This window comes from Ruegeria sp. ABF4_144, from assembly GCF_056160045.1.
Map to the genome: position 1 here is coordinate 172,461 of NZ_JBSWWK010000004.1, position 57,671 is coordinate 230,131.

A 57,671-nucleotide genomic window follows, 5' to 3' on the forward strand; every position below is an offset into this window, starting at 1 on the left:
TCAGCTTCGTCGAGCGCCATCAACGATCAGCCGGGAGGTGCGTCGTAATGGCGGGCGACGCGTCTATCGTGCGGCCAGCGCAGACCTGGCGGCCTGGGATCGGGCTAAGCGGCCAAAGCTCTGCAAGCTGGCGGGGCAACCGCAGCTCTGTCACACAATAGCAAAGAAGCTCGAACGCAAATGGTCACCGCAGCAAATTGCAGGTTGGTTGAAGCGCGAGCATCCCAACGACGAAGGCGCGCGCGTGTCTCACGAAACGATTTACAGAAGCCTGTTCATCCAGGCCCGTGGTGTTTTGAAGAAGGAATTGCTTGCACATCTGCGCGCTACACGTGCCATCCGCCGATCCCGGCATGCGAGCCTGAAGCGCGATGGGCTCGGTCAAATCAAGGATGCGATCTCGATCCGGGAGCGTCCGGCCGCGGTCGAGGACCGCGCGATCCCCGGCCATTGGGAAGGCGATCTCATAGCGGGCTCAAAGAACAGCTTCATCGCGACGCTGGTAGAGCGGCGCACGCGCTATGTCATGCTCGCGAAGGTGGGTGGGAAAGAAACGCAGACTGTCGTGGCTGCGCTGACCGCTCAGGTCCAGCATCTGCCGAGAGAGCTTCGCCAGACTCTGACTTGGGACCGCGGCAAGGAACTGGCCGATCACAAGAGCCTGACCTTGGCCACCGATATCGACATCTACTTCTGCGACCCGCACAGCCCCTGGCAACGTGGCACCAACGAGAACACCAACCGGCTTCTGCGCCAGTACTTCCCGAAAGGTACTGACCTCTCCGTGCACACCCAACAACATCTCGATGCCATAGCTCGCGAACTCAACGAGCGGCCCAGAAAAACCTTGAATTACTTCTCACCGGCAGAGAAGTTCCAAGAGTGTGTTGCGTCCATCGGTTGAATCGGCAACGCAAAGTGGGCATTCGCCGCGGCTACACTTTGAAGGACAACGCAGGGGTTCAAGCCACCAACCGGACTTTCGCTGCATACGCGAAAAACCTGCTGTATACGCGAAGCGATACGTCGGGAGGACGGGGAGTAGACTTTAGCCGCTGTAGCAAGGCACCATAAACTTGTGGAACGATGCAGTTATTGGGACCAGATTTGCAAAGTCTTTACTGAGTGCCACCAAGGATAGAAGAAATGACAAAAAACGTAACGAAAAAGAATATCAAAAAGTACAGCCATGCGAACGGACGGGCAATCCGCTTAGCTTCAGCCTCTTGTAGGTTAAGATATGTCCCTGTGACTCTTTGATATTCCTGGTTAAATTTTTCAGGCCATTTATCTGGAAGAAAAATCTCAATCGTCTTTTTAATAATCAACGGGTTTTCTAACGTTCCACCGTGATCTGTGCCAATCATTGCCACCATCTCGTCCAACTCTGCGGGAAGCTCTTTTAGCTTCGTTGCCTGAGAACCTACAACGCCTTCCAGTAGCCCATGAAGTATATGAAAGTTTTCCGGCAATTTAGTGAATCTAATCGATTCCTCGAACCGCAATACATGCTCAAGCCAATCGTGGATCAAAGCGACAGATCGATCTATCGCGCGAATGTCGGCGGGTTCGCCGGGCGCCCCCCAGCTCTGGGTGAGTTTCTTCAATAACCCGTCGACAGGACCAAATATCTCCTGCATTTCGCTAATCTTCTGGTCAATCCAAACTATGGCTGATGCCTCATCAAGGAAAGAAAGTTGGCGCAGATAGTGACCGCCACTGAGGTCGTCCAGCTTCTCAAAAACTTCAGTGTTGTAGTGCCGAAGCAACTCCGCAGTTAGTCTCCACTCCCATCCAAGCGGCTTATCGATCAAAAGCCGACGTACCAATGGAGGTTTGTCCTGGAAGGGCGCAAGTTCTTCGTCCAAAAGGCGGCGGCGTACGTCATCACCTGGTTTGCCAAGCCGTCCCAACACAAAACTCTCGTGTTGCTCTCGCCAGTGCAGAAGTAGGTCTTCAGGGTGCCCCTTTTCATCGTTATCGACCGTTTTATGACAGTTGCGGCACAGCCAGATTCCGTTCGTGATGTCCGCGCGTAATGCATCGTTTGAACCGCGACGGTACCTGGCGCTAGAGGGTCGCGCGCCAGCAATATGCGCGGCCTCGCCGATGATTGTGGTTCCAGAAGGATCAGAGTTAGGGCCGACAGTGGGCACTCTGCAGTCTGGGTTGCTGCACAGATAGCCAGCGCGTTTTCCGAGTGCTTCTATAGTGGCCTTGTTGAAATCTGGTGCCATAATGCTCGACAGTACAATTTCTTACAAAGGTATTGCCTCTTGAGTGAACTGTCAGCCGAAATCCGACTTCGCCCTACTCGCATAGCTCTACTGGTAAGCCCTAACGACAAAGCATCTATCCGAAAGTTTATGCGAATCTGCTCCTGCTTGTGGGGAGGCATGTTCAATCCGATCATTCCCATCTTTCGAAATGCCCCTGATGAATGGCAGTCAACAGTCAAACGACCGGTGAAGGGGCTTGATGTTACTAAAGGCTATTTGAAGTTCTTTGAGCCAGACATCTTAGTTGAAGCGCGAGAAGGCCACGCTGGTCGAGCAGGTATATCACAGAGCCGCGGACGAGTTTTTCGCGATCATATTATTTCATTGGAGGATTTGCTCCGAGCCGAGCCACACAGAGACTATGCAGTGTTGACCCGTGGACTAAGCATGATCGATGTTTTTCGGGAAAAGTATGCCACAGAACGTAAGTTTGAGTTGAGGGATCGAAGAGACGCGCTCCTCGTAAAACCTGCTCCAAAGACACTGGCGTCAGAGGCCATGTTTGGGTGTTTTCCGAACCGTCAAGATAGCAGGTATTTTGGTCAAGGCTACCAAGATGTGTATCAGCCGGAGCTTTCAGAGTTTTCAATAGATACATGGCGGCGCGCTTTTATGGAGGGAGCATTTACACCGCTAGAGCTGACCAGTTTCAAACTTGAGACTGATCGAAACTGGCAGCACGATGTGAAGATTTTCGTGTATGACCCGTCAAAGACGACCGATGTAATCGACCTTTGGAACGCTCGTTTGGAACCTTGGCCGATTGTTCCAGTACCCGTCTTTTGGTTGGATGATCTGTCAGAAGATCTCGCAAGAATAATTCGGCACGAGTATCGTCCTCTTCAGGGCAATCCAAATGGCATCATGCATAACGCAACGATTGAGGTAGCTCGTTCGATTAGTGAGGCCGAGGCAAAGAAGGTACATTCGATCCTACCTGATGACCTTCCAAAGGGCTCAGTTGTACTGAAGCTTCGGAACAACGAGGTTTGGCGTCGAGAAGCTCACCCCAAAATGTCAGTTGAGCGTCCTCTTCGAGTGACGGCCGCCACAAAACGAGAGCAACTCAAGGTCAATCGAGAAGACAAACCAACAGTTCAATTTAGCGCTTTGTCTCCAAGTTTTGCTTCACAGTATGGAAGTGCACTCAGCGCGAGATGGGTGAATGCAGTAGACTTTAGTTCGTACCGTGACAGCGAGTTCGCAACGGTTTTACCATTCAATTCGACAACGTCGGATTGGCTCCGCATTGACTTCTTGGGCGACCATGTTGTCGTTGGAACGGAGGGATGGGTCTTTAGTCAAAACTACAAAGACATGGATCAAACTGTGCAGTTGTCGACGGCAGAGGAGGCTGTCGTTCAATGGTTAAATAAACTTGGCTTTAAGGCAGAATTATCAGAACCCGGTCGCATAGCGAAGCAAGTGCTGAGGCAATTGGACGGGACGTGGGGCATCTACCTACTCAAGGACGTAGAAACACTTGAGTATTTGAATGGGATGGCGGGCGGAAAACGCTTCAGGAAATCTGCGGATGGCATCCAAGAGGAGCAATTCGACCCTAAAACAAGGTCGTCAAACGACTGGGTAGGCTTGATGAAGCGTCGGGAGAAACGTTGCCCGCTGCCGAAAATCACCACGAAACACTTTACCGACCGAAATATCCTGTCGCTTGGTCTTTCATCGACTTGTCCAACGTGTGCGGCGCAGAATTGGCACAGCCTTGGTGACGTCGACTTCAATGTACGTTGCTCAAGGTGCTTAGAAAGCTATCCTTTTCCCCAGGGAGAACTTGCAACAAAGAACCGGAACTTTGGTTACCGAGTGATGGGCCCGTTCGCAACTACCGACTACGCGCGCGGATCATATGCGACGCTACTAACTTACAATTTGTTGAATGATCTGAGATCGGGCCACCCTTCAATGTCATTCGCTCCAGGAGTTGACTTAGACTTCATGGACGGCGCTCCTCCTTGCGAGGTCGACTTCATTGCATGGAGATCCCGAGAGCACTTCGGTGAGACACTTGAACCTGATCTTTTAATTGGAGAGACCAAATCATTTGGAAAAGGCGATCTAATTCAAGATGATGATGTTGCGCGGCTAAAGAGAGTGGCCGGGCGGTTTCCAGGTTCGATCATCATTTGCTCTGTGCTTCGCAACCATTTCACAGATAACGAAAAAGTAAGACTAAAGAGATTAGCGCAGTGGGCCCGACGTCCAAACAAATCATATGAACCCACCAACCCAATTGTTCTCCTCACTGGGAACGAACTTTTCTTTGACATCACACTCGGGTCCACATGGAAGGACCTTGGTGAGCCCTACTCGAAGTACGATGACTACGATTACACCAACAAGTTGCGAGGTTTGTCAGAAGCCACTCAAGCAATCTACTTGGGCCTTTCCCCATACTTTGAAGACGAACGATACCAAGTACGGCGCGGTGTTCGCAAAGCTCGCAAGGCTTGAATTTTCGGCACAATACTGAATCGCAGCGAATGTCTGAAAAGAGAGTTGTGACCGCAGAAATCAAACGACGAGCTCAAGATCAGATTTGGGCAGGGCTCCAATGCCGCGCCTGCAAATACGAGAATCTGAGGCAATGTCGGCTCAGGGCTCCTCCGGCACCTTGGCCGCGTTTTGCATGATTGGCAATTCTCGCTAACGTACTATCCTACCTTTTCCCGGACCAACCCTCCGCTATTTCTCGTGTACATTCCTGCTGACACTGATTTCTCAAAAGACTGTGTCGGAAACGCCTGAGCTAGAAGCTCTGCGCCTTGATCACCGTCGCGATGCGTTCGCCGATAATCCGGCTGGATTTGCGTGATGGATGAATGCGGTCGAAAGCAAAATACGATGCATCTCCGGATTGAGCCACGTCCTGGTTTGAGACAAAGGTAATGCCTTCGTCCAAATCTGCCAGCTTGGCAATCCGGGCCTCCAATTCGTCGCCTTCAGCTTTGCAATGTTCAATCGGTGTGATCAGGCCGGGGCTGCGCAGATACCCAACATAGATCACGCGAGTACCTGTTTCACGGATTTGACGCAGAAAGTGCGGAATCTGCCCTCTTTGACCATCTTCCGTAATTAAATTATCGATCACCGCGTCACATCTCGTACACCCACAGCCTAGCATCAGATCATTTCCGCCGCCGTTTACGACGGCCCAGGACCAGCCGCCCTGGACAAACTGAGCCTGAACCCCGGACTTCGGCGAGCCGTCTTCATCGAACTGCGTTTGTAGCCACGCGGCTGAGACCGAGCGATCAACCACCGGAGATCCTATGGACTCCTCGATCACATCTGGGATTGAAGAGCCAACAGTCGCATTCCATGCCATCATCGAGTCGCCTACAGCGATTACCTTTGCGCTCGGAGTGTTGGAAGGAGACTCCTGACACCCAAGCAGAACGCCTAACGCACCGACTACTAAAAGCCCTTTCTTTAACACGTCGAACCTTACTCTGGGGGCCACTTGTGTCCGAACGCTGACTGCTAAATACTTATCTCCCATTTTGGCTTCTCCTTTTCGTGAAGTTGGCGGGAGTTGGTCTCCATTTTGTGGCAGCTACCCGAAGCTTTGGTTGCAGCCGCAAATCTCTCGCCCTTGCAGGAAAACATACGCCTCGACGCCCGCTAGAGTTTCAGGAGTGTGCAAGTATTTTCAGTTCAGGATTACAGTTCGACTAGCGTTACCCTTGATTGTCTGTCTCTGGTTAACGCTCCCGGAGTCGGCGGGTTTACCGAACCGGTGCACGCAGTCGTTTCGACGGGTAAGAATTCGTTATCAAACCCGGCGACCTGGGAGTGAGCGTGGGTTTGCGAAAAACCAACCAGCTTAACGAGTTGCACCCTGCGCAAGCAGACCCAAGACTTCTCATTGAAGAGTTCATCCCTGGATTAGGTACAACATTAGCCGTGTTAGCGAGCCACATGTTTGCGGTGGCCTGCCAGTAAATTGGGATCGAGCAGTGCTCAAACTTCTTGTGTGACATTGCTCTTTTGGCGAACGGGTCTCTGCCAAGAACTCCAAGGGTTGATTCAGTTGCAACTATAAGTAACCCTATTCTTATTTGTAGGGGGAGGCAGCCATGCCCTCAATTAAGTTGACGACTTGGAACATCCAATGGATGAACAAGTTTTTTCAAACAACGCCAACTGGCACAGCAAAATTCAAAACTGCGGATGCGATCGAAGAAACCTGTCAGCGGGTCGCCGGAGTTATTAAGGACATTCGTCCCGACATTTTGGGGGTTCAGGAGGGCCCTAGCAACAAAGCCCGCATGAGAGCCTTTGTTCGGAAGTACCTCGACAACGAATTCGACATTTACACGATGCCAAGCGGAGCGCAAACGAACCATGCTCTGGTTCGAAAGGGCATTGATATTGGTGTCAAACAGCTCCCCGAAACGCACAAGATCTATGAGTATCTTTCCCGCAATGTCGAATACTACACTTGGACCGAGGTCGAGCGGGTATCAGCCAAGAAAATTCCGAGAAAACCCGTCGTGCTTTCGCTTACTTCACCGTCGAGGCCAGGCGAAACAGTCGAGTTGATGATTTTCCATACAAAGTCGAAAATTTCCGACCTCCGAAGTGCGAACCAATGGGAGAACAGAGATGAAGATGCCATTGTCAGCGCGCTTGAATCAAGGCAACGACTGTCCGGCGAATTAGCCGCGATACGTCGCTATCTCACACATGCTATTTTGAGTGGACGGACGGCTGGATGCATCCTGATCGGCGACCTGAACGAAGGGCCAAATCGCGATATCTTCGAAGAAAAGTTCCTTCTGACAAACATCGTTGATGAATTGCGAGGCGGCTTTCATCGTGAGGAGGCGCTCATGCATCACGCTCTGGCACGGGAATGGCTCGATCCAGATCGAGCAAAGGCTTATACGGCCGAATTCAGGGACGCCACGCAGGGCGGTCGTGAAGTGAAAGTGCTGCTCGACCACATAATGGTTTCGACGTCACTTAGGCACGGAGATGCGCCATTTACCATCGATCAATCCGATGGTGTGATCGAACACGATGCCTTTGAAGCCCAAGTTAAAAACTCAGGGAACAAGCGGCATGAGCGTCCGAGCGATCATATCCCGGTCACAACGCTGCTCTCTTACTAACCGCCAACTATTGCTTTCCAGAGGTGAGGTGATCCGAGCCTATCGACGTCAAATCTTCTCTGTTGCGAGCGTCAACTAAAGAGATCGGCGCCCGCAAGCTGGATAGATTGTTACCCAAAATATCAATTACCTGGACTTTGCAAACAAACAGAAATCAGCGTGAGCTTCGTTATTTGGTATCAAGGACATTCTAATGGATCACATTGAGGCATCAGAGGAAAGTTTTGGTCGGGCCAACAACTACTACATCCTGATGTGGCTAACGACGGCATTGATATTGGCAACAGCCTTTTTGGATTTTCGTACCCATAGAATTGAAAGGAACATCAATCAGCAAATCATTGAGTTTTATGGACCTATGGAAGGAGATGCAGCACGCCTGGCGCAGGAGTTGCGTTCCTTTGCCTACCTGTCACCTGGCTTCGAAACAGAACGACAGGCCATAGACTCGATGCGACGCCAGCGAAGTGAACTGATTGCCAAAATTAGGGCTATCTCGGACCTGATGCTCGCAAAATCAAACCTCAGCGTCGACGACCGCGTTGCTATTAACATTCCCAAAAATCAGATCGGAGCGCTGCTCATGCTAAATGACGGATCCGATCAAATGGGTGAGTTCCCGCATATTGACGAGACGGAACAATTGCTCTTGGCCGAGCATTCTTCCGGATCCTATTTGTTGGCGGACTCGATCGCTGCTCTGCGGGTAGAAGATGCCGTACGCTATCATTGGATCGCATCATTGGGATTGCCCGACTGGTTGGAGGCTTTTGACAATCTTGAAGCAGCTTTGCGGGCGGAGAGCGATCTGACGGAGCACATTGCTACACTCGACGCTCTTCGGGTCAGAACCATGAGTGATGACATCCGTGATGTCCGAGCTTTTTCGCAAAAGGTGTGGACTGCTTGGATCACCTCACCTCAGAATGCCAATAGCGAAGAAGAGGAGCGACGCCGTAAACGCCTGACACTTCACCAGACCAGCCAATTCCTGGAACAGGCCCAGGCAAGAAAAGTTCAGTTGGATTTGCGGGCTACCGGTCAAACAAGCACTGTGACCATTCCGGTTGTATCAATTCCGCTTCAACTGCGTGACGCCATCCTTATCGCTCCGTTAATCTTAGTGTTTTGTGCGCTGGCTATAGCAACCTACACACTGCGCGCATTGCGCTATGCTCCGGAGAGTAAGGTCAAAGATGAGGTGATCGGCAATCTCCCAGGATATTACGCCTTTTATGGTCTAAACAAACATGTCGGCATTGGTGTTGCCTATTTCTTGTTGCTCGCACCGCTCGCGCTTTTGACATTCGTCTTGCCTGCACTGACACCAGTGATCCTGGATGGATGGGATTGGAAGGCGGTCGTCTATTTCATGAGCTGCTTTGGGGCGTTCATCTTCCTCGTCATTCCGCTTTCGATGATACCCCGGGTCATCAACCTCATGAAACGCGGGATCGTGATCAAGGCTCACCCGGCATCAAGCTTCCCGCATTTTGACATCCAGAAAGGGCGGACAGGTATTCAAGCATTCTCAACCGGCCCATCGACGGCCATCGTTCCCGCTCAATTTGTCGGATGCTGGAAAGTCCAGACTAAGGATGCGAAGCAGATTTATTATCTCCGCATCGAGGCAGACGGGCGGTATCATATCTCGGACGGAAAGCGCCGGTTTTCGGTCACCGCCGATGGCACAACATTGGACTGGGACGGCTCGATCTGGACCCGCAATCAGGGCAATGTACAGACGATTGAGGGAGTTTGGGACCATTTCCCTGATGTACTGACAGTTGCTTCTGATTTGTCCACGAACATGACTATACCCGGGTTTACATTGCCGGGGCTGATGGACACGTACGGCAACAACGCTGGCGGCGATCTTTTATATTTTGAGCAACGCGCAACGATTGCCTCTATCACTGACTTTGGGGATGGAACCTATGAGGCTACCATCCAATCGATATTTGGCGGGGTAAGCACATTTGAGATGGAATTGAAGAACAACGTAATGATCTTCACGATGCCTAGCGGAGAGGCCTTCAAATTCGACGGTGTTGACTGCAGTTCACTTACCTAAGAGGAGCCTCTGCCATTACCAATCAATCCCCAATTTCTCTTTTGCCTTAGGCGTCTGGCTTCAAGGTTCTGCGTGTGTTCTAAATCATGTAGGATAACACGCGTTTCGTGCGGTATCTAAAAATAATGGCCCACAAAGCCCTCAACCGTCCGGTTTTAGGTAGTGGCGTCTGCCTTGTGAGATCTTCCACTTTTGTTTCGGCCAACGCGCGGCGCAGGGAAAGATTTTTGCTGTCAGTTTCCCGTTTTGACGCGGCCGCGTAGTCTTCCTCCATCTCGCCGGACACACGCAGCCACATTCAAGAATATGTGGATAGTCAGGGTGCTGGATCCGGTGCAAATACCGGTGTCTTAACTTTTGCACACTTGCATTGGGTGGAGGGTTCGCCGAGATCCTCAAAGCCGATGCAATCCCAACCTTTCTTAGGAACATTCTGCTTTGACCATTTCCCAAATATCGACACTCTAGATCCCTTAGGATTCAGACACGGGCAGCTTGATTAGACAATTGCACGCCAGCTTTTGCTCGACTAGATCGGCAAGTGCAGATTCAGCCTCGGTCTGTGTCGCGCACCAATCTTGGAGATGCCGGCCCCGGGTTCCAAAACGCCCCCAACCAAGACATCGGACTCTGAGATTTCGTCGAAGCGCCAGATTCTGAAGCGCAATGCGACTTCGGAGCAGCTGATTGCCCGGAACGTGAAGAAATTCCGAAATTCTTTCTCAATGTCCGCTTTTTTTGCGCGACTACACATTTCACCAGGCAGATCATGTTCGTGTAGCCTTCGATCTACTCGCCAAGCACGACTTTATCGATCCGGCGGCCAATTACGCGAAGGGCATCAGAACATTTGCTGCAAAAGCTGGTGGGCCGAAGAAGTTTAATCTCATGATCACCTGTGCCTTCATGAGCCTGATTGCAGAGACTGGGCAACTGCCCCGTACTCGACTTCGATACCTTTGTTTGCACTAACGCCGATTTGATGTCGAAAGATGTGTTGATGAAATGGTATGATAGCGAACGGCTGCACGCAGACGCAGCGCGTGAGATGTTTCTCCTGCCTGATGTCGCTTAGTTGACAAAGACGTAGGGAGGCCAAGTGGTACGCACTAAGATTTTGGGAGCCGTGGGGTTCTAAAGGCAAACTGAAAGGCGTTTCAAGAATGATTGCCTATGTTACATTTGGCGTTGATGACATCGAGCGTGCCCAGCGATTTTATGACGCCTTTCTTCCAGCACTTGGCTACCAGCAAGATACGCACCAAGGCGATTTGAGCTATGCGCTGCCTGTACAACCTGGCCAAACCGCTGTCCTTCCCGAATTCTACGTGAAGTCACCTTTCGACGGCGCCGCCGCCTCCGCCGGAAACGGAACAATGGTCGCGTTCGAAGCGCAAAATCAACAGCAGGTTCGAGACCTCTACGCCGCCGCCATTGCCGCCGGTGGTCTCGATGATGGGCAACCCGGATTTCGAGACACTTACGGACCCAACTTTTATGTTGGATACGTTCGCGATCCCCAAGGTAACAAGATCGCACTGTTCTCCAGCAATCCGAACGAACCGGGCCGAGACGGCTAAGCGGTCGATGAGGGTCAAGACCGCTGCTTGTCTCGCCAATCCAAGGCGATACACAACTTGCAGCGGGCTCAAACCGCGTTGGGCAAGTTAGTGGTGGGCAACAGTCAAGGGAAAGCGCCAGCGTTTAAACCTTCCACATGGCAAGGTTTCGCAATCGCAGCGAAAGTCCGGAATGACGGGTACACCGCAGTTTATCTCGTTAGCGCTGGAAGTCAGCTTGGGGTCGTCAGGCGAAGCGCTTTGCCCCGACCACGCAAATCACCACAAAGATCGTGACGCCGATCATGGATGGCGCAATGGGCTCAGCGAGCAATAAGGCCGTGAGGATCAGACCGAAGAACGGCTGGAGAAGTTGAAGTTGTCCGACACCTGCCGTACCGCCCAGTGCTAAGCCATGATACCAGAAAATAAAACCAACTAGCATTGAAAAGATCGAGACGTAGCCCAGGCTAAACCAGACTGGCAAGGTTAGCTCGTTTAGCGTGGCCGGCCATGTCAAAACCGCGAAAGCTGCCATCAGCGGTAGTGATAAGACCAGCGCCCAGGAAATGACCTGCCATCCCCCCAATCGGCGTGACAGCTGCGCTCCTTCGGCATAGCCCAATCCGCATGTGATTATGGCAGCGATCATGAAGAGATCCCCGACGAGTGATACTTCGGCGTTTTGGCTGAGAGCAAAACCGACGACAGCTGCGCTGCCGAGGATCGAGAACACCCAAAACAAAGCGGTAGGTCTCTCACCACCGCGCAGCACGCCAAAAGCCGCGGTGCTCAAAGGTAAGAGACCGATAAAGACGATCGAATGCGCGGCTGTGATATGTTGCAATGCCAATGCCGTCAAAAGTGGAAACCCGATCACGACACCCAAGGCGACGACCGCAAGTGAAATTAGATCCGCGCGCAGTGGCAGCTTCTCTCTAAAAAGAGCCAGCAAGAATAGCGCAAGTACAGCTGCAAGAACCGCTCGGGCTGATGTCAGGAAGAATGGGTCTAGACCGCTTACGGCTACCCGTGTGGCCGGTAGTGATCCACTGAAGATTAACACTCCGAGCAGTCCACTGCCCCAGCCCGAAAACGAGGAGTTCATCAATGAAAGGTCCTTTTTGGGGACCTTGTAGCTGGAATGGTGCAACAAATGCAGATACAAAACAATACAATTGATACAAACTGTACTGCTCAATGATCCCACACAGGGAAGATCGAATATGGCCATTGCGACCCGTAGAACCCTTGTGATGGAACATATCACGCGTCGCATCCGATCGCGGTCACTTGTTGCCGGTGACAGACTGCCTTCAGTTCGAAGCCTGGCTTCGCGGCTGGGCGTATCACCTTCGACAGTGGTAGATGCCTATGATGTAATGGCCGCTGAACGGATTATTATTGCTCGACGAGGCTCAGGCTTCTTTGTGTCAGACCGGGTGCAGCCCTTCGTGGTGTCACAAACTGGGCCGCAGCTCGAGCGAGAGATTGATCCGCTTTGGGTCGCGCGACAATCGATTGATGCCGGTGAGGGCATGGCAAAGCCCGGATGTGGCTGGATGCCCGCTGATTGGATGCCTGTCGAGGCGCTCCGGCGAGCTATGCGTCGTGTGGCACGTGGCGAAGATAACGTGCTTACGGATTATAGCAGTGCACAGGGGCATTTTGGTCTACGTCAGCATGTGGCACGAGTGTTGTGCGACCAGAACGTAGAGGTAGATCCCGACACTGTTTTGCTCACAAATTCTGGATCGCAGGCGCTGGATTTGATTTGTAGATTGCTTCTCCAACCCGGCGATACAGTGCTGGTGGATGATCCGTGCTACTTCAATTTTCAGGCCCTTCTACGAGCCCATCAAGTTACCATTGCCAGTGCCCCCTTCACGCCAAATGGTCCCGACCTTGCTAAATTTGAAAATGTACTTAAGACCGAGCGCCCTCGGCTCTATCTAACCAACTCTGCATTGCACAACCCGACAGGCGCGACACTCGCTGCAGCGACGGCGCATCGTGTGCTGTCTCTGGCCGAGGCCTATGATCTACAGATTGTGGAGGATGCCATTTTCTCTGAGTTTGAACCTGATCTTTCTCCAAGACTGGCATCACTGGATGGGCTTAACCGGGTTCTCACGATTGGAAGCTTCTCCAAAACCCTGTCCGCATCGTTGCGATGTGGGTACATAGCCGCACGCCCTGATTGGATTGCGGCCCTGACCGAGCTTCAGGTTGCGATCTGCTTCGGCGGCCCCAGTCCGATGGTGACAGATTTGTTGCACACAACGCTCACCGACGGGAGCTATCGCAAACATATGGATGCGCTCAGATTAAGACTGGATCGCGCACGCACCCGCGCAACCGATGAGTTAGAAGCGTTAGGCATTAGGCCCTTTGTTAAACCCAGAGGCGGATTTTATCTATGGTGTGAACTGCCCGAAGGACAGGATGCTGCAGCGATAGCGAGGAAGGCTCTCCAGAAAGGTGTTGTCCTAGCGCCCGGAAATGTCTTCAGCCCAAGCCAATCCAAGAACTCGTTTCTCCGTTTCAACGTAAGCCAGATGGAGGAAAAGGCCCTTACGGAACTGCTTCGCGATCTGATGAATGCCACGTAGTTTTAGTGTCTGCTATCAGTAGTGCTCAGAAATTCTATCACTCAGGGTGAAAATCTGCGATCCGTGAGTTTGCAAACCTCGAAATCTGTGCTTGGAGCGAAAGTCTAGAAAGCGGGCTGCAATCACAGAACCATGAACTGGTGCCAAGGGTCAGCTTTGGGCCGCAGGCAGTGATCGATACAATTCACCACCGTTAGGATGCTGGCTGTCTATAAGGTCAGCTCGGAGCCTAAACCGGAAGTCTCAAGATTTCGCTACGTGGGCAAGCAATGCTAAAACCGCTGCCGAAGCGAAGGACCTTGTGCTGCAACGCGGCTCCAAGAAACTGCCATTGATAGACTGGGCACCCAATTTGTTGCCACTCATCACTTTAGTCACCGGGGTTTTCAGCTAGTTCATTGAGCGAACGCGTCACAACCAAGGTTCATGATAAACCTAAACCGCCGCAAGGCCCTCGGTAGCCGATGAAAAAAGGTCAGGCTCTCCGGCGGATCTGGCGATCAACATGGCTCCTTCGAGCTGCGACAAGATGCGAATGCCTTTGTCTGGTGCAGCTTCATTAAGGGACTCAATGCCGAATTGAAGAAACGCATGTGCTTCTTTCGCGACTTCAGCAGGCAGGCTGTCGCCCTCGACTGCGAGTATGCCACACAGGCACATCAGTCCATCTTGCCTGAGCGCCTTGTGAAACAGTGCGCGCCAAGCCTCAACCCGGCCCTGTCCTGTTTGTTCTGAGGCTTCGAGCGCGTCAGCAAAACGCTCTCTATACCTTTTAGCCACGGCTGCGGCGAGATCAGGCTTGGTCGGGAAGTGATAGTGAACGCTGGCAGATTTTATACCCACTTCGCTGGCTACCTCACGAAAGGAGAACCCGCTGTATCCGTGAGTGCGGATGAGCCGTTCGGCTACGTCGAGAATAGCATCGCGTCGGTCCGACATCGAGAAATCCTAACTGATAAGCAATAATTACCTATCGATAGATAGAAAACACTTGAACGTCAATGCAGCCCTGGCTTATATAGGCTACCTATCGATAGATAGATAGGAGAACCCCATGGTCAAAGGTAAGGTCGCAATCGTCACCGGAGGCAGTTCTGGTATTGGCAAAGAAGTCGCACGCCGCTTTGTGGAAGCCGGTGGTTCGGTCGTCTTAGGCGGTCGCAGCGCGGAAAAGCTGGAAGCCGCCGCGAACAACATCGATGAAACCGGTGCGCGCGTCGCAGTCGTTTCCGGCAATATCGCTGACCCCGAAACCGGTACCCTGCTCGTTGCCAAGGCGGAAGAAGCGTTTGGCGGCGTGGATATACTGTTCAACAATGCGGGCGTTTTCCGTCCAAAACCGTTCCTAGAACTGACCGTCGACGAATATGACTGGTTTCTGGACACGATCCTGAAAGGCAAATTCTTTGCTGCCCAAGCTGCTGCCAAGGCGATGATCAAACGCGGTGGCGGTGCCATCGTTCAGACCGGGTCCCTCTGGGCATTGCAAGCGGTAGGGGCCACTCCATCGGCGGCCTATTCGGCAGCCAATGGCGGGGTTCATGCAATGGTGCGCAACCTCGCGCTGGAACTCGCGTCAGAGAATATCCGCGTCAATGCCGTGGCACCCGCCGTTGTTGAGACGCCGGTCTACAACACCTTCATGAGCGACGAGCAGGTCGCAGAGACTCTGCCCGGTTTCAACGCTTTTCACCCGTTGGGCCGCAATGGCCGTCCCGCGGACATTGCGGATGCGCTGATGTTCCTGGCTTCGGAACAAGCGAGTTGGATCACCGGACAAGTTCTTTCGGTAGACGGTGGTGTTACGGCGGGTCGCCAGTAGGCCGGGTAGACAGTCTACAAAAAGGAAAGGCCGGTCAGAGGGATTTCTGACCGGCCTTTCCTTTTGTTCCCAGCCTACAGGTTAGAGGCTGGTGGGTTTTTCGCGCCGAGCTGTGCTAGGGCGACCTCTGCCGCTTCGAGCGTGCCTTCGATGTAGCCGCCGAAGCTTGGTGCCACCTCGGTTCCTGCAAAAATCAGATGCCCGTCCCACAATCCGTGCATTGCCATGGGCAGCCCGTAGGCTGGGTGGCTGTATTGTGGGGCGACGTCTGCGGCGGTCGCGGTGAGCGGATCGAAAGCCCAGTCTTTGATAAAGAGCTTGCGCGGGGTCGACGCCTCGGCCCCAAAGAGGCGCACGAGCTGTTCCAAAACTGCCTGTTTAAGGCGTACGGCATCGGTGCGGGCTGCTGGCGGCACGCCAACGAACCCAAACAGAGCAAACGGACCTCCCCTCGCTGGTGACGCGTCGTGTATTTCGACCATGGGGCCGCGTCGGCTCGTGGCGTCGCCGGAAAGCCCGGCCTCACGCCAAAAAGGCGTGTCATAGACTACGACGGCCTTGGCCTGACCTGCCATCCACGTGGGCACTTTGGCCATCGCTCGCGTTGCCTGCGTGGGAAGGGCGGGAGTAAACGTCAGCCCAGCGGCGATGCGGGGAGGCATGGCGATCACAACCCGGTCGCCCGCGACCACTGCGCCGTCTTTCAGCATCGCACGGCAAACCCCACTCGCCATCTCGAGGCTTGCGACGTGTGCATTGAGGCTCCGACGGGTTTCGGGGATGCAGGAGACAAGCGCCTCGGTCAGGCGCGACAAGCCACCTTCGAGCCGCCAGGACCCTGCCATGGACGCGAAACCATAGCCGCGCTGGACGTGGCCGCCCTCGTCCTCATAGGTCAGATCGCCCTTGGCAAATTGATCGAATTTGTCGAGGCCAAGACGCGTAGTCAGTGACGCAATGCGCGGCTGACCGGGCCAGAACCAGGCGGGCCCGAGGTCGTATATGCCGTCTCCGACGCTGCGGGTCATGATCCGCCCGCCAAAGCGGTCGCGCGCCTCGAGAAGGAGATAATCGCTTCCCTGAGCCTCCAGGCGCTCGGCGAGATAAAGGCCGGAGAGACCGCCCCCGATAATCAGTGTTTTCATAGATTAGAAACTTTCTGAGGCTGGACGCAGATCCAGATCATGGGTCGAGGTGGATTTGGGCTGATGGTCGAGTTGCCAATAGGCCTCGGCGATCGCTGTGGGCATTTCGGCCTCTTCGGAAAGGTCGAGCGCATAGAAGGCACCAACAGAAGCTTCCGGCCGGCTGCGACCGAGGCCCACAGGGGTGAACCTGCCGGACTGGAACCGGGCGAGAAGCGATTGACCGAGGCCAGCACCGGCACCGATGACAATTACAAGGGGGCCGAATATGCCATCAAACAACTGGCGCGCGTGCATGCACCAGATGGCCGGTCTTGATCCAGACTTTCGCCCCTTCGGCCCCTGCCTGCGCCGAGAGCTTTTGGCCAGACGGCAAACGCAGCCAGCCGCCCTTGTTCAAGACGTCGCCTCCCTCGACCAGGCTACCGGACAGTACCAGCAGTTCCGTACCGCCTGCATCGTTGATCTCAAGCATAGCACCGGGGTCAACGTGGCTGTAGGTGACCGTCTCGCGCGTATCCTTGTGGAGTTGGGCTGTAGCGACACCATCCACCGGAGTGGCGAGATCTTCGGCCATGTTCTTGTGGAACTGGTTCCGGTCGTCCATGTCAAATTGCCAGAGTTTCACAAAGATCGTGCAGCCATCATCCGAGCCCGGCGTATGGGTCGTGGTGGGCGGGTTTCGTACATAGGTTCCTGCCGGAAAATCACCGTGTTCGTCCTGAAAGACTCCTTCGAGAACGATGAACTCTTCCCCGCCCGTATGGGTATGTTCCGAGAAGTGACTGCCGGGTGCGTAACGGACTATGGTCGTGGCGCGTGCCACTTCATCCCCGATGCGATCCAACATGCGACGGTCCACGCCGGCCATAGGGGAGGCGATCCAATCAAGGTCCTCCGAGTGAACGACCACCCGGGCATCAAAATTTGCATTAAGTTCCATTTTGCCTCCTAGATTGTCTGACCCTTGGGGAGCCGCTTGAATGCCTTACGGAGCAAAGGGCATCACCATCGATCCAAAGTCTATCTATCAGTAGATAAGTATTGTCGCAATGCCTAAATCGAATGTGACTTCGCCAAGAACCGGTCTGATGACATCGGCTGAGGTGCAGAATAGATTTTGCCCCACATGTGAAGGGACGCCGCACCAATAAACCTCAAGTATAGAATAATGGCTTTGTCCCGAGAGCTGCACTCTCGTGCTGACTAAACCGAGCAGCCGCGGCGAAAGTCCGGTTTGGTGGGCGCCAATAGCTGCATCAACCGAAAGACATCGTTCCGGTGCTTCTTAATGTCCACGCCTTTGACAGTTTCGTCACCTTTTTCACGTCGGCTGGACAAATCAACGAAAGCGCGCGCTTTAAACGGTATGAGCAGAGTTTCATCGAGCAAGGAGATACCTTGGATCTCGCGTTTGGATCCAACAAGAGCGTCGTAGTAATCTGGCTCAAGCAAGATTGCTGAGAGGCTAAAATCGTCATCGGCGACCTTTACAGTGGCCAATTCATCGCCGCCTTCGAGTGAAAAGATGTCCGTCTTTGTCGAGAACAGCTCAAGCATTTCAGGGTATGAGTCATCAGTTGGCTTTTCAAACCGGTAAAACTCGCGACGTCCACCCGAACGCACGCGAGCTTGATAGCCGCCTTAATCAAGGAACGATTTTAGAGCTGTGGCAAAACTAGCATCAACGACATCGACACAAAGCACCATGTCAATATCTCTGGTAGAGCGAAAGTCGACACCCACCTCTTCAAAGATTAAATGGCAGGCAGACCCTCCAATTAGTGCGTAACTATCTTCGTAGCCTTCGAAGTGTTTTCGAAACTGCTCTATTCCTTGAACCATGCAAATTGCTCCATTAGCCGCGAAGCGGCACCCGCCACACGCTCATCTTCGAAACCGTGGAATTGCAAATACAGCGACAAAGAGTCGGCCCTTGCTTCACCGCTAACAATATCAGGATCATAGCGCCAAACATCGACACAAAAATGGGCGTCCTCTGGATAGTCAGTTTCCGTGTTGTTGGCATCCGCTTGCAACATCTTCCAATCGGTTGGACCGGCTGCGAAGTGCAATTGTTTAGGACGCGAAAGCAAAGAGCGCTCAGCCAAGGCGTCTTCGCCACCGATCGGAATTCGCGGAAGATGCTCTGGTATGTGCGAGCCATAAAACCCTTTCGGACCAGCTGCCGATTTAAAATAGTGAGTCGAGACGACAGGGGAACGTAACAACGCGCGAGCCTTTTGGAACAGAACATCCTTGGGCTCTTCAAATACGATGTATTTGCTGCGCCCACGCACTTCGATACGGGCCAGGCCATGCGAGGATAACTCTTCGAAGGCGCGACCGACTGACATAGGAGAGTACCGTAGGACTTTTGCGAGACCAGTTGGGTTCCACTCTTCTTGTTCTTCTAGCAAGAGATATCTCATCAGTACTACTTGAGATACGGGCGAAAGATGGGCCTCGGCCTGCGGTGCGCGGCTGCGAAAATGCTCTCTAAGATCGAGTGCAAGTTGTGGGATGTAGAGTTGGTTGTCAGGGACAACAAATGAAACTGCACGCTCAATAAGGCGTGCGCGATTGTAAGACGACAGATTATCAAAGACAAAGACGATGATATCGTCGGAGAGACTCTGCAAATGATCGTTGTGTTTCTCAAACTCTGCTGGTGTCATATCTTCGTTGGGATCAACAACGACAAAGACACATGGTGCATTGAGTATCATACCACGCCAGAAACCAAAGCGACGGGATAAGATGACCGGTAGTTGAGTGGAGTTGTCCCATGGCGTAAGCGCTAGGCGCAAGTGAAGGACCGTTTGCAGGTATTCCCGCGCGCGGTTGGCAAGTGATTTTATTTCAGGCGTCTCTAATACTAACATCGAATGCGCACACTAACATTAGTGGTGTTAGTGTGCAATTTTTATGTTAGTAGCTTTCAACTTACCAGAATCTCTGTTGTTTAGACGCATCTGGAAACATCCTGCCGGAATGTGTCCCAAATTTTTGAAGGGGTAAGGGAGGGCGATCATAGTTGAAAATCGGTATCGCAGGCGAGTTTTGGTGGTAACGATAGTGGAGCCCAAAACCCTATTCATCATTTCTTAGCTTAGATCTTACAGTCTCGCCCCTCAAAAATGGGGGTTCCCGTCCATTTCAAGAAACACAAGGTCGGATTTGCCTCCTTCACCAGGCATCTTTAGAACCAAAGCTGCTGCAGTACCGCGAATGTCCGCTATGTGGGCTGCGACTGCAGCAATACAGCATCACGTCGAGTAACCGCTTTGGGCTGCCTCCAGTCACTTATGTGAAAGGCCGCGAAAGACGCCTCCGAGACCCGTAGATCTGAATGCTGCTTACAGTACTAAGGATTGCTATTCGTTCAATTCTTCACCCAGCCACTCGATAAGCTGATCGGTGTTTGGGTGAACGTGACGGGAACCACCGCGAAAGACAGAAATCTCCGTCGGGCGAACGATCATTTCTTTGCACGGTCTTATGAGCTTGCCTTCTGCGATCATCCCCTCGGTGGTTCTGCCCCAACCGAGAGCGATGCCTTGACCGGCTACAGCAGCTTGGAGAACTAGTGGATAGCTATCAAACAACACATATTTGGGACGATTGGTCGTGTCGACGCTGACACCTTCGAACCAGTCGTCCCAGCCCGCCCAATCTTGCGGCATGACAGCATGGACTAATAACGGAAACCGCCCGACCTCATTCGCCGCAAGAGGTAGCTTTGCGTCCGCGACCAGCGACGGAGCACAAACCGGAAAAATGTCATCCGCGGCCGTAAAGGCCAAACGGGCCGACCCCGAAGCGCGGCCAGACGTCTGCATGGCCACGTCAAATGTCTCGGAGGTTTCGGTCAGAGGATTGAGGCTGCTAACGACGCGCAGTTCAACACCTGGGTGGCGTTCGTGAAATCGGGCCAGACGCGGCATAAGCCAGTAGAACGCTTCACATAATTGGCAGTGCAAGATCAGTTCAGCAGACCGACGCTTTCCCTGAATTGCGGCTACCTCGGTTGTGATATCGGACAGAGCCGCGCCAACGACCCTGCCAAGCTGCCGCCCGGCATCGGTCAAAAATACTGCACGGTTGCGTCGCTCGAAGAGTGTGACGCCTAACTCCCGCTCTAGTGCGGCGATCTGCTTGCTCACCGCTGTCTGTGTCATCCCAAGTTCCTCCGCAGCACTGGAAAAGTTCTCAAAACGAGCCGCGGCTTCGAATGGTCGAAGACGAGAGAGAGGGGGAAGTGACATGGTCAGAAATCCATTCCTTTTAGTCATGCAAATGGGTGAAAAATTCCTTTTTCACATGAGAGCATACATGCTTTTTAGTCAACGTCGCTATGGAGACCGGTAGCCGAGATGACGTTGACGACAACCAAAAGCCAGACCAGCATCGCCATCTTCGCGATCACTGCCGCCGTTGCTGCTCTTTCTCTCGGCGATGCGCTGATCAAAGGAACCGGGCTGTCGCTACCGTTGTGGCAAATGTTCATTTTACGGTCATGCATGGTCGTGCCCATGCTCTGGTGGCTAACACACCGTCGCGGAGGGATAAGATTGGAGAATCCTGGTTGGGCCGTCCTTCGCGGCATTCTGCTCGTGCTCATGTGGTTGAGCTATTACTCAGCTTTGCCGCTTATGCCCTTATCGCTGGCAGCGGCGGCCTACTACACGGGCCCGCTTTTCATCGTCGCGCTGGCCGCAGGCGTTGCGGGCCGTTGGCCTCGGAACCGCGCCATCTTCGCAATCGTGGCAGGCTTCATTGGTGTACTGCTCATTATCCAACCTGATACATCAGATCTTGCGCTCGGAACGCTCATGCCGATCATCGCAGCCGCTCTTTATGCCTGTGCAATGGTGCTTACATCTGTCAAATGCCGCGACGATGATCCATTCAGTCTGGCGCTTGTGCTGAATGTTGCGTTCATAGTCAGCGGGGCTGTCCTTGGCGTCTTTGCTGGACAAGATGAATCATTTATTCTCGGCCCATGGCAGATGGTAGACTTGCGACTGCTGGTCACGCTTATGGCGCTCGCGGTGTTTATCTTGATTGGCAGTGTTGGAGCAGCGGTTGCCTACCAGCTCGGGCCACCCAATACAGTCGCAGCTTTCGACTACAGCTATCTCGTGTTCAGTCTGATCTGGGGCGGTTTGTTTTTCGCGGAGCTGCCCAACTCCTTCGGTTTGATTGGTATCCTGGTCATTATTGGCGCGGGTCTCTTGGCACTTCCGAGCCAAAGTAGGTGGAATAGTTGATAGCTTAAGTTCTGCTAGAGCCGATATTCGCCCTGCTGCTCCGAATTTTACACTTTGTCCCGCATCTCGGGATTTGCAAAGTCTAGTTTGGAATGTCCGGTCTGGGTTGCCATCAGCCAATACTCACACCACAAAGAACGGCCACTTTGAGCCCAAACTTACCAATGCTGCGCTGGTTCCAAATGACAGTCTTGGTGCACAAGCGGACCTTCGTCAGCACGTGTTTCCCGCAAGTCCTTGTGAGGATCGGGAGGCAAGGATTGTTGCCTCCCGAGTATCACTTGCTACTGTGACATCCCGCCCTCGGTCGAGATTTGTTCTTCAACATGACCTTGGTTGGTGACGTCAGACCCTCTCGGAGGATAGTCCTTAAACGTGGATAGGTGGTTTTGGATGATTTTGGCGGCGGGACCAAATGCCCACATCTTGTTGCCCATCCACCGTGTGTACATCCCCGATTCTTCGGCCGCTTTTTCGTAAGGATCGCGACGCAGGTTGAACAGCAGTGGGGCGTTCAGTTCCTCTTTGGGGCCAGCCCACCCTTCGGTTTGGATCGTGAAATGTGCTTTCCAGTCACCATGGCGTACAGCTTGCAGATCCGGTCCTTCGTAGTAGATGATCTCGTCCCGGCTGCTCTCGCCCTCACCGGTCAGGAACGAAAGTTGGTTGTACCCATCCAGGTGCACCTGGTAGCCTTCATCGCCTCGCAGCAAGGAGTCCGGCAGATCGTCCGGCCCTCCGGCGGCGGCAACAAGGGTGGGCATCCAGTCAAGACCGGCGAAAACTCCATTGCTGACGGTTCCGGCCGGGACCTTTCCGGGCCAGCGAATGATGGCGGGGACGCGGAAACCGCCTTCCCATGTCGTGCCCTTTTCGCCATGGAACGGGGTTGTTCCACCATCGGGCCAGGTCATGGTTTCCGGGCCGTTATCGGACGTAAAGACAACAATCGTGTTGTCCGAGACGCCCAGTTCCTCCAGTCGGGCTATGACTTTGCCCACGTTATCGTCAAGCTCTTTCATCACGACATCCTGCAAGCCGCGCCCGTCGCCCAGCATGGCCTCGTATTCGGGGCTCAGATGGGTCCAGACATGCGCCCGCGCCGGGGCCATCCAGACAAAGAACGGCGTATCGCTGTCGACTGCGCGGTTGATGAAGTCCAGCGTGTGGGCTGTCACCTCGTCGTCCAGCGTCTTTTGCCGTTCAGGCGGGGCAGGGCCATCGTCGATGATGCGTTGCTTGCCAACCAGGCCCCAGCGCGGGTCCGCAGTTTCATCGACTGTATCCGTGGCATACGCGTGGATGATGTTCCGAGGGCCAAACGTGTTGTTGAATTTCTGATCTTTCGGCCAGTCTGGATCAGACGTGTACTCCATCGCGTTCAGATGATAGATTCAGCCCCAATATTCATCAAACCCCTTCACCGTCGGCAGAAATTTGTTCATATCACCTAGATGGTTCTTGCCAAATTGCCCGGTCGTGTAGCCCAGAGATTTCAGCATATTAGCCAAGGTTGGATCATCTTCGCTCAGACCTTTTTCAGGGTCTCCAGGCAGACCGACTGTGTGCATTCCGGTACGAACCGGCAATTGTCCGGTGATAAAGGCGGATCGCCCAGCGGTGCAGCTTGGCTGCGCATAGTAGTCCGTCAAACGCATGCCGTCGGCGGCCAGCTGATCAAGATTGGGGGTCTTGATGCTCTTCACACCCTGATGATAGCTGCCAAGGCTGGCCCAGCCGACATCATCGGCCATGATGACAAGAATATTGGGTTGCTCGGATTCGGCCAAAACCGGCATGGCACCGACTGATGCCGCAGCCAACGTGGCGGAAACCGCAATAGATCGAAGAATGAGCATTGTTACCTCTATGGACGTGGAAAACGATATCGATGGTGAGAATATCGAATGGTCCATCAGGGATAGCGATTGAGAGTTTCTTGTCGCAACAGAGCTTTACCATGATTTCATATTGTGAAAACTAAAACACAAAACCTGAAACAATTAGACCGTATGATGAACGAAAACGCTTTGACCGCCTTTCTCACATTGGCTGAAACCGGCAGCTTCCAAAACGCCGCTCGTGCGATGGGTGTATCCAACGCGTCCTTGTCCCGCTATGTCGGGCAGGCTGAAGAACACACGGGACTTGTTTTGTTCCATCGCAGCCGAAACAGCAGCACGTTGACACGCGCGGGGCAGGAGTTTTTGCCAATCGCTCAGGCGCTGCGCAAAGACCTGAACCGCTATACGACCCGTGTGGCCGGTTTGCGTGAAACCGGGCCGGGTACTTTGCTGATTGGTTGCGGGCCGTTAACCACAAGAACTTTGATCCTGCCAGTCTTGCGCGCCGTACGAAGGGCAATGCCTGACCTGCGCTTCCGAATTCTGGTGAGTGCCTATGCACGTCCGCTCGACTTATTGCAGGCAGGGGAATTCGACGTGTTCCTTGGCGATCTGACCTACACACCTGAAGCCGAAGATGTCGAGATCATGGTGATGGAGAAACAACCCATCCAGTTTGTTGCTCATCGAGATCATGAGATTCACCAGCGCGGCCCGCAAACCATGGCAGGCATATTCGATTTTCCCTTTGCATCACCCCATCTCCACAAACATTGGAAAGCCGCTTTGACAAAAGCACTTGGTGGCGGTGCCGAGGCTGCCGAAAAGGTCAATGCGCAGCCGCATATCGAATGCGACGACTACAACCTCCTGACTGGACTGCTGGCAGAGCCTGAATTTATCGTTGGAGGGATGCCGGACACATTCGCAGAGCTGACCCGTGCAAAGACCGCAAAACCCGTGTCGATGAAACAGAACCTTACATGGAACATTTGTGCAGCGCGCAAGTCGCAGAACACGTCTGCCGCGGTTGAATCGGTTTGGAATGAACTTGCCAAGTATCGGGCGTGATCGGTGGCGGGAGGCACAGGGAGACCTGTAACTGAAGCATTTTCTGGCCCAAACGTAGGTCGTTTTCTTAGGCTCGGTAGAATTGCCGAATTCCCGCTTAGGTACCGAGAGCAGCTTTTTGAAAGCAATTGACCAATGGTAGCAAAGTCCCGCAGGGCGTCAGTTCCTCGGTGAACAAATCTCGCGGTTGCAGTGAAAGTCTCCTTTTTCGGGCCGCAACGCAGCCATAACTGGCTCTGACCAATGGCAGGTTTGGGCCGTTATCAAACAACCCAACAAACTGACTTATCGGCAACTTCGTCCGCAGATCGACCGTCCAAGCCTAATTTCAGAGACAGGGGCCGCAAAGAACCCGCTTCAATTGAGAATGTTTGCTCTGACAGCCCTTGCGATTGCTTGTTCGATAGTCCGGCATTTTAACTTGTTGGTGATTGATGCAGTCAGAGCATCCACAGTTCGGGAAGAGTAGCCCGTCTGCGACACAATAACAGACAGTTTATTACCTGATGCGAGCATTTTCAGCACATCCAGCTCATCACTGGACAGGGAGTCCCTGGAAAAGTTGAAGACTGTATCTATCACGTCTAGCGCAAGCAGATGCAAAACCTGTGCTTCATGCCGAAGGGCCGGAAGCGTTTTAGCGACAAGCGAGTCCCAGTCTGAGCGAGGCAGGTTAGAAGTGACTGTAAAAATACCACGGTCGCCAAACGGACTGATAATTGGAATGGAAAGCCCGTTCTGCGCCACACCAAATCTTCTCGCAGTATCGAATAATGTCTTTTGTTCAAGGCGGTCATCTAGAACAGCCCAGTCAATAGGTGCAATGCTGGCTACGCCAAGCTGAATAAGGGGATCAACCAAGACCAGGTTATTATCGACGTAATGCCGAACCCATTCGACCGAAAAGGTAGTACAGCCGTGGATAGCGTTGCTCTGCTTGTCGACATGGCCGTAGAAAGCATAGTCCAACTCGAACCTCGAACAAATTTCTTGGAGGCGTGTATGCCCGGTTTGCCTTAGGGCCAGTTCAGAATTACCAATATCCTCGATATTCATAGATCAACTTCTTGTTTAGCGTCACAGTTGAAGCAGGAAAACTGCTCAGGGTGGAGTGTGTTACTGATATTCCCCCAAAAGTGGCCGGGCATTGAATTCAGTTACGTTCTGTAGGCAGTTACAAAGCGAAGGCTCTTCTAGAACCGCTGCCGTGTCGCCTTTGTAAACTCCGAAGAAGATGGCGACATCACATCGATATGTGATCGAGACCATTTTCCAGTTTCCGAAAGCATGTGATTAGCTCAGGCCTGTTGCCGACAAAGCCTTGCGAGAAAGACCATAGTGCTGGGCTTGGTATGGTGAATTAATCGTGTGCATCAGCCTTACGAAAATTTTGTTCAGTAGTATCTAAAGTACCTGTTTTGTCAGTCTCTGGGAAAAATCTCTTCCCAACCTTCGTCCCCCTCTATGATTGTCGTTCCAGAACGGGTTTTCCCAGCAGGCCAGAACCACCGTTTAAAAGTTCGCCCCTTGTACTCCACAATTTGCTGATTGCTTGCGTCGGGGAAAGCTGCATCCAACTCATTTTCCATTAACTCGGCGTCCGAAAGAGGAAGGACCCCTGCAGTCTTTAGCGATCTTTCGATTCTGCGTACCTTACGGCTTGCCGCAACTACCTTGGATTTATACTTGTTTGAGTGGTTTCCTGAGCATCTGTCAAAACGATCACCCCATTTTTGAAGTTCTTCTACGGCCTGCTCTAAGTCTTCAAGCGTGTACATTGAATTCCTCTTTTGTGGTCAGCCAGCTTACCCATCGAGTCCGGAAACCTTCACGACTTGAAAGGAAGTTAGTATCGGGCTGACGCTCTAATTCCTGCCGCCTTATGGAGAGTTATACGTTTGTGCTCCCGCTAAGGTTGCAGGGTCATATGAGTTTTTTTGCCAATTTCGAAAATACTTTTCCCATTTCGGGAAATACATCTCTCGATCTTCCCGCTTTGGGAATAAATCGAAGGCGAAAACTTCCGCATGTTTGTTGCCTTCGATTTCGTTCGACGCATCGCCTTCATCAAGTTCCTCGGCACTCACGCCGAAAATGACAAGATAGAAGCTACTTCAGTGAACCTTTTTTAAAAGCTATCTCAGAAGAGGATTCTAAAATGGATATCTTCCCTATCCGTGGGGGAAACACGGTCGGCTACGGTCCTTGTTCTGGGCCAGCATACGCATTCGGGGTTTTCATCGGATTTTCAGGTCAGCTCTTTCTCAATAATTAACATAACACTTATTATTGGAGAGGGCATCACGAGCGTCTGAAAGAGAGGGTTCAGACGCCCGCCTGCAGTTACTTGGCTAAGCAGTCGGAAAACGAGCAGCCTGTACTTTCACTGCCGCCGCCAACGCATTTCAACGCCTCGACGTTGACCCCTGCCCTACAACTCATTCCCAACATGCTCAACACCGAGAAACGGAGCCTAGCAGACAAGAAGAGGCATGATGAGCTGAGGGGAGACCGATCACGAATGTATCGTTATGTGAAGATGACCCTCGGCACTCTGGTCGAACTCCACCATCCTTCTGAACCAGCTGCACAGATGATGGGTGAGTTTCTGTCATGGCCGTGCTCCGACAAACTGAAATACATGACGCTGGAAAACCTCGCTGCGCATGTCCAGGCGGCACATGACTTGTGGAAAAAGCCGGAGCGCTAATCAAACTCCCCTTAGAAATTTCTGGTCAACCCGAACCTGATTTCGGGTGCCATATACAAGATAAAATCGAAGATAAAATTTTGTCTTGTAATGCTGAGGGCCAACCCGCCCTGCCCCAAGCTTATAACCAAGAACAGAGTCAATCAGGCTTAGAAAGCGGATGTCAGGCCGAAACGGAGGCTCATCAACCCAAAACGTTGCGTGCAGATGGTCGGGTAGTGTACGAGCTGGCTTCGGAAGAACTCAAAATGAACATTGATATCGAAAATGGCGGCACCCCTGATCCCAACCCTTCCCTCTTCGCGCTTGAAGCTGGCGTATCGCGGCGACTACGAGAAATCGGCACAACCAGTTCTGCTTGGGAGGAAGCAATCAACGTTCTGGGGTTGAATGAGGCGATACTTGCCGGGTTGGTCGTGGACGCCCGGCTCACAGACCAGAGTCAAACTCCCATTCTGCGACCAGGCGCGTATTTCCGAGGAATGGTTCGCGCGCGCCTAAACGGCGAGCTGAACTTGATGGGAAGCTTTATGGGCCTCCTTCAACGAAGAGGCATGGAAGAGGAAAAGAGGTGTCGGGAAAAAGCGCTATAGGAACGGCTTGACTGGAGTATCTCGGTTTTTTGCGAAAACTCCTCGTAGCGTGTTCACTGTAGCGAACATCCGAGACGGGAAGGAGCCTGTTTTGACCGAACTACTCCTTCCCGCTGTTCGCGCATAACAGAGGTTAGTCTGCCTGGGCTGGAGGTGGGAGGACCCGGCAATGCGTTAGTGCGCTAATGTCCATTTGATCTCTTCGGAAGTCCGATCTTGTGGTTTCAGATCTTTCTCCGCGTCTTGTCCGCCACTATTACTCTGTGCGCCGGTTTCACAAATGACCATTGCTGAATGTTACGTCTAAAGTATCGAAATGGTTTCTCGTTGGCAGCGGAAATGTCGGGCATCACAAAGCATCTTGTTATGATTTCTGAATATTTTTTTGAACAAGGTAGCCAAACCACACATCCATTTTCAGGGGCAATCAATAAGCGTGATCGTCCGCCACACTCAGCATGGACCGCCGATGCGGGAAGGAGAACGACACCAATAACCCCCTTCCCACACATCGCGCACAGCAAATAGTATTTGCCCGGATCAATGGAGCTAAGCTGGACAATCCGTTAACGTTCGCAACCCAATATGATAAACATGTAGAACCGGCCTTCTGAGGTGAGACGCTTATTCCGCGTCTTGCCCGGCAATCCCCTCGAAATACTGATCTAGGATGGATCATTGTCGGAAACGGCGGTTAGTGCACGAGTTTGGTTTCTCTTTTGAGAAAACCAAATCTGGCACGTAGAAAGGATTACCGGAAGGCGTGGCCAGCCCTTCCGGTATCCTGGCTTGAGTCGTTAGAGTCACGGGTTATTCAGAACTGAAGGGCAACTTGTCCGGGTCAGTTCCTCGACCATCATTGACCAGATTTGAACCCAGTAGGTAGGGCCATGGTGACCCCGACCCTACAACTTCGCGAAACTAATTGTTGCCCACGAAGTACAGCACTTACTCAGGCACATTTCGCGAATGATAGAAAAACAGGTAAATCAGTCCGATCGGCGCAAAAAAATGGTAAGTGCCCAGACAATGCCGATAGTAATCGCTTTCCAGAACATCATGACAAACAACGGCAAAATGACAATCACTTTGTCGCCGATTATAAAATCCATGACTGACTCGCAGACAAAGCGTGCATACGGATAGAGCAGCGTGTTCAGGACAAAAATTGAAATAAAGAACGAAGTTTGGCTATTTGACAGCTCCGCTCTTCCTAGGAGAACGATTGCTGTATAAAAACCGCCAAGGCACGCCCCAAAGAACAACTGCCGCATGTAGTAGGCGCGAGATAAGCCGCCCAGTGTTCTTGTGAAAATCAAATTCATAATTGCCAAACATTATTAGTTGCTTCGAAGTCTCCTAATATTCTCCCTTAAGTTGCAGAAAAAGCGCCTGATATCTCTCACCGAAACGATGAACTCTCGCAATTGAATGAAGGTTTGAGTTTGATCACCGAGGCCGCGGCGGCGGCCCCTGTGCAGGCTACGCACAGTCCTGGTAAATCGGAGCAAACGGCCCTGGTTCGCCGGGAAAACAAGGGAAGAATACCAAGGCGCGCCAAACATCGCGGCGCGCAACTGATGGTCAAACCTCCTTCCCGTCGCGGTCAAATCAGTGGGTTATTTGAAGATTATTGCAGCCGGAGGACGCCAGCTAAACAAAGTTTGCGCAGGCTTCGTCTGAATCGTCGTAAGTTTCCGGGTAGGCTCCATCGGGGAAGTCGATTTCAGAAAAATGACTTGCTCGCCCTGCCTGTTGAGCCAGCCAGTACGGGAAGAAGCCGATCAGTTCCAATCAGCTCCTTCCCGCCTGTCGCGCGCGCCTCCCTCAACGCCGCGTCGACAAGCTGCGATTGCGATTCAGATAAGGCAGAGCGAATGGGAGACTTCCACCTTTCCTGATCAAACCAACATCGCTCTGCTATCCTTCACGCACCAAAAACCCGCCCCTCACCTCACATGGCTACAAGGTTACCGTTAGCCATCGGGGTACCCAGCAGGCCATCGGTGTGCATTACCCCTTGCAAGTCGATTGTGACCTCCCGGTCCAGCATGCCTGTGCCATCATGATCGATGGTCAGGATCGTGTTACCGGCACCACCATCTTCAGCTGTGACAAAGTCCGAGATATCGTCTGTGATATCGGACGGGGTCACCCGCGTAATGTTCGGAAGCGGGGGCGGCGTGCTGTCGCCTCCGCTTCCGAGTCCACCATCAGAGGAGCCACCTCCAGAAGCCGCAACCGCAACCGCCGATACCCCGGCCACGCCTCCTGCAAGCAGCAACCAGGGTGGAACCGCGTCACTGCCATCCGGTAGCAGAACAGCCTCATCTGCCACCGGAGCCTCGCCTGTATTGGTGTCCTGGTTGTAGTAGTTCTCGATCACCAGCATGTCGCCATTCTCAAGGCGCACGATCATGTTGTCGCCCCGGCGCTCTGTGCCCGTCACCTCAGTCATTCCACTCACAAAGATCCGGCTGCCCTGGCCGGTGCCAACACCCCCGAAAAACCCCTCAAGTACAGTGGTGCCTCCACCGCTGGAGGTCACAACAAGGTCATCCCCAATGCGCACCAGGCTTTCGACCGAGCCGACATTGAGCCCCAGACGGACATCTGACGGCCCGGACAGCTCGACGACACCTCCGGCCTGAACCACGTCCAGCTCTGCGCCCGATGCGCGATCCACAGCTTTCACAACCATCTCAATCCACCTGCCCGGTTACCAAAAGAGTTCATCCAAAACAGGAAACGACCCATTGCCTCAAAAAGTTTCAGCGCTTCCCATTCCGTCCTGCGACCGAATCACCCCGACCCCATCACAGCCCCTCCCAATCCATACCCGTTCCGGCACAGAGTTTCCGAAAGCCCGTTCCACTCAGCGAGATGGTGGGGTTGTCAACAGGCCCGAGACTTCAACCAGAAATGGATTCGTATCGGAGCTTGTCCTGCAAGGCGTGTGCAGGTGGCCAGCCTTGCCTTTGGTCAACCGCCTCCATAGCGCGCGTTAATTGCAAATCACATCTCACGTGCGGGTGTTCTTCGGAAAGAAAGGTGTAAGCCGCGCCATCTGCGTGTCGCTCAGCCAGAATTGATCAGATAGGTTCACCGCTCGTTTTCGACCCGTGAGTCATGGGATCAAACGGAGATTAATGGGTTCTGAACTTAGAAACCAACGCTCAATGTCAGGCAGAACATTCTACCACTATTGAAGCAGGCCACGGGAACTCCCATACCAGCCCGTCCGGTGAACCCACTGTTCCTTTGCCTATTGGGAGTGCGGCACGCAGGACTTCGGCAACACCGGGTTTTTCGGCTGGTCGCTAACAACCTCATGGCGGATTTTGAGGAAACTTGCTTGCTTCTCGTTCTGCTTAAAAACCCTAAAGAAAGAGTTGAGATGAGGAACTGGATTGTTGTCTACCGTGGCAACACCAAAGTAGGAATCATCGCAAGAAATGTACTCCCAACAGAGGCCGCGCTCAGTCAGTGCATACTGAACTTCATTCACACGGTCCAAGATGAGATTCACGTTTTTTCTGGTTTCAGCATCCTCAGTCTCAATCGCAATAGATTCCAGCGACATTGCACACATCGATGTCTCTCGGCGTTGGTACTGAATCACTTTTTTCATTTCAGATTTAGCACCTTGTTTGTTTGATCCTCCAGAAATCATATCAACGGTAACGAAGTCGCGATTGTTCGCCACTACGAGGCCGATCGAGGTACATGTATCATCACGATCATCATGGTTCGAACACAGGATATCCCCATGAACCAGGGGCAATGCGTATGCGTTGAAAGCACGACAAATGGCAATGAGACACAAGCAAACACCGAGTGACGTCTTAGATGTTTGAAGCATGTTTATTCGTCTTCCTACTGCTGCTTGGCCAGCAATACGTCGCGATTCATGCTTTGGTTGCAGTAGCCTGCAAAAATTAGCTCACTGACTTCGTCGCTTTGGTGTCGCCCAATTTGTTAATGTCAAAGCCGCGTTCGCCTTATCGAAGTAGGCTTTTCTCCTTTTCCACCTAACAACGGTGACAACCAACGTACCAGCCCGGCCAGCTCGTGTTCTGTCTTTGGGATGATAGGTGCCATATTCAGCAGGCTTCCAAGATCGTTGATCAAACCCGGTACCTTGGTTGGCTCCACTACACCCGCTAATTTTCTTTCTGCATGAGTCTTGCCATCCTCCACAGGTTCTTCAGCCTCTTCAAAGAATGGGTGCTCTTAGGTCTCAATTGCCCCAAGGCGGAACGCATCAACATAGATCGCGAGATCCGCTTGCGAGTTGGCAAAGAAAATACGGTTCTCTGTCGATTGGATCAGTGTGTCCGAGATGGATGACTTTGGCGCGTTTGACATTTGCTGCGTCATGAACACAAGGATACCGTCCAGCTCACGGATGGATTTGATCCAATCCCGAATTCGGGAACCAACCCGCGGATCGTCAAACAATGCACTGGCTTCATTGAGTATAATGATAAACAACTTGCTTTCAGCCAGTTTGCGTTCGATCCGATAGAACAGATAGCCGAGCAACGGCAGACAGTGTTCCTTCCCTGTGTTCGGCATCATCCACCGATACGGGAAGGGGCGGACAAGTCCAAAACCGCCCCTTCCCGCAGGTCGCGCGCAGCAGGGATTAAACTGCCCGGGTTCCAGGACAAGGTCCCGTCTGCCCGTTAGCACGCGCAATCACATTTACGTAACGCGAAGGTCCGATCTTCTTGGGTGAGACCTTGCTTCGCACCTTCTTCGCCTGCTCGTTGTTGCTCGCCCGTTCCACAAACAATCATTAGTGAATGTTACGGTCGAAGTTCAAAAATGGTTTCTCGTGTGCGGTGGAAATATTAGCCATCACCAGACATCTCTTTACAAAAGCGGAATATTTTTTTGACAGGCCAACCAGACCGCACGTCCACTTTCAGATGCAATGAAGAACTGTGATCGCTAGCCGCTCTCCACGCACCGCAGATGCGGGAAGGAGCGAACCCGACCAAAAGTGCCCCTTCCCGCCGGTCGCGCACAGCAGCCGAAAGGCTGCCCGGGTTCGGGGTGCGAGGCCCGAAAGTCCGTTAACGCTCGCAATCCAACTTGATCGACTTGGTGATCCCGCCTTCTCAGTTGAGACCTTAATCCGCATCATGCCCGACAACTTCTTCAAAGCACCGGTCCAAAATGGATCACTGTTGAATACAACGGTTAGTCCGAGAATTTAGTTTCTCCCGTGATTCAATGAAAGCTGATGAAAATTTCGTCATCACCTCAAGCGATGGAAAAATAGATCATTACCAACTGGAGCGCAGTCAAAGGATGCCAAACGTCTCCTTAACGCGGCTCTCACTTTTGGGGAGGGAAAAATCCCCTCTTTATCAGCGCATTAATTATAGTTTTGAGTTTGATTTCGCGCGCTTGCCTCGACCCCTTGTCCTTTTTGCAATGCAGGCTGATCTCAGGTCTGCTGGGAAAGCATGCAATTGAAAGGGAGGAACAGATCGCCCTTTACGCATGGATCAAGCCATTTCTATTTGAGGTTTCCATAGCCCAGATTTTAACTCGCTGAGTAAGCTACCTTTTAGGTCGTGAAGGACGTCAGTGGCACCCAGTTAACTCGCCGGTTTCGCTCGTTGGTATGGACGGTTTGCAATCTCAGCTCACCTCAGACAATCGTGAGCGCTCCTAGCAGGCAACTCTTTCGCGACAGGAGAGGGACGGATGGTTATTGGCGTTGTTAGCTTTGGCGTTTTCATTGGACTGGTGTTGGGAAGCGTAGTACTAATCGCGGGTTATCCTATTTGGCTAGCGTTGCTCATTTATTCATCCGGTGGGGCTTTGGGAGCTGTTTTAGTGGCATTTGCAGCAACCAGCCGACGCGTTGACCCGCTCAAAGCAGCGAGTTCTTCTCCAGAAACGACTTGTTAAAGTGATAACAACCCACGACGAGTCTTGCCTTTACTGGTTACAACCGCGCTGAATGGCACACCCCTCCTGGATGGTCTGGCCCGATAGGGTTCAAATTGCTGAGGATCGCTTTTTCCGATTGCGTAGATACGTGTCAGCGCACCTTTGAATCTTCGGAAGCTGGGAAAATTTTGCGAGCAGACATTTCACGACCCCGTCATTCCCAAATTTATCCTGTATGCTCGGAAGTGCTTGTAAGATTACAATGACCTGGCCGCCGAAGGACCGCATTGTGTCATACGCTTTGAAGACACGTTCAAGTCTTTCATGACGTTGCAACTCATCGACCAGAACATCCCCGAAAGCAGTCCTCTGAATGATACGCTGATCAATGGGTTCAGAAACAGTGACGTAGCTCAATTGACCATTGGTGGCACTCTGGAAGGGGCGCTGGATGGAGCGATTTCTTCCGGTTTGAGCCCTTTGTCGTCGTTGTCCTGGCTCCAGCCCTTCGCTAACCGACACTCGAAAGGCATCGATGGCTCGAATGTCTTCTCCGAGCCCAAAGTTCCGGATGCTGTGCGCTGGTTGAATGTCGGTTTTCCCGCCCGGGGCCATTTGCGCAAAGTTTACCACAATGCCGCTACAACTCCAACGGCTTACAGACCGCAAGGTCGATGACTCGGAGAGGAAAGTTAATACATCAGTCAAAGCTTCGCTCAGCTAAATCTGAATGCTTGGAACTTTCAAATCTACTCTTCGCATTATCCGCCTAATGGTGCGGATTGTGCCGACAGCCACGAACGAACTGGCAAGCGTTATTGCCAGGGAGGCGAGAAACTTCACCTGTCCAGATTCGACTGCAAAGGTTGATAATTGGGCCGCAACCGGAAGTATGGCTACAAGAAACGCGCGCAAAGCCTCACCGCTGGCACCCTCGAGGAAAGGTGCCAAGAACGCTTGCTGAATAGCCCTCTTCGACGGCTCCAGTCGAGCAAGCGCCCGTACTTGAGCCCTAAGAAATAACGACGTTGTAAGAACCAATAGAGGCGCAATCCAAAGGAGCGATCCACCTATTGCCAAACCAAACACCTGAAACTCACGCTTTGCTTGTTCCGAATGCAGTTCGTGAAGGCGGGCGATTGCTTCTTTTCTGCTTAGGTGATTTACGTCCGAGGCAACCTGCCGGACGTTTGGAATATCCAATAGAGACACAACAGATGCGGGAAAACGTAGCTCCACCTGTCGCACCTGTGACGGAATTTCTTCTTGGATGTAGTAGGAAGATCCGCCAGGCACTTCATCATCAATTTCGAGCGTTGTTCCGCACCAATTGTCTTCGGCAAAACAATTGATTTTAGGGGGGCGACGTGATCGCCACTTCGATCAATGTCGACGAGCGCTATCTCCAGACTCTTCCATTCCTCAGTATAATTAGGAGTAAGAATATCTACCTTGTGGGATAATTTTATTGAGTCGGCTTGTTCCAAGATTTTAGAGACCGGACCGTCAAAATTGATCGTTCGCCAATCTGTAGCAACGACTTGAAAGTCAGCTTCAACGCCCTGTGAGGGTAAATTGACAATACCCAAGGATTGCAGTTTGGCTACAAACTCTTTCTCGTCTGATGCCAAAATCTCTGATGTTCCAGATGCGGAACGTCCAACCGGTGTCAGTAGAGATTTCACATCTTCTTCTCGAAGAGTTTCCTCGGCGTAATCGTCCGGTGTTGGTGCTCTGACGGCGGGAGGGGGAGAGTGTTAAAGATGTCCACCATTGGTAGTGGACATCTTGAGGTGATTTATGGCGGGAAAGAAGGGTCAGAAGAACCGGTTCTGGTCGGATGATGAGAAGCGGTCGATTTGCGCGCAGGCTTCTGTGCCTGGGATATCGATAGCGCAAGTTGCGCGACGGTATTCGATGAACACCAATCTAATCCATAAATGGTTGAAGGACCCTCGGTTTGCGCCGGAAGCGGTTGAGGGAGGCGTTGATGTTGATGAGACTGGCTTTTTGCCGGTTGAGATTGAACGTGTAGCATCGCTGCCCGGTTCAGCCCATCCTCCCATCTTGCAGCTTGGGTTGCATTCACCACTTTCAGCGCAGCGCGTGGATATCACCCTGTCGGATGGCCGCCGGATACTTGTGGAGGGTTCGACGGCGTTATCAGCGGTATTGGCTCTGGTCGAAGGGCTGATGCCTTGATCCCGGTGCCATCGAACACGCGGGTTTGGCTAGCCGCCGGGGTAACGGACATGCGGCGGGGGTTCAACACACTGGCGGCTCAGGCCGAGAAGGTTTTGGAACTCGATCCCTATTCCGGTCATCTGTTCGTGTTCCGTGGTCGTCGCGGTGATCTTCTCAAGATTATCTGGTGGGATGCCCAAGGGGCTTGTCTGTTCTCCAAGCGGCTGGAACGGGGACGCTTTGTTTGGCCAGCAGCCAAAGAAGGCAAGGTCCGCTTAAGCCCGTCACAGTTGTCGATGCTGTTGGAAGGGATCGACTGGCGGACGCCGCAGAAGACTTGGCGTCCCCTTATGACGGGATAAAATAAAGTTCAGCAAGACGAAGGGTTTGGCGAGGTTTTCCGTTCCTTCTACCGGACCGGTCTGGTATCGGTTTGCCTATGCTGGATACTCTCAAATCACTGCCCAAAGATCCTGACGAGTTGCGCGCCGTCAGTGAGTTGATGGCGACCGAGATCCAGTCCTTGACCTATCAGTTTGAGAAGCTAAAGGCGGAACTTCATGGCCATCGCAAGGCGCGGTTCGGTTCCAAATCCGAAAGCCTCGATCAACTGGCCTTCGATCTCGCGGAAGACGCCGAGATCGAAGTCGCGGCTGAGGCTCAGAAGAACGAACCTGCCTAGGCTGATAGCAAATCGCCCAAACGCCAGCATAGCCGCAAACCATTGCCCGATCATCTGGAGCGACAGGACGAAGTGCTGTCTGCCGGAGAGGAATGCGGTGAGTGCGGCGGTTCTTTACGCCCAATCGGTGAGGACGTCACCGAAGAGCTGGAATATATCCCCGGTCGCTTTGTCGTGCGCCGGATTATCCGCCCACGCATGGCCTGCACTGCTGTGAGGCTTTTGCGCAGGCCCCATTGCCATCCCGTCCGATTGAGCGTGGCCACCCCGGCCCGGGGCTTCTGGCCCATGTGCTGGTTGGTAAATATTGCGATCATCTGCCGTTGGATCGGCAATCCAAAATCTTCGCCCGTGAGAAGGTCGATCTGCACCGTTCAACGCCGACCGATTGGGTGGGACGCAGCACGGCCTTGCTGGAACCACTGGCCGATCATATTGGCAAGCAGGTCAGGGCGAGCCCTGCGCTCTTTGCCGATGACACACCGGTCAAACTGCAAAGCAAGCTGAAGCCGAAGAAGACTCAGACCGCACGGCTCTGGAGCTATGTGCGCGATGAACGTCCGTGGTGTGGCGCGGCTCCGCCCTGCGCCTGGTATCAGTTCAGCACAGATCGCAAAGGCGAGCACCCGGTCAATCACCTCTCCGGCTATACCGGCACCGTGCATGCCGATGGCTTTGCAGGCTTCAATGGGCTGTTTGGTGAAGACAGAGCCGATGAACAAGCCTGCATGGTGCATGTCCGCCGCAAGTTTGTGGACGAGTTCGAGCGCACCGGCGCGGACATCGCCAAACACACCATCACGCAGATTGCGGAACTCTACGCGGTTGAGAAGGAAGCCAAGGGCAAACTCCCAGAAGAGCGCGTTGCCCTGCGGCAGGAGAAGGCTAAACCCATCTTTGATGAGTTGGAGACCTGGCTGCAGGCGCAACTGCCCAAGCTCTCGGGTAAGTCCAAACTGGCTACCGCCATCCGCTATGCCCTAAACCGCATGCCCAAGGCCCGCGCTTATCTCAGCGACGGGCGGCTAGAGCTTGACAACAATATTTGTGAGCGCCCCATCGCCCCATCGCCCCATCGCCCCATCGCCCCATCGCCCTGGGCCGGAAAAACTGTCTGTTCATGGGATCTGTCGGAGGCGGCAAGGCCGCCGCCATCGCCTACACTCTCATCGAGACCGCCAAGATGAATAACGTCGATCCTGAAGCATGGCTCGCCTGGGTTCTCGACCGCCTGCCAGATCACAAGATCAACCGCCCCAATGAGCTCATGCCGTGGCAGTATGATAAGATAGAAGTGTGACAAGAGGCTTCGCGGCGCGCCCCAGAAGTCTAAACAGCCAGAAAAATCAAAATGCATCTATTTCAACGAACAAAAGCCGCAGATCTCGCTTTAGCTTTAGAGTGGGGATACGCTGAACTATCAACCGCAATAGAGTGGGCCGATGAGCAGATTTCCAAGTCGAACGAGCCGAGCAATACGCTAATTGATTTATCACTTGCACGTGGTCCAGGACAGGCAGCAGGTTTTTGGCGCGCCTTGTCTGAAGGTACAGATCAATGGATGAATTTAGCGTTTTTTCTGAACCGGTTTTATTTGACAAAAACAATGCGACCAGCAGAAGCGTCGAGATTAGCTGGACATCTGTTTATGTATACTACTTATGATGAATCCCCAGAGCCATTTAGAGTTTTCTCTTCCCATTGGGATGAGATTGATCTCGCAATTTCTGGTACTTACGGCGATCCAAAAGAATGCGTCCAAAATTTACTAGAAGATATCAGAAATACGGTTGTAGCTTATGGTGGGCTCAAGTTTAACTCTTTGTTCAGATGTGAAATTTGAAAGAACAAGCTGCCAGCTGTTTTCATCGCCTTTGAAATTGCTTGTCTGGTCACCGTTCCAGCCCAATCTTTCATCAATATGGACCGTGGTCGTGTGCGACTTAGTCTCAAACATCGAAATTGGGTTGTCAAACGGCTCTCTTCGTTCCCGTACCGTTTGGCTTTGAACCGTCAGCACACGAAAATCGGGAGATCCCAAAAAGCGTTCGATCAGATCTTCCAAAAGATCATCCTCCTCACCCTCGAACGCAAGTGGATACTGATGATCTACATGACCGCCTCGCCGCCATCTAACAAAAACCTTTGTTGAAGGCGCATCGCGTAATTTGAGCAGATTCCCCCATGTGTGATTGAATCTTCTTTTCGCGTTTTGCACCATTTGATCTTGATTCTTAGAAAGCAAGATGTGCCCATTGTCAGAAGACAACAGAGAGCCTTCAAAGTCATTCCGCGGAAGGTTATGGTGAAAAATAAGACCCGTTCGATTGCACTGCCCGGACCCGGCAAAACTCAATGAAAGCCCGTCTGAAAAAATTTCAAATTCCGGGGTGAAAGCTGGGTGAAGAATTTTCTCAAGGCTGTGAAATGACGTAATAGTCCAGTCGAAGGGCAATGACATTGTGTTGCAATGCTCGCGACTTTCGCAAAACAAACGAATTTGATGTGCTGGTCTGCACCATCCACCAAGCGAAATAATGTCAAATCTTTTTTCCACGCCCAGCTTGCTAGCATCCCCCTCCTGTTTTCTACAAGCCGCGAAACCAAGTTACGACATCAAACAGCAGCTGCGGCGACAGGCGCTGCGGGCGGTTTTTTCGACCTTTGTGACTGTATTTGTCATGACTGGTCGTCCTCGTTGTTCAGGTCTTTAGCCTGATCTTTCGTTACATTCCCATCATCGGGAACCCAAGCATCGATGTACTTTCCCCCGCACTCGTGGCACTGAGCTGGTTTGTCCCCTTCCGCGGGTTCGATACGATCAAACCCCGGGTATCGACTTCGCATCTCAACGCACTTGGTTGTTTCGCACAGGGGCCCAGCATCTGTTTCACTGCCGTTGGTTTCGTGAGGCTCATGGGAAACTTCGTCAGTGACCTCTTCCGCATGCAGGTCCGGATCTTCAATGACGCCTTCATCTTGATCTGACTTCTGACCGTTGGACCATTCTGAACACACGGCTGAAGCAATGCCTTGCTGTTGCACTCTCAATCTGTCGGCCTCAACCAGATCCGCAACATCATCTTCATTCCTCACCAGATCCCGCATGTCGGGCCGGGTGAAGTACACGGCCTTGCTGCTAAGAATAGGTGGCAAGTCACGCGTCATGATCAGCGACGCAATCTTGGGCAACTTACTCAGATCAGACTGGTTCATGAGCGCGACCTCCTTGACTTGTTCGTTTTCGCCTGCACTCAACTGACCTGAGAAGGCCTGATATTTTGCATCCGATGATGAGTTGGCTTTGGTCTTCACCGCGATGGTGTCCTTGCCAAGCATGTTGGTAATTTCGTTCGAACGGGCACGTTTAATTTACCTTCCTCCATAGTTGTTTCTCGATCTCATTTCAGAACCGCAAACTATTGTGCTCCACATTTGCTTTAGGAGGTACGACAACTTCGTTTGGACGCACCGTCGGTTATCGAGCAAGTCGCAGCGGGTGAGCACGCAACTGCTTGCGAAAACGATAGAACTGGCGTCTGTACATCTTTCCAAAACGCGTGGGCTTAGCTGTGAACTGGAAAAGACTGCCGCGCAGAAGGGTTAAACTTTCGCAAACGTATCGGGCCTATGGAAGCGGACTCCAAGGGGAGAACACCAAGTGCTTCTGCTCTGACGGCTCCTTCGAGCCAATTCGAATTTATGTTGCATAGGTGTCGAATGTCGTGTGTGGATGTCTCCTGCATAGCAAGACATTTTTTGAGCTGATATGAGCGTCTGTCAGATGCAGTCGTGTGTCCGGCCTGTTTGCGCAGCGCACGCGGCTGCTGGCCCTGATGGTTTCCGCTGACCAAGTCCCAAACGGCAATACGGACAACATGGTGTCCCAGACATTCGACGGGGTGTCTTAGTTGGCGGGCTGACATTGCTCCATCATCTCAATGGTCTTGCGTCTCTTATGTTCCTTTTGTCAGTTTATGCTGCGTGGGATTGGTAGCGTTCGTTTCGTGTTAGGACGGCCCAGACGATCCGAGCGGTTTTGTTCGCCATAGCGACTGTCGCCAGCCGTGGTGATTTGCGTTCCAGTAAAGCGACGGCCCATGGATCTGCGCGATCCGGATCATCCTTCATGTGTCTCAACCGTGCCGTCATGCCTGCCACCAATAGGCGCCTGACATATCTGTCGCCCATTTTGGAGATACGCCCCAGACGCTCTTTGCCGCCGCTTGATCGGTTGATAGGCGTCAGTCCCAGCCAGGCGGAAAACTCTCGTCCATTACAAAATTGATGCCCGTCGCCCGCCGTCGCAACAATGGCCGAGGCGGTCACGGGGCCAACCCCGGGTATGGTTCGCAACAGCATGACCTGGCGATCTCTTCGACCTTCAAGCAGGAAGCGTTTGTCGTACCAGAGAATGCGGAGATGCAGCGCGACCATCTGGTTGCACAGGTTCGTCAACACATCAATGGCGACATTGGGAATGCTCGGCAGGTCTCCGTCCAGCACCGCCTTTGCAAACTTCACGGCTCTACCAACCCCTTGCGCGATCACGATCCCGAACTCGCCCAACAGTCCGCGCAACATGTTACTGAGCTGGGTCCGCTGACGCACGACCATGTCTCGGGCACGGTGGAGGAACAGGACACCCTGCTGTTCTTCAGTTTTGATCGCGACGAAACGCATCGTAGGGCGCGTGACCGCTTCATAAATCGCCTCTGCATCGATGGCGTCGGACTTGCCGCGTTTGACATAGGCCTTCACATACATTGCAGGCATCAGACGGACTTCATGGCCCAGCTTCTGGAATTGCCGCGCCCAGTGGTGGCTCGATCCACAGGCTTCCATACCAATGAGACACGGTTCAAGGCTCTCGAAAAACTGCAAAAGCTGCGCCCGCCTGAGCGACTTGTTGAACGCAACGGCTCCGTCCTTGGTGATCCCGTGCACCTGAAAGATGTTCTTGGCCAAATCTAGGCCAACTGTTGTAACCTGCATTGGGTGGCTCCTTTCCTAGCAGTCGATGACAACTGCATTATGGCGCATCGTGACGCCGGGGGAGCAGGAGCCATCCACCCCATCCGCTTTGCTTTTCCAAGTTGACACTCATCAACCTATGCCGATCCCAGCTCGCTCGATACCGATGGCTTGTCACATTCTGGCAAAAATACACCAGAGATGAAAATGATCGCAGCCATCACCGCCAGACCTGCATACTGTAAGTCGAATCCCAGTTCGGCTTTCTTCAGGAAAGCTATCAATGGTAACGCGGTGGAACCAACTCCAAGTGACAGAACATATTCTACGGAGAGAGCGCGCGAACGGATGCCAGCATCAAGGTAATGGCCCGTCAACCATGTGGTTATTGGAACTCCGGCGAAGATCAGTGTGACAGCCGTCAGGGCCAACACCAGTGCCGCCCAACCTGTGGCTTGCGAGAGAGCAAGCAACAGCACGGTTTCTCCTGCTATCAAGCAGAGTAGCACTGGACGTGCGCCAATCCGGTCGAGAAGCTCTCCCACAGGCAATTGAGCAAAGGCGGCAACGCCGAAAATTAGACCGGCAGAAGCTCCGATCCAAGCCAAATCAGCATAGCCGTCCACAAGTCTCTCCTCCAGAAACTTAGGCAAGGAGATTGTGATCACATTAAACACCAAGCCGCTAAGCAGGGCGACTACGCAAATGATAAGGAAAACTTTGAATTGCGTGCGCCGGTCATAAATCGCAGTGGTGTTCGGTTTGGTGGACACTGCTGAGATTTCAGCCTCAGGAAGGTTTCTGTTTCGGAATACAAGCACCCCACCAATTATGACCGACACCAGGCCCGGTAACGCAAATGCACTTTGCCAGCCGAAATACCGAGCGAACACCCCAGTTATCACGGCGGATCCGGCCAATCCCATGTTGCCGAACACACCATTTATAGCGAGAGCACGCCCTGATCGCAGCCCTGCCTGCGTCACATATGCCAGCCCCACAGGATGATAAATCGCAGCGAAAAGACCAAGGGCTCCAAGCCCGACTGACATCGACGTTGGTCCGGCCGCCATAGCAATCCAGATGTTGGAAACTCCACAGCCGATGAAAAACACGGCAATCAGATTTAGTCGATCCATCCGATCCCCAAGCCATCCGGCTAGAAGCGTGCCGAGCGCAAACATTACATAAAGCGGAGTTCCAAACAAAAGCACATCTGCAAAACCCATGCCCCAAGCTGGGGCAATGGCAAGTGCTGCGGTTGGAAAGATCAGCAAGAAGAAGTGATCGAAAAAATGAGCTACATTGATGAACTGAAGTGCTTCCTTGCGCGACATCTTGTATCTCCGGGACGAGGTGTAACTTGATTACTCGCAGGTCTCTGCTCTACTGTCTGTCGACATAATGACTATCTATACGCCTGAAATGCCAGATCGAGACGCGCTTGATATTGTTGGGCTCGCCTCGAAGTTCGATGGGGGAACCGTGTTCGCGCCCCATGAACATTCCGCACACCAGATTGCACATGCTATTTCGGGTACGATGCGGGTCTACGCCAATAGCAAGACTTGGTTTGTCCCGCCTGGACGCGCTTTGTGGATTCCCGTTGATACAACCCATGCTATTCAATGCGTAGGGCCAGTGGAAATGCGTACGGCTTATCTTAGCGCATCCTATCCGACTGCACTTTCCAATGTTGCTGCTATTTCTGTCTCACCACTTATGCGTGAAGTGCTCGTCCGCTTAGCGGAAGGCACTCCAAAGAAACTGAGAGCGCTACTGGCCGATGTTCTACTAATCGAAGTAGCACAGGGCGTCCAAGAGCCTCTAAATATGCCGATCCCCGATGAACCGCGCATCGCGATGCTTGTGCAAGCTCTGCAAAATGCGCCGTCAGACCAGACAACTCTTAAAGCTTGGGCAAAACTTTTAGGGTTTTCAGAGAGGAACCTTATCCGTCAGATACGAGGCGAAACCGGTATGACGTTTCGAGAGTTGCGCCGCCTGGCACGCGTCATGATTTCTCTAGAAAAACTATCGCTCGGGCAGTCAGTTACTGCAACTGCATTTGACGTCGGCTTTGAGACACCGAGTGCATTCATTCATGCGTTCCACACTCTAGTGGGGCAGACGCCCCGGCAATTCAAATCCGAAGGATAACAGCCTTTCGCTCTAGCACGTAGACTATGTGCCTAAGCGCAATCAAATAATCACTTGAATTTACGATACCTCACCTTAGGCTTTGGAATTTTCACCAGTACTTGCCGCGCGAAGCTTTTCTCTCGGGATCGTCTTCCAAATTACAAAGGACTAGTGTGCGCTTAGGTCAACCTTTAGAACGTCAGCTGTTTTCGTCGATGCTTTGCGCTGATCAACTCTCTCGCCGTTGATTAATCAGTCGGTGATTTGCGTTTTGTATAGTCATGTTCTGGAATAAAGCGGCATGTTGTTTTCCAAAGTTATTAGTGCGGTCAATACATAAGACCAGGCTAGTTCGCACAGCAGACATTCAACGAATTCAGACCGATGTTTGCATCGACTGCAACTTGCGGTCGAACAACATTGCAGCCAAAGTCCGCTTTAGAGCATTAGAAGAGATTTTACCTATGATTGATATCGATCAGGTTCGAGAAGACACGCCGGGCGTCAAGCATTCGACACACCTTCTGGCCTGTGGCTCAGCGCTAATGCCTCAAAGCGTGGTGGAAGCCGTCGTAACACATACCCCCGGCAGGCAAAGGGTCAGATTCAACCAAATAATGGATATTATCGGACGTGCTTTTTGCCGAAATCATTCGGCCATTATCCCACGTGGACAGCAAGACCCACTCAACTTCATCGTATCTTGACATAGAAAGTCCTCTGTTACCGGGGTAGAGCCGATTGGGAGTCTGTTGGAATTAGTCTGCGGGAATGAGTTCAAACTCACTTTGATACCGACCGCAGGGATCGACATAACGCTGTACCCTTGTCCTACAAATATCGTTTACGGTGAAGTGGCTTGTGATAGTCGGCCCCGTGGAGCGGTTGCGAGCTGGCAATAGTGACCACCGCATCGCTCCTGCTTCTAGGTCATATCGTTTCACATTATGCCGACAGAATATGTAGTCCTCCGGCTCGTATTCTTTGAGTAGACCATCCGTGTGCAGCCTATTGAAGATCCTTTCTGTAGTCCGACACATTAGCCTACCTCCGGGCCTTTGTTGGAATTAGGTTAGTGTTTCGTTTTTGATGTCGCCATCACGATCAATCGTCCACTTCTGCGTCATGCCGTCATCGCACTTGTGGACATATCGAACAGACTGGCTCTTGCGGTTATAGGCCCATGGTTTGGTGGGTTGGCCACAGTGCAGGCAATCCAAGCTATCAAAGTCATTTAGATCGGGCATTATGGCCTCCGGCGTTTGTTGGAATTCAATGCAGGGCGGATGCCATCTCGCCTAATCTCCCCTGAACGCTCGTTCTGTCTGTCGGATGCAAATGAGTGTGTCTGTGTGCCTCTCGGCCAGCCTTCGATCCACGACCTTCGCTTTCGCTATCTCGCAGATAGTTACGGTCTGCATTCATCCCTCGTCCGACACGTCGTCGTGTTCCCGTCTTTCCTTCGCCTTTCGCTAGATCAGTCCTAGATCGACCTACTCACTTCGGCCCATGTTGTCGCTACTTAGGTTCTGGCGCGGTAAGCGTCTGTCCGTCGTTTTTCAGGAGGCTCTACAGGGGTTCGGCAACTTCGCCCCCTGCGGCTGCATTTTATCCTTTCGTTTCATTTGGCCCACTCTGGGGTTAGTTGGAAATTTTCAAAAGCCGCTCGATTAGCGGTGGCAATTCCATGACCGTCCGCCAAACCACGTGGAGGTCAATCTCGAAATATCCGTGCGCGATCCTGTTCCGCATTCCACGGATGCTTCGCCAAGGGACTGAGCCATTCGCATCCACGAAATCAGGGTGATCAGCGATGATGCGGCTCGCGGCTTCCCCGACTATCATGAGGCTCATTACAACAGCCCTCTGCGTCTTTAGATCTCAAGAAAGTCAGCCTCGTCCATGCCTTCAGTGAAACTTACGGCGTCGGTCGCACCCTGCACCATTTGCCCGAGATAATCTGCGAGTCGGTCCTCAGCATTCATACTGGTACTGCCTGACGCAAAACATCCGCCCTAATATGCGGGGGAAGATCGAGCGGTGTCTTCACATCGACGCGCACCCCAAGGGCTTCTTCGAGATCATCTTGCAGCCCGCCTAAGTCGAATAAGGTCGTTTCGGGCAGTGGCTCAACCAGAACATCCAGATCGCTGTCTTCTTGGTCGCCTCCAGTCAAAACTGAACCGAATACACGAGGATTTATCGTGCGGTGGACAGCGGCCAAGCGCCGGATAGTATCGCGTCCGAGCGAAAGAGCTTGCGATGGTGTTCTTCCGCCATGGTAGACCTCCGGGTCTTGGCTCAAATGATCCGGACCTATCCCGGACTTCTTGTTTGACTTTGTATCTCAGTTGTGTCATTGTGTCAATATCATTAGCGTGACACAAGATGGAAGAATGAAGCGAGGATACATTCGCACAGTGGCTGGGGGGCCATCTATCAATCAACAGAAGGCCGCGTTGGCCGCAGCTGGTATTGATGTGAACGACCCCTATGGACCTGTCTACATTGACGAAAGAGAGGCCGCGATAGCCAGCCTTGCGCCGGGTGACGAGCTGGTCATTGCGGAACCGGCTTGCCTAGGGACGACTGCAGCTGACGCGCTTGACGCTCTTTCGCAGATCGGAGCGCGGTCCGCCAAGGTATTGGACCTCGCCAGCGGGACCGCGATAGATTGGCATCCCGACGCTCAAGCCCCGCTCGAATTTGCTGTGGAGGCAGGCCGCGCCTCAGTGGCCGCTCGTGCAAGAAAAATGCGAAAGGCCCGTGCGGCATCTGGGAATCTGGGTCAAGCGCCGTTCGAGTGGACGAAGGCGAAGATCTCGGAGTTGCGCCAGTTGGAACTCGATGGGACGACACGCGAGGAACAGGCAAAGGCGCTTGGCTGCAGTCGCGCGACATTGCAACGAAAACTTAGAGAAATGGCTTCCAACAAAGGTGCCAATGACGGCTGAGCGGACTTTACGGAACTTCGCAGCGGCTGCAATTTGCTGGGCAAGGCCTGGGGTGGCCACACAGCTGCCGTTCGCTGCGAGTGCAAAGCCAACGACTTAAGCTCAATTCGTCAGTGAATTCCAGAGCAGATGGACTCTCTTCGCGAGCCCCAATGCGGACATTCAAAAATGCCAAGGGCTCCAGATTAGAGTTGCATCAAGTCACCGGGGCTAAAATTGATTCCAGATATCCCGTCCATCCAATTCATTGAATCTTGTGTATCGCGATAGACGCGTGCGCTATATATAGTGTCTATATGAGACTGCCTCAACACTGGGTTGCGTGGCAAAACTATGAATGACCGTATTCCTTCACCCGTCATTGGCGTCCTTGGCGAAGTGTTCAGTGACTACTACACCCATTCCGATATCGACCGGCTCTTTACGTACGCAGATGCGCCCGGTGATCCACCAGACGGTAACTCCTCAGCTAGTGAGACTAGCTCTTCGCTGGCGCGCAAGTATGTCTCCGCCAGACGCGGTGTTAAGCTCAGAGGGATAATTGCGAAACACAGAGTTGCTAGGCCCCACACTGTTGTGCGAATTGCCCCAAAAGCTTCCTTGAAATCCAGTGCTTCAGTTTCCAAGACGGCAGCCTCTATCAAGTTCGGTATGCTGGGCAGCACTCCAAGGCTGTAGAGATATGTAACCAGCCCAACCAACAAAGCCGAGACTTTTGTGGTTCGGAGGTAATTAGCTACCGTGATCATCAGTTTGAACCCTTCTTGGAAGTTTTAGGAGCAAGACCGGCCACGTCCAGCGCGGCGGCTTCGGCCCCGAGATTTTCGGCATTGTTGTAGAGTGTGGACTTGCTCACTCCTTCGATGCGATCCGCGATCTGCACGAATGAAAGACCTTTACGGACTAATCCGACGACCTCAGTGCAGGCTTCATGACGGCTACGTCCCAGACGGGAAGGAGCCTGCAATGACCGAACCGCTCCTTCCCGCTGGTCGCGCGCAGCAGCTGGAAGGCTACCCGGGTTGGAGGTGAGAGGCCCCGGCAACCCGTTCGCGCGCGAAATCCAAGTTGATCAACGTGGCGATCGATCTTCTAAGTTGAGACCTTACTCCGCGTTTTGCCAGGCGACCCCTTTACAGCGCGCCGGTTCCAAAATGGACCACGTTTGACTATTACGGGCGGCCATCGAAAATAGTTTCTCTTTTTGCAATATAAACTGTCGCTAAATCTTCTGGAGTTTCAAAACTGCTGTGGTTTGGAAAACCGTAACAGTCCCAAGTCGTAAATCGCAGTCGCTTCAAGGGCCTTTCAGCTTCTTGTAACGCTAATGCATGATCTTCTGGATCTTACCACTCTAAACCCTCCAGGAGGGTCAAGCGCACGGTTGCTTTGTCTTTTCTTTGACCCCACCCAGCAATCACGCATTTCCCAGGGTTTACTTTAGGTTCGAGCTAGACTTGACGAGGTTTAGATCATTGATACTTGCTCTGTTCACTCTCACGCATTGTCACCAGTTTTTTACGAACAGAGAACTAGCGCAAAGCGCTGCGTAAGGTCAGTTTCCAACACCTCGAAACTGCATTGCGCATCGCCCAGACAAACCTCTTCCAGGCATGCTTGCGACATGACAGTTTCTGCCGTCTAGATCAGGCTAGAATTGGTCAATTTGATCATAATTTTCTCGCCCTTTTTTTCTTCAGTGACACTTTCGGCAGCATCGGGCACTGAGTGATTTTTGGATCGATTGCTTTGAAGCTGATGTGTTCGATCAATACCGTCTGGCAGCAATCGCTGTGGCCAGACACATCAGCGCTGCAAAAAACAATGCACTACCAACGTTGCCAGACAAAAACCAAAGCCGGAAACCGACCAAATCTGGCTCAGTGGCAAGTGTGAAGCTAGTCTGCCAGCTTAAAAGCGGTGGATCATCATGGTGTTTTTTGTAGATCGCCCAAAAAACGAAGAGAGCTCCAAACGCCGATGAAGCTGTCAACATGTACGGCTCAAGAAACAACACATCCTTAAAGCACCAGAATGCTGTGGCAATTACCACAACCCAAAACAACAAATGCGACGTTCCGATCGATCCCACGTTGATGATCAGCATCCGAAATGTGACAAGTACGATCACAATTGCAGCGACCCAAACCACAAGTGTAATTCGGTTATTTTTGGTACTCATATCGCCCCCATATTCACTAAACGTTATTGATTCTAAATAATTATATTGGATCGCAAATACACACGCTATACGAGTTTACATTACACAAATTGCAACTATAGATCGAAACCCCTTTCCGTTTTTCTCGAACTTTCAAAAATGGCGAAAGTAAAATGTGCGGCGGGAACAAGGCCTCTAAAAGCGACATCCTGCAATCACGAGCCTGGTAACAATCGAAGATTGTCAGAGCATTGACGACTCTGGAATAGAGCCCAGCCTGGCGAGGGGAGATCGGATGGGGAAATCCCGATGCGAGCATCCTCAGCACACCCATCTCTTGGTCAGAAAGAGCGTCTGCGTTAAGGCTGAAAACCATATCAATTACATCGAGCGCGAGCAGATAAAGGACCTGTGACTCAAGGCGAAAGGCTGATGGATGTGTCGCAAACTCTGGGGTCTGGTCGACGAACATGCGTGATCTGAGGTTTGTACGCGTCGAATAATTTGCGAACAGGTTATTTGAGCATGATCTCGTTAAATGCAGTAGCACCAGCAAGTTTCTGATGCCGGATCACTCGATGGTTTGAATATCGGAGCGACACACGCAGTTCTGGTAGGTCTCTGAGTAGAGTCAAACAATGGTTGCACTTTGGGCACTCGCGGCCATTGAGGCGTCTCGCTGAGTGGTATGGGTCTTCGGAAACTCCGTGCCTGAACTGGTATGAGTTGGGTGGGGCTGTGATGGGGTCTGGCTGCCTCGTTCTCGCGACAGTATTGGAAACGCCGAAACTTTTTTGAAGCATCTGGTCGTTTCCTGTTTTGGAAATACTCTTTGTGGTGACGAGACGGGTGGATTGAGATGGTTGTGAAAGTTGTGGACCGTACGTCAGGCGCAGAGCTCGACTTTGTAGAAGTCGATGGCCTCGTTGAGCTGCAAGGATCTTCCGATGTCCATCTGGGGATCAATGTCGTCTCAGTGGAAAGCGTTGTGCGCCGCGGTGACGACGTTATTGTTGTCTCCGAGGATGGAGGGTCAACTGTAGTTGGGAACTTCTTCGGGGACTCGGGCAACAGCCAGGGCAGCCGTATCTTTTTGAACGGCTCCAATGAAGTGACCGGAGCGCAGCGCCAGGGCGAAGACATGATTGTGCGCCTTGAAAATGGCGACACGCTGGTCATCGAAGGCTTTTACGACAAAAACATAGGCGAAGCACCAGTGTCGGGTGAGGCTGTTGTGCTACCGGATGGCAATGCACCAGTTCCGCCGTGGTTACTGCTTGCAGGAGGCGTGACCGGGACAGCGGCGGTCGCTGTTGCAGTTGACGAGTTAAGTAGTGCCTCTTCTGACGAGAATGAAAGGGATGCACCGACCCTTGGTGATGACGCACCTACCGATGATGGGGCCGATGCGTTAGCCCCCCTGCCCCCGGTTGTTAACCCATCAAATGGCAGAGTGTTCTCTGGCATGGCAGAGCCCGGGACGACAATTGACGTCGACACTGATAATGACGGCATGCCGAATTTCACAGCGACGGCTGGTATGGATGGCTTTTTCAGCATTGATACTGATGCCCTACTGCCAGATGGTCGGGAAATTGAAGTAACCGCTACAGACGCCGCAGGGAACGTCAGCGCGAGAGTCATGGCAACTGTGGATGCGACCCTGCCCGCTGGGCCTCGGGTTGACCCGTCGAATGGAACCATAGTCTCCGGTACAGCAGACCCCGGGTCGAGGGTTGATGTTGACGTCAGTGGGGACGGGTCGCAGATTTTGACCACAACGGCTGATGAGACTGGAGCATGGAGCGTTGATCCCGGGTCAGATCTTGAAAATGATCTACTCGTCGGTGTTACCGCGACGGATGCAGCCGGGAACATCAGCACGGCTGCGGTCGTGAGGGTGGATGCAATACAGCCGACGTTAGTACTTTCTGCTGCGGATGGAAACCTTGTATCTGGCTTCACAGATCAATCGTTTGCCCTGGTTGAATTTGACGTTGGTGGTAACGGTGTCGTGGACTTCAGCGCTTTTACTGGTGATAGTGCCGGGCTTTTTAACGCGGACCGAAGCACAGGTCCTCTTACAGCCGGTCAAATTGTCACCGCTATCGTTCGGGATGCCGCCGGCAACGTATCTACTTTTACAGTAACGGTAGGCGGGGACGATTTTCTGGACTTCAGCATCTTTGGTAATGCGGGCACAGGGTCCGACAGGATCTAGGGCCTCAGCGGCGATGACACAATCATGGGTACCGCAGCATTTGACACAATAACCGGGGGTACTGGCGATGACACCCTAACCGGTGGAGGCGGGAACGACATCTTTGACTACGATTTTGAAACCGCCGGGAACGATACCATCACAGACTTCGATACGTCCGACGTAAGCTCATGCGGAGACACCATCGACCTCAGTGACCTGCTGACCGGATTCGGAACTGCGCCCGGCGATACCTCAAATATCATCTCGGACTTCGTCACCTCGGCAGATGACGGCTCTGGCACTAATACAATCCTGACGATCGATCATGATGGCAGTGGCCCGATCACGCAGTAGGTTACCATCACCCTGCAGGGCGTTACGAACACCGCAACACTGGTGGATGATCTAATCACGAACGGGAACCTTATCGTCGGTTGAGCTGATGGGGCGGGTCTCGATTTCGTGAAAGATAACAAAGTGCGAGCCTCGGTCTGAACAGGAATGGTGCCCCGCTCTGCCCTCTCAACATATTGACGACGTGCCGATCAGATTGCGTATAGGAGTGTGGAACGCTGATGCCGCGATAAGGGATCTGTTTCTCTTTTTCCCGGTCGCACCCGACTTGATCCGAGACAGATGATTGCACTCCCGTCGCAAATACCCTGATCTCATTTGCAAATAATGTGAGTTTGGAAGCCTAAATAGTCGCAATTTTTCGAGCTAAAAAACCACAACGTTAGCAATCCGAGCACCGGATAAGTGTAATCCACTACATCTACAGGCAAATCCTCGCTTAACCAGACTTCGATAACCCAAAGGTCTCATGTGCTGAATTCTGGAAGCAGCGATTTTTTACGCGAAGCTGCAAGCATAGCGTGCATCGCAACGTATAGATATCTGTAAGTAGCAAGAGTATAGAACATGAGATTGATACTGGCCGTCATCCTTCCTTTCGTGGTGTTTTTCACTATAAAAAGGCCGTTTCAGGGCCTTTTCTGTTTAGCCCTTCAGCTGACGATCATCGGTTTGTCAAACGTTGGGATCGACGTCTGATCGGGTTCAAATTGTTCAGATCCGTATCGGCTACTTCGGGACGGCATTGACGTAGCCGACATGATCCGAAAGCAGAAATTCAACAGCACTACGACTTCTGGCTTTAGGCAATTTGCCGGGGTCGCAGGATAAGTAAGTTTGGTGAGTCACTCCTCTGGCCAATCCAAAAGTTTGCGACACATCCGTCGGTGGTTTTCTACTTGGCACCGCCCCAGGTTACCCCACGACAAGGTTCCCGCTGTCGATCAGATCTGCCACCAGGTTATCGGTTCGCATTACACCCTCCAAGGTGATGGTTACTTCCTGTGACAGTTCACCTTTTCCATCATGATCGATGATCAGGATCGTATTGCTGGCATCGTTAGGGTCTACTTCAGACGTGACAAAGTCAGCGATTACGTTTGAGATATCGGTATCAACATCAAGGCCGATCAGCAGATCACTGATGTCAATAACGTCACCCCCTTCGATCACATCTCTTATATCGAAGTCCCTGATAGTATCGTCGCCTGCGTTTATGAAGCCGTAGTCGAAAGTATCGCTTCCGAGCCCACCGACGAGGATGTCGTCCCCTGCTCCCCCGACCAGGAAGTCATCGAAGGCGCTGCCTATGATTGTGTCATCTCCGCCCAGGCCGTGGACGATCTGATCGGTGCTTTCGCCACTGCGATCCAACATATCGCCGTCTATGTTGTCCCCTACCGTTGCGCCGGTTAGTTGATTGGTAATAACACCGTCATTGATTTCCCAGCTATAGGTATCCATCAGGTATTGCACTGCGGTCGCATCAGAGTAGTTGGCCGTGTCCAGCGTCACGCCCATCTGGATTTCTGTTTCGCCAGTGGTTCTGTCCAGCTTGGCCCAGCCTCTCAATGTGCTGTCCATGTTCGCGACGGACATGCCTCGGGCCCGCTCAAACATTCCGGACATGTTAGTAACGCTACTTATGTCCCAAGCTTCAAGACTTTGATCAAAAACTCTGCTCCCAAGAAACATCGCAAACATATCCGTCACATTGCTCGTATCCCAACCACCGATGTCTTGATCAAAGCTAAGGGCACTTGTGAACATCCGAGACATATCCGTGACAGCACCCGTGTCCCAAGCCCCGATATCCTGATCGAATTGACGAGCAGCATTGAACACGGATCTCATGTTCGTGACACTACTTGTATCCCAGCCACCTATGTCCCGATCAAAAGAGGCAGTACCAGCGAACATTCCAAACATATTTGTCAGGTTACTTGTATCCCAGCCACTGATGTCTTGGTTAAAACTAGAATTACTGAGAAACGTAGTTACGGCACTAGTTGCATGCGACGTATCCCAACCACTGATGTCACGCGACGGAAAGCCTGTGAAAACGCTGGTCAGATTGTCCAACGTCGTGACATTCTTTCCTTCCTCACCTGCGTTACCGGAAAGATCAGTGTAAGAGCTTTCAGCTACGGTGACGGCGACATTCGTATGACCTTCGTTAAGGTCAGTTGTGACCGTCGCTGTCCAGGTCCTCGCACCCGTCTGTTGCAGTGAAGTTACTTCCAACTCCCCATTCTCAACATTGATGTCTTCTGCCAAAAATGATAACGGATCAATCGCCTCGCTGAAGGTGAACGTGATCTCTCCGGTACCTCCCCCATTACCCTCGACCGTCACCGTCGGGTTTGTCGCATCCACGGTTACTGTAGCTGCAGTGCTGATATTCCCTGCGGCATCTGTTGCGGTCACCGAGACAACCTGACCATCCAGGAGCGCAGAGTCGAGATCAATGCGGTACGCACCCGTACCTGGATCCGCTCTCGTGGTAGAAATCGGTTGCCCGTCAACCAATACCGTAACCGTGGCACCCAGCTCAGCCGTACCGGTGACTACCTCTCCATTCGTCGGATCAACAACGGGTGTCAAAGGTGCGATCGCATCCACGGTTACTGTAGCTGCAGTGCTGATATTCCCTGCGGCATCTGTTGCGGTCACGCTGACTTCCTGACCATCTAGGAGCGCAGAGCCGAAATCAAAGCGGTACGCACCCGTACCTGGATCCGCTCTCGTGGTAGAAGTCGGTTGCCCGTCAACCAATACCGTAACCGTGGCACCCAGCTCAGCCGTACCGGTGACTACCTCTCCATTCGTCGGATCAACAACGGGTGTCAAAGGTGCGATCGCATCCACGGTTACTGTAGCTGCAGTGCTGATATTCCCTGCGGCATCTGTTGCGGTCACGCTGACTTCCTGACCATCTAGGAGCGCAGAGCCGAAATCAAAGCGGTACGCACCCGTACCTGGATCCGCTCTCGTGGTAGAAGTCGGTTGCCCGTCAACCAATACCGTAACCGTGGCACCCAGCTCAGCCGTACCGGTGACTACCTCTCCATTCGTCGGATCAACAACGGGTGTCAAAGGTGCGATCGCATCCACGGTTACTGTAGCTGCAGTGCTGATATTCCCTGCGGCATCTGTTGCGGTCACGCTGACTTCCTGACCATCTAGGAGCGCAGAGCCGAAATCAAAGCGGTACGCACCCGTACCTGGATCCGCTCTCGTGGTAGAAGTCGGTTGCCCGTCAACCAATACCGTAACCGTGGCACCCAGCTCAGCCGTACCGGTGACTACCTCTCCATTCGTCGGATCAACAACGGGTGTCAAAGGTGCGATCGCATCCACGGTTACTGTAGCTGCAGTGCTGATATTCCCTGCGGCATCTGTTGCGGTCACGCTGACTTCCTGACCATCTAGGAGCGCAGAGCCGAAATCAAAGCGGTACGCACCCGTACCTGGATCCGCTCTCGTGGTAGAAGTCGGTTGCCCGTCAACCAATACCGTAACCGTGGCACCCAGCTCAGCCGTACCGGTGATTACCTCTCCATTCGTCGGGTCAACAAGAGGAGTTAGAGGCGCGGACGCATCCACAGTTACCGTAACACTACGGCCGGCGTTCCCTGCAGCATCCGACCCGGTCACGGTTACAACCTGGCCATCGTCAAGAGGCATTTCAGGATCAGCGCGGAATACTCCGGTGTTCGGATCAGCCGTTGTGATAAAATCTGGCAGACCGTTTCCATCGAAGTCGATCTCAATAGTGGAGCCTGGTTCAGCGGTTCCGGTGATCTGTTTTCCATCCGTTGGGTCGACAACAAGAGGGTCCAACAAATCCACGGTGACTGCTAGTTGCTGGCTGGTGTTGCCTGCAGCGTCTGTCGCTATTACGAAGAAAGAGTCACCATCTTGAAGCTCCGGGGTTATTGTAATGCTGAACGCTCCGGTATTTGGATCAGCAATTGTGATAAAATCTGGTACACCGTTCCCATCAATATCAACCACAACGGTGGACCCCGGCGCTGCTATGCCGGAAACTAACTCTCCATTCGTCAGGTTAATGACAAGAGTAGCCGGAGCAGCAGTACTGATAGGTTCCGATGCACTCACTTTGGTATTCGAGGACGCACTCGACGCTGCACCCAAAACACCACCTGCTATGAAAAACCATAGCGGAACTGTTTCACCGCCACCCGGTAGCAGAATAGTCTCATCTGCAGCCGGCACCTCGCCCGTACCCGTGGCCTGGTTGTAGTAGTTCTCAATTACCAGTGTGTCGCCATTCTCAAGCCGGACGATCATGTCATCGCCCCGGCGCTGCGTGCCAATCACTTCATTGGTGCCATCCAGAAAAATCCGGCTGCCCTCGACATTCCCAACACTTCCAAAGAAACCCTCGAGAACTGTGGTGCCTCCACCGCGGGGGGTCACAACAAGGCTATCGCCGTTGCGCACGAAGCTCTCGACCGAACCGACATTCACCCGCAAATAGACGTCAGACGGCCCTGTCAGCTCGACGACACCGCCGGCCTCAACCACGTCCAGCTGTGCGCCTGAAGCACGATCAATAACCTTCACACCCATCCTAGTCCTACCTGCCCAGTCATCAAAAATTTCACTCTTAGCTGGACAAAGATAAATTAAGCTTTTCAACAATAAGGCGAAATAAAATTGGCGTTAGCGCAGCCCTGAGCGACTCATACAGCATAAATCAGGAAATTTCCGCTCGCCTATATCACTCAGCGAGATGGCAGCCGCACAACTCAAACCGGTCCACCTAATGCTCTTTTCGAAGCCATGGTGCTCCGGGTTCGGCAGGGTGTGTCACGCTAGAGCAGAACACATGGTATCAGAAGACAATCACCCAACCCTGAGTGCTGCGATTGCAGGTCCCCGCTATCCTTCAGGCGCCAAAAACCCGCCCCTCACCTCACATGACGATAAGGTTATCGTTTTGAATCAGGGTATCCAGCAGGCCATCGGAGTGCACTACATTCTCCAGGGTGATTGTGACCTCCTGTGACAGACTGCCTGTGCCATCATGATCGATGGTCAGGATCGTATTGTTGGGATCGTTAGGGTCTGCTTCAGCTGTGACAAAGACCGAGATATCGTCTGTGATATCGGAACCAGCCGTACCAAAGCCGATCAGCAGATCACTGATGTCGATGATGTCATCCTGTGCTGTATTGAAGTCGGTGATGGTATCATCTCCACCCAGGCCGTGGATTGTGCCGCTGGCGGTCAGCCCGTTTGCGTCGTTGTCCCCGCGCGTCGCGCCGGTGAACCGATCAATCGTAAGGTTATTGTTTATATTCCAACTATACCTATCAGCCAGGTATTGGACCGCAGTAGCATCAGAGAAGTCGGCGGTGTCCAACCGCACGTTCATCTGAATCGCTTCTTCACCGGTGGTTCTGTCAAGCTTGGCCCAGCCTCTCAATGTGCTGTCCATGTTCGCAACAGACATGCCGTCAGTGTTGTTGAACATGCCGTCCATTAGCGTCACGCTGCTAATGTCCCACGCCCCAAGATCCTGATTGAAAGCAACAGCACCATCGAACATCTGCGACATCAGAACGACATTCTGTGTATTCCATCCGCCAATGTTTTGATTGAATGCGATAGCGTTAGTGAACATCGACGCCATAGTCGTGACACCAACAGTCTCCCAGCGACCAATGTCTTGATCAAATGATTCAGCATTGGAAAACATTCCAACCATTAACGTTTTATTGCTCGTATCCCAGTCACTAATGTTATCGTTGAAATTCCTATTGTTAAAAAACGCACCTTGGGCATTGGTCACATGTGAGGTGTCCCAAACACCAATGTCAATCGACGGGAGCTCAGTGCTGCTTAGGGACAAAAAAAATCAATGTCGTTTCGTTCTTTCCTTCGCGACCAGTGTTGCCCGCAAGATCGGTGTAAGAGCTTTGTGCGACGGTGACGGCAACATTTGTATGAGCACCTAGGCC

52 protein-coding genes and 3 pseudogenes (2 of these 55 cut by a window edge) are annotated in these 57,671 nt (G+C 52.5%); 22 read left to right on the forward strand and 33 right to left on the reverse strand.

Features of this window, described 5'->3' with window-relative positions; genetic code table 11:
* On the forward strand, window positions 1-904 hold the 3' portion of the coding sequence (locus ACXAGD_RS23070) for an IS30 family transposase (RefSeq protein ID WP_475214416.1). Its footprint begins 257 nt before the window's first position; 904 of the gene's 1,161 nt are visible here — the last part of the coding sequence; its start codon lies off the left edge, out of view; its stop codon occupies window positions 902-904.
* Window positions 905-1,118: 214 nt separating this feature from the next.
* Here ACXAGD_RS23070 and ACXAGD_RS23075 read toward each other — a convergent pair whose 3' ends face one another.
* Window positions 1,119-2,237, reverse strand: coding sequence for a hypothetical protein (locus tag ACXAGD_RS23075; protein ID WP_475214504.1), 1,119 nt, complete (start codon window positions 2,235-2,237; stop codon window positions 1,119-1,121).
* Between the two features lie 159 nt (window positions 2,238-2,396).
* Between ACXAGD_RS23075 and ACXAGD_RS23080 the strand changes: the two genes are divergently transcribed.
* Window positions 2,397-4,751 (forward strand): hypothetical protein, encoded by a 2,355-nt coding sequence (locus ACXAGD_RS23080; RefSeq protein ID WP_475214506.1) that lies wholly within the window; start codon window positions 2,397-2,399, stop codon window positions 4,749-4,751.
* A 295-nt stretch (window positions 4,752-5,046) separates the two neighbouring features.
* Here ACXAGD_RS23080 and ACXAGD_RS23085 read toward each other — a convergent pair whose 3' ends face one another.
* A complete protein-coding gene (locus ACXAGD_RS23085) occupies window positions 5,047-5,799 on the reverse strand; it encodes an SGNH/GDSL hydrolase family protein (RefSeq protein ID WP_475214508.1) in 753 nt (250 codons plus the stop codon).
* A gap of 577 nt (window positions 5,800-6,376) precedes the next feature.
* Between ACXAGD_RS23085 and ACXAGD_RS23090 the strand changes: the two genes are divergently transcribed.
* Complete coding sequence (locus ACXAGD_RS23090; protein WP_475214510.1) at window positions 6,377-7,414, forward strand: endonuclease/exonuclease/phosphatase family protein; 1,038 nt, start codon at window positions 6,377-6,379, stop codon at window positions 7,412-7,414.
* A 193-nt stretch (window positions 7,415-7,607) separates the two neighbouring features.
* Window positions 7,608-9,488 carry a hypothetical protein gene (locus tag ACXAGD_RS23095; RefSeq protein ID WP_475214512.1) on the forward strand — a complete coding sequence of 627 codons (1,881 nt, stop codon included), beginning with the start codon at window positions 7,608-7,610 and terminating at the stop codon, window positions 9,486-9,488.
* A 473-nt stretch (window positions 9,489-9,961) separates the two neighbouring features.
* Here the strand turns inward: ACXAGD_RS23095 and ACXAGD_RS23100 are convergent, their stop codons facing one another.
* On the reverse strand, window positions 9,962-10,204 hold the full coding sequence (locus tag ACXAGD_RS23100) for a WGR domain-containing protein (protein WP_475214620.1): 243 nt from the start codon (window positions 10,202-10,204) through the stop codon (window positions 9,962-9,964).
* A gap of 447 nt (window positions 10,205-10,651) precedes the next feature.
* On the opposite strand from ACXAGD_RS23100, the gene ACXAGD_RS23105 reads away from it, so the two are divergent.
* A complete protein-coding gene (locus ACXAGD_RS23105; RefSeq protein WP_475214514.1) occupies window positions 10,652-11,068 on the forward strand; it encodes a VOC family protein in 417 nt (138 codons plus the stop codon).
* Window positions 11,069-11,294: 226 nt separating this feature from the next.
* Here the strand turns inward: ACXAGD_RS23105 and ACXAGD_RS23110 are convergent, their stop codons facing one another.
* Window positions 11,295-12,281, reverse strand: a complete 987-nt coding sequence (locus ACXAGD_RS23110; RefSeq protein ID WP_475214516.1) for a DMT family transporter — start codon at window positions 12,279-12,281, stop codon at window positions 11,295-11,297.
* Between ACXAGD_RS23110 and ACXAGD_RS23115 the strand changes: the two genes are divergently transcribed.
* The gene (locus tag ACXAGD_RS23115; protein WP_475214518.1) at window positions 12,274-13,659 is read left to right on the forward strand and encodes an aminotransferase-like domain-containing protein; all 1,386 of its coding nucleotides are present in this window, start codon (window positions 12,274-12,276) and stop codon (window positions 13,657-13,659) included. The two genes, ACXAGD_RS23110 and ACXAGD_RS23115, sit on opposite strands and share 8 nt — an antisense overlap.
* Before the next feature lie 435 nt (window positions 13,660-14,094).
* On the opposite strand, the gene ACXAGD_RS23120 is transcribed toward ACXAGD_RS23115, so the two are convergent.
* Window positions 14,095-14,598, reverse strand: a complete 504-nt coding sequence (locus ACXAGD_RS23120) for a TetR/AcrR family transcriptional regulator (RefSeq protein ID WP_475214520.1) — start codon at window positions 14,596-14,598, stop codon at window positions 14,095-14,097.
* A 115-nt stretch (window positions 14,599-14,713) separates the two neighbouring features.
* Between ACXAGD_RS23120 and ACXAGD_RS23125 the strand changes: the two genes are divergently transcribed.
* A complete protein-coding gene (locus tag ACXAGD_RS23125; RefSeq protein ID WP_475214522.1) occupies window positions 14,714-15,481 on the forward strand; it encodes an SDR family NAD(P)-dependent oxidoreductase in 768 nt (255 codons plus the stop codon).
* A gap of 74 nt (window positions 15,482-15,555) precedes the next feature.
* Here ACXAGD_RS23125 and ACXAGD_RS23130 read toward each other — a convergent pair whose 3' ends face one another.
* The 6 genes from ACXAGD_RS23130 to ACXAGD_RS23155 form a co-directional block, all read right to left on the reverse strand.
* Window positions 15,556-16,626, reverse strand: a complete 1,071-nt coding sequence (locus ACXAGD_RS23130) for a flavin monoamine oxidase family protein (RefSeq protein WP_475214524.1) — start codon at window positions 16,624-16,626, stop codon at window positions 15,556-15,558.
* A 3-nt stretch (window positions 16,627-16,629) separates the two neighbouring features.
* Window positions 16,630-16,923: a hypothetical protein gene (locus ACXAGD_RS23135; protein WP_475214630.1), complete on the reverse strand. Its 294-nt coding sequence runs from the start codon at window positions 16,921-16,923 to the stop codon at window positions 16,630-16,632.
* Window positions 16,901-17,569 carry a cupin domain-containing protein gene (locus ACXAGD_RS23140; RefSeq protein WP_475214527.1) on the reverse strand — a complete coding sequence of 223 codons (669 nt, stop codon included), beginning with the start codon at window positions 17,567-17,569 and terminating at the stop codon, window positions 16,901-16,903. The genes ACXAGD_RS23135 and ACXAGD_RS23140 overlap by 23 nt, the downstream gene beginning before the upstream one ends.
* Before the next feature lie 263 nt (window positions 17,570-17,832).
* Entirely contained in the window at window positions 17,833-18,186 is a 354-nt protein-coding gene (locus tag ACXAGD_RS23145; protein ID WP_475214530.1) for a hypothetical protein, read from the reverse strand.
* Window positions 18,187-18,455: 269 nt separating this feature from the next.
* The gene (locus ACXAGD_RS23150) at window positions 18,456-19,511 is read right to left on the reverse strand and encodes a hypothetical protein (protein ID WP_475214532.1); all 1,056 of its coding nucleotides are present in this window, start codon (window positions 19,509-19,511) and stop codon (window positions 18,456-18,458) included.
* Between the two features lie 492 nt (window positions 19,512-20,003).
* Window positions 20,004-20,921 (reverse strand): LysR family transcriptional regulator, encoded by a 918-nt coding sequence (locus ACXAGD_RS23155; protein WP_475214537.1) that lies wholly within the window; start codon window positions 20,919-20,921, stop codon window positions 20,004-20,006.
* 81 nt (window positions 20,922-21,002) lie between these two features.
* Here ACXAGD_RS23155 and ACXAGD_RS23160 point away from each other — a divergent pair, with 81 nt between their 5' ends.
* A complete protein-coding gene (locus ACXAGD_RS23160; protein WP_475214539.1) occupies window positions 21,003-21,899 on the forward strand; it encodes a DMT family transporter in 897 nt (298 codons plus the stop codon).
* Window positions 21,900-22,183: 284 nt separating this feature from the next.
* Here the strand turns inward: ACXAGD_RS23160 and ACXAGD_RS23165 are convergent, their stop codons facing one another.
* Together ACXAGD_RS23165 and ACXAGD_RS23170 are read right to left on the reverse strand one after the other, a co-directional pair.
* Complete coding sequence (locus ACXAGD_RS23165) at window positions 22,184-22,663, reverse strand: hypothetical protein (RefSeq protein ID WP_475214622.1); 480 nt, start codon at window positions 22,661-22,663, stop codon at window positions 22,184-22,186.
* A pseudogene (locus ACXAGD_RS23170) lies at window positions 22,649-23,815 on the reverse strand (sulfatase-like hydrolase/transferase); the annotation flags it as partial. The pseudogene ACXAGD_RS23170 and the gene ACXAGD_RS23165, both read right to left, overlap by 15 nt.
* Window positions 23,816-23,911: 96 nt before the next feature.
* On the opposite strand from ACXAGD_RS23170, the gene ACXAGD_RS23175 reads away from it, so the two are divergent.
* On the forward strand, window positions 23,912-24,814 hold the full coding sequence (locus ACXAGD_RS23175) for a LysR family transcriptional regulator (RefSeq protein ID WP_475214541.1): 903 nt from the start codon (window positions 23,912-23,914) through the stop codon (window positions 24,812-24,814).
* 357 nt (window positions 24,815-25,171) lie between these two features.
* Here ACXAGD_RS23175 and ACXAGD_RS23180 read toward each other — a convergent pair whose 3' ends face one another.
* Window positions 25,172-25,870, reverse strand: coding sequence for a helix-turn-helix transcriptional regulator (locus ACXAGD_RS23180; protein WP_475214543.1), 699 nt, complete (start codon window positions 25,868-25,870; stop codon window positions 25,172-25,174).
* Between the two features lie 365 nt (window positions 25,871-26,235).
* Entirely contained in the window at window positions 26,236-26,592 is a 357-nt protein-coding gene (locus tag ACXAGD_RS23185; RefSeq protein WP_475214545.1) for a hypothetical protein, read from the reverse strand.
* A gap of 249 nt (window positions 26,593-26,841) precedes the next feature.
* Between ACXAGD_RS23185 and ACXAGD_RS23190 the strand changes: the two genes are divergently transcribed.
* From ACXAGD_RS23190 to ACXAGD_RS23200, 3 genes are all read left to right on the forward strand, one after another.
* On the forward strand, window positions 26,842-26,946 hold the full coding sequence (locus ACXAGD_RS23190) for a hypothetical protein (RefSeq protein ID WP_475214547.1): 105 nt from the start codon (window positions 26,842-26,844) through the stop codon (window positions 26,944-26,946).
* A 215-nt stretch (window positions 26,947-27,161) separates the two neighbouring features.
* On the forward strand, window positions 27,162-27,524 hold the full coding sequence (locus ACXAGD_RS23195) for a hypothetical protein (protein WP_475214549.1): 363 nt from the start codon (window positions 27,162-27,164) through the stop codon (window positions 27,522-27,524).
* Window positions 27,503-28,117 carry a hypothetical protein gene (locus tag ACXAGD_RS23200; protein WP_475214551.1) on the forward strand — a complete coding sequence of 205 codons (615 nt, stop codon included), beginning with the start codon at window positions 27,503-27,505 and terminating at the stop codon, window positions 28,115-28,117. The genes ACXAGD_RS23195 and ACXAGD_RS23200 overlap by 22 nt, the downstream gene beginning before the upstream one ends.
* Window positions 28,118-29,106: 989 nt before the next feature.
* Here the strand turns inward: ACXAGD_RS23200 and ACXAGD_RS23205 are convergent.
* The 5 genes from ACXAGD_RS23205 to ACXAGD_RS23225 form a co-directional block, all read right to left on the reverse strand.
* Entirely contained in the window at window positions 29,107-29,442 is a 336-nt protein-coding gene (locus tag ACXAGD_RS23205; RefSeq protein WP_475214555.1) for a hypothetical protein, read from the reverse strand.
* Between the two features lie 328 nt (window positions 29,443-29,770).
* Window positions 29,771-29,911 (reverse strand): hypothetical protein, encoded by a 141-nt coding sequence (locus tag ACXAGD_RS23210; RefSeq protein ID WP_475214557.1) that lies wholly within the window; start codon window positions 29,909-29,911, stop codon window positions 29,771-29,773.
* A gap of 160 nt (window positions 29,912-30,071) precedes the next feature.
* Window positions 30,072-30,818 (reverse strand): BapA prefix-like domain-containing protein, encoded by a 747-nt coding sequence (locus ACXAGD_RS23215; RefSeq protein ID WP_475214559.1) that lies wholly within the window; start codon window positions 30,816-30,818, stop codon window positions 30,072-30,074.
* Window positions 30,819-31,382: 564 nt separating this feature from the next.
* Entirely contained in the window at window positions 31,383-31,979 is a 597-nt protein-coding gene (locus tag ACXAGD_RS23220) for a hypothetical protein (protein WP_475214561.1), read from the reverse strand.
* Window positions 31,980-32,350: 371 nt separating this feature from the next.
* Window positions 32,351-32,662, reverse strand: coding sequence for a hypothetical protein (locus tag ACXAGD_RS23225; protein WP_475214563.1), 312 nt, complete (start codon window positions 32,660-32,662; stop codon window positions 32,351-32,353).
* A gap of 1,689 nt (window positions 32,663-34,351) precedes the next feature.
* Here ACXAGD_RS23225 and ACXAGD_RS23230 point away from each other — a divergent pair.
* Window positions 34,352-34,705, forward strand: coding sequence for a hypothetical protein (locus tag ACXAGD_RS23230; RefSeq protein WP_475214565.1), 354 nt, complete (start codon window positions 34,352-34,354; stop codon window positions 34,703-34,705).
* Window positions 34,706-35,190: 485 nt separating this feature from the next.
* On the opposite strand, the gene ACXAGD_RS23235 is transcribed toward ACXAGD_RS23230, so the two are convergent.
* Window positions 35,191-35,712: a hypothetical protein gene (locus ACXAGD_RS23235; protein WP_475214567.1), complete on the reverse strand. Its 522-nt coding sequence runs from the start codon at window positions 35,710-35,712 to the stop codon at window positions 35,191-35,193.
* 190 nt (window positions 35,713-35,902) lie between these two features.
* Between ACXAGD_RS23235 and ACXAGD_RS23240 the strand changes: the two genes are divergently transcribed.
* From ACXAGD_RS23240 to ACXAGD_RS23255, 4 genes and pseudogenes are all read left to right on the forward strand, one after another.
* Window positions 35,903-36,229, forward strand: a complete 327-nt coding sequence (locus ACXAGD_RS23240) for an IS66-like element accessory protein TnpA (protein ID WP_475214624.1) — start codon at window positions 35,903-35,905, stop codon at window positions 36,227-36,229.
* On the forward strand, window positions 36,226-36,573 hold the full coding sequence (tnpB, locus tag ACXAGD_RS23245) for an IS66 family insertion sequence element accessory protein TnpB (protein ID WP_475214569.1): 348 nt from the start codon (window positions 36,226-36,228) through the stop codon (window positions 36,571-36,573). Before ACXAGD_RS23240 ends, tnpB begins: the two co-directional genes overlap by 4 nt.
* Window positions 36,574-36,650: 77 nt before the next feature.
* A pseudogene (tnpC, locus tag ACXAGD_RS23250) lies at window positions 36,651-38,193 on the forward strand (IS66 family transposase).
* Window positions 38,194-38,244: 51 nt separating this feature from the next.
* The gene (locus tag ACXAGD_RS23255) at window positions 38,245-38,736 is read left to right on the forward strand and encodes a hypothetical protein (RefSeq protein ID WP_475214571.1); all 492 of its coding nucleotides are present in this window, start codon (window positions 38,245-38,247) and stop codon (window positions 38,734-38,736) included.
* Here ACXAGD_RS23255 and ACXAGD_RS23260 read toward each other — a convergent pair.
* The 4 genes from ACXAGD_RS23260 to ACXAGD_RS23275 all read right to left on the reverse strand — a co-directional run bounded on the left by ACXAGD_RS23260 (window position 38,662) and on the right by ACXAGD_RS23275 (window position 43,204).
* Window positions 38,662-39,450 carry a DUF1796 family putative cysteine peptidase gene (locus tag ACXAGD_RS23260; RefSeq protein ID WP_475214573.1) on the reverse strand — a complete coding sequence of 263 codons (789 nt, stop codon included), beginning with the start codon at window positions 39,448-39,450 and terminating at the stop codon, window positions 38,662-38,664. The genes ACXAGD_RS23255 and ACXAGD_RS23260 overlap by 75 nt on opposite strands.
* Window positions 39,451-39,572: 122 nt before the next feature.
* Window positions 39,573-40,265 (reverse strand): type IV secretory system conjugative DNA transfer family protein, encoded by a 693-nt coding sequence (locus tag ACXAGD_RS23265; RefSeq protein ID WP_475214626.1) that lies wholly within the window; start codon window positions 40,263-40,265, stop codon window positions 39,573-39,575.
* A gap of 603 nt (window positions 40,266-40,868) precedes the next feature.
* Entirely contained in the window at window positions 40,869-41,888 is a 1,020-nt protein-coding gene (locus ACXAGD_RS23270) for an IS110 family RNA-guided transposase (protein WP_475214575.1), read from the reverse strand.
* Between the two features lie 116 nt (window positions 41,889-42,004).
* Complete coding sequence (locus ACXAGD_RS23275) at window positions 42,005-43,204, reverse strand: MFS transporter (RefSeq protein WP_475214578.1); 1,200 nt, start codon at window positions 43,202-43,204, stop codon at window positions 42,005-42,007.
* A gap of 67 nt (window positions 43,205-43,271) precedes the next feature.
* Between ACXAGD_RS23275 and ACXAGD_RS23280 the strand changes: the two genes are divergently transcribed.
* Window positions 43,272-44,027 carry an AraC family transcriptional regulator gene (locus ACXAGD_RS23280; RefSeq protein WP_475214580.1) on the forward strand — a complete coding sequence of 252 codons (756 nt, stop codon included), beginning with the start codon at window positions 43,272-43,274 and terminating at the stop codon, window positions 44,025-44,027.
* A 1,049-nt stretch (window positions 44,028-45,076) separates the two neighbouring features.
* On the opposite strand, the gene ACXAGD_RS23285 is transcribed toward ACXAGD_RS23280, so the two are convergent.
* The 3 genes from ACXAGD_RS23285 to ACXAGD_RS23295 all read right to left on the reverse strand — a co-directional run bounded on the left by ACXAGD_RS23285 (window position 45,077) and on the right by ACXAGD_RS23295 (window position 46,314).
* A complete protein-coding gene (locus ACXAGD_RS23285; RefSeq protein ID WP_475214582.1) occupies window positions 45,077-45,256 on the reverse strand; it encodes a hypothetical protein in 180 nt (59 codons plus the stop codon).
* Between the two features lie 394 nt (window positions 45,257-45,650).
* Window positions 45,651-45,863 (reverse strand): HepT-like ribonuclease domain-containing protein, encoded by a 213-nt coding sequence (locus ACXAGD_RS23290; RefSeq protein ID WP_475214584.1) that lies wholly within the window; start codon window positions 45,861-45,863, stop codon window positions 45,651-45,653.
* A gap of 127 nt (window positions 45,864-45,990) precedes the next feature.
* Complete coding sequence (locus ACXAGD_RS23295) at window positions 45,991-46,314, reverse strand: nucleotidyltransferase family protein (protein WP_475214586.1); 324 nt, start codon at window positions 46,312-46,314, stop codon at window positions 45,991-45,993.
* A 25-nt stretch (window positions 46,315-46,339) separates the two neighbouring features.
* Between ACXAGD_RS23295 and ACXAGD_RS23300 the strand changes: the two genes are divergently transcribed.
* The gene (locus ACXAGD_RS23300; protein WP_475214589.1) at window positions 46,340-46,963 is read left to right on the forward strand and encodes a hypothetical protein; all 624 of its coding nucleotides are present in this window, start codon (window positions 46,340-46,342) and stop codon (window positions 46,961-46,963) included.
* Between the two features lie 748 nt (window positions 46,964-47,711).
* On the opposite strand, the gene ACXAGD_RS23305 is transcribed toward ACXAGD_RS23300, so the two are convergent.
* The gene (locus tag ACXAGD_RS23305; RefSeq protein ID WP_475214591.1) at window positions 47,712-47,930 is read right to left on the reverse strand and encodes a hypothetical protein; all 219 of its coding nucleotides are present in this window, start codon (window positions 47,928-47,930) and stop codon (window positions 47,712-47,714) included.
* 801 nt (window positions 47,931-48,731) lie between these two features.
* Window positions 48,732-49,145 carry a hypothetical protein gene (locus ACXAGD_RS23310; protein ID WP_475214593.1) on the reverse strand — a complete coding sequence of 138 codons (414 nt, stop codon included), beginning with the start codon at window positions 49,143-49,145 and terminating at the stop codon, window positions 48,732-48,734.
* 838 nt (window positions 49,146-49,983) lie between these two features.
* Between ACXAGD_RS23310 and ACXAGD_RS23315 the strand changes: the two genes are divergently transcribed.
* The 3 genes and pseudogenes from ACXAGD_RS23315 (at window position 49,984) to ACXAGD_RS23325 (ending at window position 51,681) form a co-directional block, all read left to right on the forward strand.
* Window positions 49,984-51,345, forward strand: a complete 1,362-nt coding sequence (locus tag ACXAGD_RS23315; RefSeq protein WP_475214595.1) for an Ig-like domain-containing protein — start codon at window positions 49,984-49,986, stop codon at window positions 51,343-51,345.
* Between the two features lie 12 nt (window positions 51,346-51,357).
* Window positions 51,358-51,435, forward strand: a pseudogene (locus ACXAGD_RS23320) (hypothetical protein); the annotation flags it as partial.
* 9 nt (window positions 51,436-51,444) lie between these two features.
* Window positions 51,445-51,681 carry a type I secretion C-terminal target domain-containing protein gene (locus tag ACXAGD_RS23325; RefSeq protein WP_475214628.1) on the forward strand — a complete coding sequence of 79 codons (237 nt, stop codon included), beginning with the start codon at window positions 51,445-51,447 and terminating at the stop codon, window positions 51,679-51,681.
* A 915-nt stretch (window positions 51,682-52,596) separates the two neighbouring features.
* On the opposite strand, the gene ACXAGD_RS23330 is transcribed toward ACXAGD_RS23325, so the two are convergent.
* The 3 genes from ACXAGD_RS23330 to ACXAGD_RS23340 all read right to left on the reverse strand — a co-directional run.
* A complete protein-coding gene (locus ACXAGD_RS23330; protein WP_475214597.1) occupies window positions 52,597-56,277 on the reverse strand; it encodes an Ig-like domain-containing protein in 3,681 nt (1,226 codons plus the stop codon).
* Between the two features lie 346 nt (window positions 56,278-56,623).
* On the reverse strand, window positions 56,624-57,562 hold the full coding sequence (locus ACXAGD_RS23335) for a BspA family leucine-rich repeat surface protein (RefSeq protein ID WP_475214599.1): 939 nt from the start codon (window positions 57,560-57,562) through the stop codon (window positions 56,624-56,626).
* On the reverse strand, window positions 57,543-57,671 hold the final stretch of the coding sequence (locus ACXAGD_RS23340; protein ID WP_475214601.1) for an Ig-like domain-containing protein. The gene runs 969 nt beyond the window's last position; only the last 129 of its 1,098 coding nucleotides appear in the window; its start codon lies off the right edge, out of view; its stop codon occupies window positions 57,543-57,545. Before ACXAGD_RS23340 ends, ACXAGD_RS23335 begins: the two co-directional genes overlap by 20 nt.

Coding starts and splice junctions, on each gene's coding strand:
- ACXAGD_RS23205 (WP_475214555.1), bottom strand. CDS start 29,442: ATGAATTTGATTTTCACAAGAACACTGGGCGGCTTATCTCGCGCCTAC.
- ACXAGD_RS23255 (WP_475214571.1), top strand. CDS start 38,245: ATGCATCTATTTCAACGAACAAAAGCCGCAGATCTCGCTTTAGCTTTA.
- ACXAGD_RS23160 (WP_475214539.1), top strand. CDS start 21,003: ATGACGTTGACGACAACCAAAAGCCAGACCAGCATCGCCATCTTCGCG.
- ACXAGD_RS23220 (WP_475214561.1), bottom strand. CDS start 31,979: ATGCTTCAAACATCTAAGACGTCACTCGGTGTTTGCTTGTGTCTCATT.
- ACXAGD_RS23145 (WP_475214530.1), bottom strand. CDS start 18,186: ATGCTTGAGCTGTTCTCGACAAAGACGGACATCTTTTCACTCGAAGGC.
- ACXAGD_RS23315 (WP_475214595.1), top strand. CDS start 49,984: ATGGTTGTGAAAGTTGTGGACCGTACGTCAGGCGCAGAGCTCGACTTT.
- ACXAGD_RS23105 (WP_475214514.1), top strand. CDS start 10,652: ATGATTGCCTATGTTACATTTGGCGTTGATGACATCGAGCGTGCCCAG.
- ACXAGD_RS23130 (WP_475214524.1), bottom strand. CDS start 16,626: ATGAAAACACTGATTATCGGGGGCGGTCTCTCCGGCCTTTATCTCGCC.
- ACXAGD_RS23150 (WP_475214532.1), bottom strand. CDS start 19,511: ATGTTAGTATTAGAGACGCCTGAAATAAAATCACTTGCCAACCGCGCG.
- ACXAGD_RS23090 (WP_475214510.1), top strand. CDS start 6,377: ATGCCCTCAATTAAGTTGACGACTTGGAACATCCAATGGATGAACAAG.
- ACXAGD_RS23290 (WP_475214584.1), bottom strand. CDS start 45,863: ATGAGCCTCATGATAGTCGGGGAAGCCGCGAGCCGCATCATCGCTGAT.
- ACXAGD_RS23280 (WP_475214580.1), top strand. CDS start 43,272: ATGACTATCTATACGCCTGAAATGCCAGATCGAGACGCGCTTGATATT.
- ACXAGD_RS23140 (WP_475214527.1), bottom strand. CDS start 17,569: ATGGAACTTAATGCAAATTTTGATGCCCGGGTGGTCGTTCACTCGGAG.
- ACXAGD_RS23075 (WP_475214504.1), bottom strand. CDS start 2,237: ATGGCACCAGATTTCAACAAGGCCACTATAGAAGCACTCGGAAAACGC.
- ACXAGD_RS23125 (WP_475214522.1), top strand. CDS start 14,714: ATGGTCAAAGGTAAGGTCGCAATCGTCACCGGAGGCAGTTCTGGTATT.
- ACXAGD_RS23310 (WP_475214593.1), bottom strand. CDS start 49,145: ATGAGTACCAAAAATAACCGAATTACACTTGTGGTTTGGGTCGCTGCA.
- ACXAGD_RS23285 (WP_475214582.1), bottom strand. CDS start 45,256: ATGCCCGATCTAAATGACTTTGATAGCTTGGATTGCCTGCACTGTGGC.
- ACXAGD_RS23120 (WP_475214520.1), bottom strand. CDS start 14,598: ATGTCGGACCGACGCGATGCTATTCTCGACGTAGCCGAACGGCTCATC.
- ACXAGD_RS23085 (WP_475214508.1), bottom strand. CDS start 5,799: ATGGGAGATAAGTATTTAGCAGTCAGCGTTCGGACACAAGTGGCCCCC.
- ACXAGD_RS23155 (WP_475214537.1), bottom strand. CDS start 20,921: ATGACTAAAAGGAATGGATTTCTGACCATGTCACTTCCCCCTCTCTCT.
- ACXAGD_RS23180 (WP_475214543.1), bottom strand. CDS start 25,870: ATGAATATCGAGGATATTGGTAATTCTGAACTGGCCCTAAGGCAAACC.
- ACXAGD_RS23330 (WP_475214597.1), bottom strand. CDS start 56,277: ATGGGTGTGAAGGTTATTGATCGTGCTTCAGGCGCACAGCTGGACGTG.
- ACXAGD_RS23270 (WP_475214575.1), bottom strand. CDS start 41,888: ATGCAGGTTACAACAGTTGGCCTAGATTTGGCCAAGAACATCTTTCAG.
- ACXAGD_RS23275 (WP_475214578.1), bottom strand. CDS start 43,204: ATGTCGCGCAAGGAAGCACTTCAGTTCATCAATGTAGCTCATTTTTTC.
- ACXAGD_RS23165 (WP_475214622.1), bottom strand. CDS start 22,663: ATGCCCACCCTTGTTGCCGCCGCCGGAGGGCCGGACGATCTGCCGGAC.
- ACXAGD_RS23175 (WP_475214541.1), top strand. CDS start 23,912: ATGATGAACGAAAACGCTTTGACCGCCTTTCTCACATTGGCTGAAACC.
- ACXAGD_RS23190 (WP_475214547.1), top strand. CDS start 26,842: ATGTTTGTTGCCTTCGATTTCGTTCGACGCATCGCCTTCATCAAGTTC.
- ACXAGD_RS23110 (WP_475214516.1), bottom strand. CDS start 12,281: ATGGCCATATTCGATCTTCCCTGTGTGGGATCATTGAGCAGTACAGTT.
- ACXAGD_RS23230 (WP_475214565.1), top strand. CDS start 34,352: ATGACGTTGCAACTCATCGACCAGAACATCCCCGAAAGCAGTCCTCTG.
- ACXAGD_RS23095 (WP_475214512.1), top strand. CDS start 7,608: ATGGATCACATTGAGGCATCAGAGGAAAGTTTTGGTCGGGCCAACAAC.
- ACXAGD_RS23080 (WP_475214506.1), top strand. CDS start 2,397: ATGTTCAATCCGATCATTCCCATCTTTCGAAATGCCCCTGATGAATGG.
- ACXAGD_RS23135 (WP_475214630.1), bottom strand. CDS start 16,923: ATGCACGCGCGCCAGTTGTTTGATGGCATATTCGGCCCCCTTGTAATT.
- ACXAGD_RS23185 (WP_475214545.1), bottom strand. CDS start 26,592: ATGTACACGCTTGAAGACTTAGAGCAGGCCGTAGAAGAACTTCAAAAA.
- ACXAGD_RS23215 (WP_475214559.1), bottom strand. CDS start 30,818: ATGGTTGTGAAAGCTGTGGATCGCGCATCGGGCGCAGAGCTGGACGTG.
- ACXAGD_RS23115 (WP_475214518.1), top strand. CDS start 12,274: ATGGCCATTGCGACCCGTAGAACCCTTGTGATGGAACATATCACGCGT.